Annotated in this window: 44 protein-coding genes and 2 pseudogenes (1 of these 46 cut by a window edge); 20 read left to right on the top strand and 26 right to left on the bottom strand. The window is 42.5% G+C overall.

Annotated features, from left to right (window positions below; genetic code table 11):
* A protein-coding gene (locus tag ACQY3F_RS06025) for an IS630 family transposase (RefSeq protein ID WP_428353111.1) crosses the window boundary here: on the bottom strand, positions 1-638 show its 5' portion. The gene continues 367 nt to the left of window position 1, outside the view; the window shows 638 of its 1,005 coding nt (coding positions 1-638); it begins with the start codon at positions 636-638; its stop codon lies beyond the left edge, outside the window.
* Positions 639-1,136: 498 nt separating this feature from the next.
* Here ACQY3F_RS06025 and ACQY3F_RS06020 point away from each other — a divergent pair, with 498 nt between their 5' ends.
* Both ACQY3F_RS06020 and ACQY3F_RS06015 read left to right on the top strand, forming a co-directional pair.
* A complete protein-coding gene (locus ACQY3F_RS06020) occupies positions 1,137-1,781 on the top strand; it encodes a hypothetical protein (protein WP_428354005.1) in 645 nt (214 codons plus the stop codon).
* 429 nt (positions 1,782-2,210) lie between these two features.
* Positions 2,211-2,411: pseudogene (locus tag ACQY3F_RS06015) on the top strand (PIN domain-containing protein); the annotation flags it as partial.
* A 453-nt stretch (positions 2,412-2,864) separates the two neighbouring features.
* Here the strand turns inward: ACQY3F_RS06015 and ACQY3F_RS06010 are convergent.
* Positions 2,865-3,140, bottom strand: a complete 276-nt coding sequence (locus ACQY3F_RS06010) for a hypothetical protein (RefSeq protein ID WP_428354004.1) — start codon at positions 3,138-3,140, stop codon at positions 2,865-2,867.
* An 852-nt stretch (positions 3,141-3,992) separates the two neighbouring features.
* Here ACQY3F_RS06010 and ACQY3F_RS06005 point away from each other — a divergent pair.
* Together ACQY3F_RS06005 and ACQY3F_RS06000 are read left to right on the top strand one after the other, a co-directional pair.
* Complete coding sequence (locus tag ACQY3F_RS06005) at positions 3,993-4,457, top strand: hypothetical protein (RefSeq protein WP_428353676.1); 465 nt, start codon at positions 3,993-3,995, stop codon at positions 4,455-4,457.
* 107 nt (positions 4,458-4,564) lie between these two features.
* Positions 4,565-6,249: pseudogene (locus ACQY3F_RS06000) on the top strand (putative transposase).
* A 422-nt stretch (positions 6,250-6,671) separates the two neighbouring features.
* Here ACQY3F_RS06000 and fghA read toward each other — a convergent pair.
* The 6 genes from fghA to ACQY3F_RS05970 all read right to left on the bottom strand — a co-directional run bounded on the left by fghA (position 6,672) and on the right by ACQY3F_RS05970 (position 14,584).
* Complete coding sequence (gene fghA / locus ACQY3F_RS05995; RefSeq protein ID WP_428354003.1) at positions 6,672-7,508, bottom strand: S-formylglutathione hydrolase; 837 nt, start codon at positions 7,506-7,508, stop codon at positions 6,672-6,674.
* A 9-nt stretch (positions 7,509-7,517) separates the two neighbouring features.
* Entirely contained in the window at positions 7,518-8,633 is a 1,116-nt protein-coding gene (locus ACQY3F_RS05990) for an S-(hydroxymethyl)glutathione dehydrogenase/class III alcohol dehydrogenase (RefSeq protein ID WP_428354002.1), read from the bottom strand.
* Positions 8,634-9,068: 435 nt separating this feature from the next.
* Entirely contained in the window at positions 9,069-9,614 is a 546-nt protein-coding gene (locus tag ACQY3F_RS05985) for a pyridoxamine 5'-phosphate oxidase family protein (protein ID WP_428354001.1), read from the bottom strand.
* 130 nt (positions 9,615-9,744) lie between these two features.
* Positions 9,745-10,686 carry an alpha/beta fold hydrolase gene (locus ACQY3F_RS05980; RefSeq protein ID WP_428354000.1) on the bottom strand — a complete coding sequence of 314 codons (942 nt, stop codon included), beginning with the start codon at positions 10,684-10,686 and terminating at the stop codon, positions 9,745-9,747.
* A 215-nt stretch (positions 10,687-10,901) separates the two neighbouring features.
* On the bottom strand, positions 10,902-12,263 hold the full coding sequence (locus ACQY3F_RS05975) for an IS1380 family transposase (RefSeq protein ID WP_428353999.1): 1,362 nt from the start codon (positions 12,261-12,263) through the stop codon (positions 10,902-10,904).
* 920 nt (positions 12,264-13,183) lie between these two features.
* Complete coding sequence (locus tag ACQY3F_RS05970) at positions 13,184-14,584, bottom strand: vWA domain-containing protein (RefSeq protein ID WP_428353998.1); 1,401 nt, start codon at positions 14,582-14,584, stop codon at positions 13,184-13,186.
* A gap of 193 nt (positions 14,585-14,777) precedes the next feature.
* Here ACQY3F_RS05970 and ACQY3F_RS05965 point away from each other — a divergent pair, with 193 nt between their 5' ends.
* The 6 genes from ACQY3F_RS05965 (at position 14,778) to ACQY3F_RS05940 (ending at position 23,124) form a co-directional block, all read left to right on the top strand.
* A complete protein-coding gene (locus ACQY3F_RS05965; RefSeq protein WP_428353997.1) occupies positions 14,778-15,473 on the top strand; it encodes a response regulator transcription factor in 696 nt (231 codons plus the stop codon).
* Between the two features lie 95 nt (positions 15,474-15,568).
* Positions 15,569-17,485: a sensor histidine kinase gene (locus ACQY3F_RS05960; protein ID WP_428353996.1), complete on the top strand. Its 1,917-nt coding sequence runs from the start codon at positions 15,569-15,571 to the stop codon at positions 17,483-17,485.
* A gap of 427 nt (positions 17,486-17,912) precedes the next feature.
* A protein-coding gene (locus tag ACQY3F_RS05955) for an ISAzo13 family transposase (RefSeq protein ID WP_428352995.1) occupies positions 17,913-19,108 on the top strand; the annotation gives its coding sequence in 2 pieces (ribosomal slippage) (positions 17,913-18,720 and positions 18,720-19,108; 1,197 coding nt in all).
* A gap of 106 nt (positions 19,109-19,214) precedes the next feature.
* Complete coding sequence (locus tag ACQY3F_RS05950) at positions 19,215-20,222, top strand: hypothetical protein (protein ID WP_428353995.1); 1,008 nt, start codon at positions 19,215-19,217, stop codon at positions 20,220-20,222.
* Positions 20,222-20,989 (top strand): PH domain-containing protein, encoded by a 768-nt coding sequence (locus tag ACQY3F_RS05945; protein ID WP_428353994.1) that lies wholly within the window; start codon positions 20,222-20,224, stop codon positions 20,987-20,989. The genes ACQY3F_RS05950 and ACQY3F_RS05945 overlap by 1 nt, the downstream gene beginning before the upstream one ends.
* On the top strand, positions 20,986-23,124 hold the full coding sequence (locus ACQY3F_RS05940; RefSeq protein WP_428353993.1) for a DNA topoisomerase III: 2,139 nt from the start codon (positions 20,986-20,988) through the stop codon (positions 23,122-23,124). The genes ACQY3F_RS05945 and ACQY3F_RS05940 overlap by 4 nt, the downstream gene beginning before the upstream one ends.
* Before the next feature lie 150 nt (positions 23,125-23,274).
* Here ACQY3F_RS05940 and ACQY3F_RS05935 read toward each other — a convergent pair whose 3' ends face one another.
* On the bottom strand, positions 23,275-23,781 hold the full coding sequence (locus tag ACQY3F_RS05935) for a hypothetical protein (RefSeq protein WP_428353992.1): 507 nt from the start codon (positions 23,779-23,781) through the stop codon (positions 23,275-23,277).
* A 417-nt stretch (positions 23,782-24,198) separates the two neighbouring features.
* A complete protein-coding gene (locus ACQY3F_RS05930; RefSeq protein ID WP_428353991.1) occupies positions 24,199-25,464 on the bottom strand; it encodes a cation:proton antiporter in 1,266 nt (421 codons plus the stop codon).
* Between the two features lie 252 nt (positions 25,465-25,716).
* On the opposite strand from ACQY3F_RS05930, the gene ACQY3F_RS05925 reads away from it, so the two are divergent.
* The 8 genes from ACQY3F_RS05925 (at position 25,717) to ACQY3F_RS05890 (ending at position 36,352) form a co-directional block, all read left to right on the top strand.
* On the top strand, positions 25,717-26,145 hold the full coding sequence (locus ACQY3F_RS05925) for an NAD/NADP octopine/nopaline dehydrogenase family protein (RefSeq protein ID WP_428353990.1): 429 nt from the start codon (positions 25,717-25,719) through the stop codon (positions 26,143-26,145).
* A gap of 153 nt (positions 26,146-26,298) precedes the next feature.
* Complete coding sequence (locus tag ACQY3F_RS05920) at positions 26,299-27,336, top strand: hypothetical protein (RefSeq protein WP_428353989.1); 1,038 nt, start codon at positions 26,299-26,301, stop codon at positions 27,334-27,336.
* Between the two features lie 133 nt (positions 27,337-27,469).
* Entirely contained in the window at positions 27,470-27,643 is a 174-nt protein-coding gene (locus ACQY3F_RS05915) for a hypothetical protein (protein ID WP_428353988.1), read from the top strand.
* A gap of 83 nt (positions 27,644-27,726) precedes the next feature.
* Positions 27,727-28,922, top strand: a protein-coding gene (locus ACQY3F_RS05910; protein ID WP_428352995.1) for an ISAzo13 family transposase whose coding sequence is annotated in 2 segments (ribosomal slippage) — positions 27,727-28,534 and positions 28,534-28,922 — 1,197 coding nt in all. Because the reading frame shifts where the segments join, the coding sequence is not laid out codon by codon here.
* Positions 28,919-30,151 carry an NTP/NDP exchange transporter gene (locus tag ACQY3F_RS05905; RefSeq protein ID WP_428353987.1) on the top strand — a complete coding sequence of 411 codons (1,233 nt, stop codon included), beginning with the start codon at positions 28,919-28,921 and terminating at the stop codon, positions 30,149-30,151. The genes ACQY3F_RS05910 and ACQY3F_RS05905 overlap by 4 nt, the downstream gene beginning before the upstream one ends.
* A gap of 107 nt (positions 30,152-30,258) precedes the next feature.
* Positions 30,259-31,620 carry an IS1380 family transposase gene (locus ACQY3F_RS05900; RefSeq protein WP_428352972.1) on the top strand — a complete coding sequence of 454 codons (1,362 nt, stop codon included), beginning with the start codon at positions 30,259-30,261 and terminating at the stop codon, positions 31,618-31,620.
* A 532-nt stretch (positions 31,621-32,152) separates the two neighbouring features.
* Positions 32,153-32,797 carry a hypothetical protein gene (locus ACQY3F_RS05895; RefSeq protein ID WP_428353986.1) on the top strand — a complete coding sequence of 215 codons (645 nt, stop codon included), beginning with the start codon at positions 32,153-32,155 and terminating at the stop codon, positions 32,795-32,797.
* A 216-nt stretch (positions 32,798-33,013) separates the two neighbouring features.
* Positions 33,014-36,352: a response regulator gene (locus ACQY3F_RS05890; RefSeq protein WP_428353985.1), complete on the top strand. Its 3,339-nt coding sequence runs from the start codon at positions 33,014-33,016 to the stop codon at positions 36,350-36,352.
* A 338-nt stretch (positions 36,353-36,690) separates the two neighbouring features.
* Here ACQY3F_RS05890 and ACQY3F_RS05885 read toward each other — a convergent pair whose 3' ends face one another.
* From ACQY3F_RS05885 to ACQY3F_RS05850, 8 genes are all read right to left on the bottom strand, one after another.
* A complete protein-coding gene (locus ACQY3F_RS05885) occupies positions 36,691-38,181 on the bottom strand; it encodes a DUF1254 domain-containing protein (protein WP_428353984.1) in 1,491 nt (496 codons plus the stop codon).
* Positions 38,182-38,252: 71 nt separating this feature from the next.
* Positions 38,253-39,800, bottom strand: coding sequence for a DUF1254 domain-containing protein (locus ACQY3F_RS05880; protein WP_428353983.1), 1,548 nt, complete (start codon positions 39,798-39,800; stop codon positions 38,253-38,255).
* A 424-nt stretch (positions 39,801-40,224) separates the two neighbouring features.
* Complete coding sequence (locus tag ACQY3F_RS05875; RefSeq protein ID WP_428353459.1) at positions 40,225-41,586, bottom strand: IS1380 family transposase; 1,362 nt, start codon at positions 41,584-41,586, stop codon at positions 40,225-40,227.
* 70 nt (positions 41,587-41,656) lie between these two features.
* Positions 41,657-44,167: a plasma-membrane proton-efflux P-type ATPase gene (locus tag ACQY3F_RS05870; RefSeq protein WP_428353982.1), complete on the bottom strand. Its 2,511-nt coding sequence runs from the start codon at positions 44,165-44,167 to the stop codon at positions 41,657-41,659.
* A 212-nt stretch (positions 44,168-44,379) separates the two neighbouring features.
* On the bottom strand, positions 44,380-44,568 hold the full coding sequence (locus ACQY3F_RS05865; RefSeq protein WP_428353981.1) for a hypothetical protein: 189 nt from the start codon (positions 44,566-44,568) through the stop codon (positions 44,380-44,382).
* A gap of 327 nt (positions 44,569-44,895) precedes the next feature.
* On the bottom strand, positions 44,896-45,330 hold the full coding sequence (locus ACQY3F_RS05860; protein ID WP_428353980.1) for a helix-turn-helix domain-containing protein: 435 nt from the start codon (positions 45,328-45,330) through the stop codon (positions 44,896-44,898).
* 106 nt (positions 45,331-45,436) lie between these two features.
* Complete coding sequence (locus tag ACQY3F_RS05855) at positions 45,437-45,916, bottom strand: hypothetical protein (protein ID WP_428353979.1); 480 nt, start codon at positions 45,914-45,916, stop codon at positions 45,437-45,439.
* 633 nt (positions 45,917-46,549) lie between these two features.
* Entirely contained in the window at positions 46,550-46,819 is a 270-nt protein-coding gene (locus ACQY3F_RS05850; RefSeq protein WP_428353978.1) for a tyrosine-protein phosphatase, read from the bottom strand.
* Between the two features lie 79 nt (positions 46,820-46,898).
* Here ACQY3F_RS05850 and ACQY3F_RS05845 point away from each other — a divergent pair, with 79 nt between their 5' ends.
* On the top strand, positions 46,899-48,095 hold the full coding sequence (locus ACQY3F_RS05845) for an ISAzo13 family transposase (RefSeq protein WP_428352931.1): 1,197 nt from the start codon (positions 46,899-46,901) through the stop codon (positions 48,093-48,095).
* Positions 48,096-48,113: 18 nt separating this feature from the next.
* On the opposite strand, the gene ACQY3F_RS05840 is transcribed toward ACQY3F_RS05845, so the two are convergent.
* From ACQY3F_RS05840 to ACQY3F_RS05820, 5 genes are all read right to left on the bottom strand, one after another.
* A complete protein-coding gene (locus ACQY3F_RS05840; protein ID WP_428353977.1) occupies positions 48,114-48,749 on the bottom strand; it encodes a tyrosine-protein phosphatase in 636 nt (211 codons plus the stop codon).
* A gap of 52 nt (positions 48,750-48,801) precedes the next feature.
* A complete protein-coding gene (locus ACQY3F_RS05835; protein ID WP_428353976.1) occupies positions 48,802-50,952 on the bottom strand; it encodes a cation:dicarboxylate symporter family transporter in 2,151 nt (716 codons plus the stop codon).
* A gap of 253 nt (positions 50,953-51,205) precedes the next feature.
* Entirely contained in the window at positions 51,206-52,432 is a 1,227-nt protein-coding gene (locus ACQY3F_RS05830) for an NAD-binding protein (RefSeq protein ID WP_428353975.1), read from the bottom strand.
* Between the two features lie 302 nt (positions 52,433-52,734).
* A complete protein-coding gene (locus tag ACQY3F_RS05825; protein ID WP_428353974.1) occupies positions 52,735-53,088 on the bottom strand; it encodes a glycine zipper family protein in 354 nt (117 codons plus the stop codon).
* Positions 53,089-53,114: 26 nt separating this feature from the next.
* Positions 53,115-53,525 (bottom strand): hypothetical protein, encoded by a 411-nt coding sequence (locus tag ACQY3F_RS05820; RefSeq protein WP_428353973.1) that lies wholly within the window; start codon positions 53,523-53,525, stop codon positions 53,115-53,117.
* Between the two features lie 101 nt (positions 53,526-53,626).
* Here ACQY3F_RS05820 and ACQY3F_RS05815 point away from each other — a divergent pair, with 101 nt between their 5' ends.
* On the top strand, positions 53,627-54,988 hold the full coding sequence (locus tag ACQY3F_RS05815; protein WP_428352976.1) for an IS1380 family transposase: 1,362 nt from the start codon (positions 53,627-53,629) through the stop codon (positions 54,986-54,988).
* A 526-nt stretch (positions 54,989-55,514) separates the two neighbouring features.
* Here the strand turns inward: ACQY3F_RS05815 and ACQY3F_RS05810 are convergent.
* The 3 genes from ACQY3F_RS05810 to ACQY3F_RS05800 form a co-directional block, all read right to left on the bottom strand.
* Positions 55,515-56,213, bottom strand: a complete 699-nt coding sequence (locus ACQY3F_RS05810) for a hypothetical protein (protein ID WP_428353972.1) — start codon at positions 56,211-56,213, stop codon at positions 55,515-55,517.
* Between the two features lie 172 nt (positions 56,214-56,385).
* Positions 56,386-56,901 carry a hypothetical protein gene (locus ACQY3F_RS05805; protein WP_428353971.1) on the bottom strand — a complete coding sequence of 172 codons (516 nt, stop codon included), beginning with the start codon at positions 56,899-56,901 and terminating at the stop codon, positions 56,386-56,388.
* A 279-nt stretch (positions 56,902-57,180) separates the two neighbouring features.
* A complete protein-coding gene (locus ACQY3F_RS05800) occupies positions 57,181-57,654 on the bottom strand; it encodes a PqiC family protein (protein ID WP_428353970.1) in 474 nt (157 codons plus the stop codon).
* Positions 57,655-57,671 lie beyond the last annotated feature (17 nt).

Below are 57,671 nucleotides of genomic sequence, written 5' to 3'. Positions count from 1 at the left end.
AAACCTAATACATTAAGACGCTTGCTGTTTGAGCTTGGTATTTCAATCGTCTCACCTGACTGTTGCCAAGCATAAGGAACACAGGGTTCTAGTGTAAACCCCGACTCATCAAAGTAGCACAAATCAAGTTCATTCTCTTTATGTTGTTGTATTAATTCTTTTATTTCATCGGTTGCCAAATCAAATTTATCTTGATTACGCTTTATCCTTAAGGATTTTCTAACTCGTTTCCAAACAAGATCAGCTTGTTTACAAATACGTTTTATAGTATCAATGCTAACTGAAATGCCTAGATCTTCTTCAAATTTTGCTAGTACTGATTTTAATGATCTAGGAGATTTTTCAACTCTCTGGACTAAGCTTATTTGTTGTTTTTCAGTTAAAATACCTCGCCGTCCTCTTCCCTGACAGTCAACCAATCCATCGATTCCATTCTTTTCCCAGTTAGAAAACCAAGTGGAAACAGTTTGGCGGCATACGTTATAAATAGAACAAATCATGGGAACAGAATGCTCTTTGAAACTTAATAAAATAGCATGAGCTCGACTTCTACTTAAATGAAGTGGATGGTTTTTATGCATCACATTTAAAGCAGTAATTTCTTCTGGGAGTAGGTGTTTTATATAGAGCACAAACATTTAGAGTCAGCAAAATAATTGTTTATTATGACACCTTTTTTCGTTAAATTAATTTTGCGTAAGTACTTAACCCCTGGGTTGCCATTATTGATCACTCGATTGATATAGGGACTAAAAAAGCCTTAGTTGTTCTGCGGGTTGAAGTGGATGCCTTATCAACACGGGGATCTGCCATTCGACTGGAAGACTGTGAGTGCATTGGCCTCACGGTATCCGATAAAGTTACTGGCGACACTATCTGCACCGAGTTAGAAGAGATTTTCAACCGTGCAGGTCAGCCAGTCGCCATTATAGAAAGATAGAGATGCGACACTTAATAAAGGCGTTCGGTTGTGGTCAGATCAACAAGCGCAGCCAGTGCCCTCTATTGATGATATAAGTCATACGATAGCAACCGCGCTTAAAGCCCAGTTTGAGAAACTGGATATTTATAAACGCGTCACCGCATTAGTCTGTCATGGTGCGAAATGTTTGCGTCAAACATAACTTGCCTTTCTTATGCCGCCAAAATTACGCAGCAAAGGACGCTTTCAAAGTATTGGCAAGCTGGGTAAGTGGGCTGAAAAGATGTTAAATGTCTTTGCTGTCAAAGGCCATGCTGAAGAAGGTAGCCAACTGGCAAAGCTACGCAAGGCATTCCCTCACTTCCGTCAATCAAGAGACTTTATTGTGCCGTTTGCATCCACGACAAAAGTCATTTCGCTGGTCATGGAAATCCTTAAAAATAACGGACTTGATAAAACGACTTATAGACAATGTTTTGAACTCTCGAGAAAACTACCCAGAAACTCAAAAGTAAAAAAGTGTTTACAAAGTTGGTTAAAGAAGCATTTTACACTTCAGAAGAAACTGACTTCTCTACCTTTGCTGGTCAGTAGTGATATTATCGAATCGCTTTTTGGAAACTTTAAGCATATTATTGAGCGAAGTCCACAGGCAGATATGAACCGCACAGTGCTTCTCATTCCAGCACTCTGTGGAAAGTTGACGGATACCACCGTGACACAGGCGTTGCACAAGGCATCCCAGGCTGATATAGAAGCTTGGGAAAAACAATATATTTCTTACACAGTGCGAAAAAAACGGCATGCATTTTTTAATGGCAGGGGTAGCCAAAAAGCGGGGAAGTATAAGGCAGCATAAAAGTCACTTTTCGACAGCCTAGGCTCGTTCACGGCCTAAAGTGGTTTCGGAAAAATGGTCTTGAAGCGGGAGTAAAATATCGCGTAAAATGAACATGAATGAGATCGTTTTATTTGTACAATCAATGCGTTAGAAACTTTTATTATACAGTAAAATCAGGCCTCATTCATCGTTAACCTGTTGTTTTTAAGATAAATTATTGGTTTTTTTAAATAAGATATTACTAATGTTCTTATGCGCTAAAAACTAGGAAACTTCAGTTTATTTAATAAAGCAACATCCACCAGAAGTCTTGCAACGCTTTCAACAAATCCAGATTCAGCAATTACATATTCCTACCATTAGCATTTTTGAGTTGTATTACGGCATTGCAAAAAATAATTCACAGCAACGAAATTTAAAGGCTCTAGAAAACTTTATTACACCACTACGGTGGTAGATTTTAGTATTGAGGCCGCGAAAAAAACAGCTACAATTCGCGCCACGTTAGAAAAACAAGGTAACACGATTGGTGCGTATGATATCCAGATAGCCGTTGTTGCCTTGTCTTTAAATATGACTTTACTAACTAATAATACCCGTGAATTTGAGCGTGTTGAGGGGCTAAAGTTGGATAATTGGGTTAATTAAGGCGAACACCTTGTTCTTTGACTATTACAAAGGAAAACTAGAAATCAAAACCGCGTCGCTTTGTTACTCAATTAGTAGAGACACAATAGGGGAATAAACTCTGTTTTTTTTACTCTCAAAGTTTATAAAAAGATAATAGCTTGAATAATACATGGAACACGGGATTTCCGTATTTAGCTAATGCCCCACACGAGCCATTCGGCAAATAGGTGATTCATTTTTTATTATGGTTACCTATTATTTTAGGTGAATCCATTTTATATACTATGGTATTTGAACCTATTTAAAAGGCTAAGCTTCATTAAGTGTTGGTACTATGCTAAGTTATTGTTTTAATTTAGTCATAGTAATAGATAAAGGCCAACTATCATTGGCCTTTAAGTCTTACCAACAGCTAATGCAGACATAGCCATTTAAAATACTAAATGATCTTTTGACAAATTAGAAACAGGGTTATTTTTTGTACTTGATAACTGTATACCCTTTGTTTGAATGGTTTTTTGTTTTTTTCGCTTTAGCCTGTGTAGGGTGTGAAGAATACGGGTTATCACCCATCATCATATGCTTTCCTTTCTCCATCACTGAAGTATTGGGGTTTGAATTCGTCATATGCTTTCCTTTCTTCAACACTGAAGTATTGGGGTTGTCATTATGCATTGTTTTGTCTGCAGCAACTGCAATTGCAGGTAGAAAAGAACTCAAAACAAGTGTTAATATAATTTTTTTCATTTTGTTACCTCTTAATAATTTTAGTAGAAATATTTTTTTTATCAATAACGGTTTAAAGTTCTAAAACCGCATTTTTTATATTGAAAGTCACTAATAAACATTAAGTTTATGTATAGATTGATACACTACATGAGTGTCAAACTTTTCTAGTTTGCCCTCTTTGTAGCTGCATTGATGTTAGCATTTTTCGTAAACGAACAATTTGATATAGATCAAATGTTCCTCAGATAAATTTTCATAGCTATTCAAAACTGTCAATCCGTTTAATTTCTAATAATGCGGAGGCAACTTATTGAAGTTCGGTTTGGCCGAGTGGTTCTATAAACCATTCGGCCTAACCGCGGTCATTTACTCCTCTTAGGTAACTTGGCCCAGATTTTTCTCAAATCCGATCTTAACTTTGATATGGGGTTATTCAGGAAAGTGAAATAAGGAAGAGAAGAGTATCAATTCTTTGCATGACACCAACCTGATTATACTTCGCGCGGTCACGACTGCAGATTTCTAGCGGCTGAGTTTTTTGCCGATAGTTACGTTTCTGAAAGCCTACGTAGCAAGCTATGCGCCAGTTCCAGCGCCCCCGAAACAAGTACGGGGCAGGCTTTGCTATCGACAAAAATCAGATCACGATACAACCGCATCCGTGACCCCGCGAAGTATTCCTAATTTATGCTTAAACCTCAGACATCTTGATTCGCTATCCTGAAAGAAATCCATTAAAACTTAAACTAGGCAATATAATTAAAGGGTTAGGGAATTATTGTCAAATGATTGATATTTTCAGCTAAAGAAATGAAAACGGTACTCATTTAGGTTAAACTAAGCCCTCATATCATACGAGGTATTCAATTAATGCAGCAACTCATGCTCCCAATAATTCCTCAGGGTACGACTATTATAAATGGTCAGGTCAGTGTTGATAACCGAAATGATGAGTGGTTTTATTTCCTCGGCGGTATCCCGATCTATTCTCACCAGGCTGACAATAAGAGATTATTTAGACTTCACACCTCTCAACTCATCAATACCGGTTCCTGTCGTTCAATCGATATTATTACAACCTTTGGTGTCTCTAAAAGTAGTGTTATGCGCTCATTAAGGCAACTACGAGAAAAAGGGGCTGATTCGTTTTTTGAACCTCGCCCGACTCGCAAGGGAGGACCACTCTTTACGCTTGAGGTTTTGCAGCAAGCTCAGGAATATCTGGATCAAGGTATGACGCCTAACGAAGCCGCTAAAGAATTAGGCATCCGGGCAGATACCTTTCGCAAGGCGATCAGTGATGGACGTTTAAAAAAAAGTCTGCCGTATCAATAGACCCCAATGATGGCAGTACCAAATCAGCCCGTGATATTATTGATGCCAGTGCAGCCGAGTCACTCGGTACGGCCTGCACTCGAGTAGAAGAGCGAATCCAGGCGGCTTTGGGTGAGCAGGAAAAGGGAGCCTCAATCGAATTCGAATCCTGTTTAGATGTTCCTAAAGGCGGTGTGTTATGTGCATTGCCCGCGTTACTTAGCAATGGCTTATTAAATGACATTGAGCACCACCTTGGCAAACTGACAGGTTATTATCAAACCTTTCATATCCTATTGCTACTCGCCTTTATGGGACTATGTCGCATCAAAAATGCCGAACAACTTCGCGAGCATGCACCGGGTGAATTCGGCAAACTACTTGGCCTGGATCGGGTTCCCGAAGTGCGCTGTTTAAGAACCAAAGTAAAAGGACTGTCTGATCCAGAATCAGTTGAAAGCTGGGCGGCCGACCTCAGTCGACAATGGATGGAAAATGAACCAGAGGCAGCAGGAACACTCTACATAGATGGTCATGTCCGTGTCTATCATGGACACTTGACTAAACTTCCCAAACGGCATGTTTCACGCGAAAAACTCTGCTTACGGGGTATCACCGACTACTGGGTTAATGATGGTACGGGGCGTCCCTTCTTTGTCGTTGAAAAAACGGTGGATCCGGGCTTACTAAAAACGCTGGAAGAAGATATCGTCCCCCGATTACTCAAAGACATTCCGAATCAACCGAGTGCACAAGCATTACAGCAAAACAAACAAGCCTGTCGTTTTATCCTGGTGTTTGATAGAGAAGGCTATAGCCCCGCATTCTTTAGAAAGATGTGGGACAAGCATCGTGTCGCTTGCATGACCTATCATAAATTTCCCACCGAAAATTGGCCACTGGACAATTTTTCCAGTCAGGAGATCACCCTACCGAGTGGTGAAAAAGTCATCATGAAACTCGCCGAACGAGGCAGTCTGGTTGGAACCAAAAAACAGGCGATGTGGATGAGAGAAGTGCGCAAGTTGACTGATTCTGGTCACCAAACCAGTATTATTACCACAGCCTATGAACTAGAATTGACGGCTGTTTCTGGGCGAATGTTTAGCCGGTGGTGCCAAGAGAACTTTTTTAGATATATGAAGCACCACATGGGCTAGATATGCTACAGGAGTATGGAATAGAGCCACTATCCGATACCCAAAAGGTGGTCAACCCTGATAGGCGCCAACAGGAAGGACAGCGTAATTCGATACAATCCAAACTCAATTACCGTCTATCTCGATTTGCAGCGATGGAACTTCATCCGGTGATTAAAAAAGATGAAACGGAAGATGTGAAATACAAGAAATGGGAAAGAAAACGAGCAGAATTACTCGAAGAAATAGAGCATTATGAAAATGAACTAAAAACCATCAAGGAAAAACTAAGCCAAACGCCCAAACACATTACCTGGCAAGAGTTGAGAGACGAAGATAAGTTCGAACAGCTTCTGCCAGGGAAAAAGCGGCTGATAGATACTGTCAACATGATCGCTTATCGGGCAGAAACAGCAATGGCCGCTCTGCTAACCTCACCGACAATCGACTTTCCGATGGCAAGGCAACTATTACAAACGCTGTTTGTGACAGAAGCAGATATATTACCCGATGAAGTAAAAAAACAACTTCGGATACGTGTGCATAGTACTTCCCGACCTGCAAGTAATAAAGCAATAGAAAAGTTATTTGAACAACTCAATCAAACGGAACTCAATTATCCAGGAACCGATCTGCGCTTAATTTATGAGCTGACTTCATCCGCAAAAAATTAGGAAATGGTCTCAAATTAGTTTCGTCTGAATCAAGATGTCTGAACCTAGAAAAATCAGTTGAGCGCGAATTTATAGTGCAAGATATTAAATTAATACAATACTTTAAAAAAATTTTAGCTTCACCCATAGGTTAAACGGACATTTTTTGGAAGTGCGGTGAAATCAAGAGCTTGTGCTAAAACCGTGAGCAACTGATTTTTCTAGGTTGAATAGGTTATGGAAAAACCTGACACTTGTGTGTTGTGCTTTTGGACTGCAAAGATTCGCGGAAGAAGGTGATCCCCATCCGGTGTAATACATCATTTTTTCTATCGAGGCCTTCGCCTACAAGAGACTATCAGCCCCGTACGGGGCTGATAGCAGCTTTTATTTGAAAAACCACCATGATAGTAGGTTTCTTGCTAGTGGATATGCTATATCAATTATTTAGCCCAAGCATGCTTATGAAATTCTAGGTGCGAATTAATAAAGCTAGAGATAAAATAATAGCTATGATCATAGCCTTCTCTAAAATTAACACTAAGTTCTTGGTTATGCTCAGAACAACAGTCTGAAAAATTATCAGTCAATAACTCTTTTTCTAAAAACTCATCAGCTTGGCCTTGATCAATTAAAATTGAGTGCGGGTGTTTATGTTCAGATTTTATAAGTTCGCAAGCATCATATTGCGCATATTCTGATTTATTACTTAAATACCCGGCAAATGCTTTTTGCCCCCATGGGCAATTCATTGGATTGACAATAGGCGAGAATGCAGAAATCGATGCAAATTGTGTAGGCAACGTTAAGCCGAGAATAAGTGCTCCGTGCCCACCCATAGAATGACCCGAAATAGATATTTTAGTTTTATCTATTTTAAAGTTATCTGTTAAAACTCCCGTGATTTCTTTAGATATATAATCAAACATTTTGTAATGTTGATTATAACCTTCAGTCGTTGCATTAAGATAAAACCCAGCAGCTGAACCAAAATCCCAAGACTCATGCTCTTGTGGAAGGTCTAGTCCTCTAGGTGAGGTATCTGGACAAATAACCATCATGTTATTTTCAGATAAATACTTTTGAGCACTTGCTTTAGTAATAAAATTTTCTTCATTACACGTTAAGCCTGATAACCAAATCAAACAACCTTCAGGGTTATCGCCTGGTGGCATGTAAACTGAGAAATTCATTTTAGTTTTAGTGATTTCTGAGTCGTGCTGATAAATAGCAGTTTCTCCACCAAATGACTTATTAGCTTTTAATTTTTCTATGTTCAAAATATTTCCTTATTTATCAAAAATGATGACTGAACGAATTGCTTTGCCGTCATGCATATAATCAAATGCAGTATTGATCTCTTCTAGGGGCATTGTAAATGTAACAAAATCATCAAGATTAATATCACCAGACATGTATTTATCAACGTAACCAGGTAGCTCTGTTCTACCTTTAACACCACCAAATGCAGACCCTTTCCAAACCCTACCTGTTACTAATTGAAATGGACGCGTTGAAATTTCCTTTCCTGCGCCTGCGACACCTATAATAATTGATTCGCCCCAACCTTTATGACAACACTCTAAAGCCGAACGCATTAAATCAACATTACCCACACACTCAAATGAATAATCGACACCACCATCCGTTAACTCAACGATAACTTCTTGAATTGGGCGGTCATAGTTCTTTGGATTAACACATTCTGTTGCACCAAATTTCTTAGCCATTTCAAATTTATCTTCATTGATATCAATAGCGATAATTCTTTTTGCTTTAGCCATTTTAGCGCCTTGAAGGGCTGCTAAACCAATGCCGCCAAGTCCAAAAATAGCAACGGTTGAACCTTCTTCTACTTTTGCTGTATTAAGCACTGCGCCTATACCTGTCGTTACACCACAACCTAATAAACAAACTTTATCAAGCGGTGCTTCAGGATTTACTTTAGCTAAAGAAATCTCAGCAATAACGGTATATTCAGCAAAGGTAGAGGTTCCCATATAATGAAAAATAGGTTGACCATCTTTAGAAAAACGTGAAGTTCCATCCGGCATTAATCCTTTACCTTGAGTTTCTCTTACTCTTTGGCAAAGGTTGGTTTTACCTGAAGTACAATATGAACATTCGCCACACTCAGGAATGTATAGAGGAATAACGTGGTCACCTTTTTTTAAACTGGTAACACCCTCGCCCACTTCTTCAACAATACCACCACCCTCATGACCTAAAACAACAGGAAAAATGCCTTCAGGGTCATCACCAGAAAGTGTAAATGCATCAGTATGGCAAACACCAGAAGCCATGATTTTAACTAATACTTCACCTTTTTTTGGACCTTCTAAGTCGATTTCTTCAATTTTTAAGGGTTCATTAGGGCCCCAGGCTACAGCAGCTTTAATTTTCATACTTTTCTCTTTTTTAGTTTAAATATTATGATGAATTGCGATCATTATATCAGCGTTTTTTGCCTATTTTATATATACTTCGCGCGGTCACGGATGCAAATTTCTAGCAGCTGAGTTTTTGCCGATAACTACCTTGTTGAAAGCGTTACGTAGCCAGCTATGTGTTAGTTTCAGCGCCTTGCTTTTTAATATGGTAAATAAGATCTTTATTACTCAAATATCCATCCATGTCATAGGCACTGGGAATAATCAATACATCCAGTTTTAAATCATCATATATAGTTTTATCTGCGACAATTTTAAGCCCTTCTTCTGATACTACCGTTTTATTTTCAGCCGTAGAAATAACTTAGGCAAATCGCTGTAGGTTTTATTTCATGCTCGTTGTTTAATCAGCATTCGTCTAGTAATGATAAGCAATCAGGTGTGAGTGTCTTAAAGCCCTAGCTCAACTATTTCCTCTAAGGAGTATCGTGGAATAATATGCTGTGGACAATTTTTATCCCATGTATCCACATTAATAATAAATGCACGCTCTACTCTTCCTTTGTATTCAGATACTGAAAGTTTTTCGACTAGATGAGGATCATCTTCTATGACCTGAGCGGTCCCCCAAATCTTGATTCTGGTTTTATTCGGGTAGTCCATAAGAAACAAAAAGACTTTATTATTGTCTTGCAGGTTCCCATATGAAATATATTGACGATTACCTGAAAAATCAGCAAAACCCAGCGTATGATCATCCATGACTTTTAAAAAACCCTTTGCACCACCGCGGTGTTGTATATAGGGATAGCCATTGCTATTAACCGTTGCCATATAAAATGAATCACGTTCTGCAATAAAACCGGCTAACTCCGGTGTAATATGATCAGGCCACCAGTCTTTCTCAACTCTTGCATAAGAATTTCTAGAACCATGACGGGTTTGTATCGCTTTAACATTGTCTGTAAATGCAATATCACTGGCATACTGTTTCATGATGTTCTCCAAACTATGGAACGTGCTCGAAATAAGTTGGGCAACTGTAGGGTACGCATCGCGTACCTTTAGCAATAGTATGCGGTGCATACCCTACAAGTTATATTGGTTCCGTCTTAAGTGAATCGCCTTAATTTTTGTACTTAAGAAAATAGTGGATATGTTCAGCAATTGACTGACTATCTTCTTCCAGAGCAAAATGTCCTGTATCCAATAAATGAAACTCAACATTTTTTAAATCTCGTTTGTAAGGATGAGCTCCAGCCTCAGGGAAAATTTCATCATTTTTACCCCAAACAATTAAAGTCGGTGGCTGATGTTTACGAAAGTATTCCTGCCATTGTGGATACAGTGGTGGATTTGTTCCGTAACTATAAAAAAGCTGTAGTTGGATGGCATTATTTCCTTCTCGATCCAATAAGGGTTGTACGTGATTCCAGGTATCAGGACTAATGTCTTCTACGTTGCGCACACCGTTAGTGTATTGCCATTTAGTCGCACCCAAGGTCAATAGAAATCGCAGTGCTTCATCGTTGGTCATATTGGGTTTCTTGTAAGCCGCTTTTACATTTTTCCACCAGGCGTTGTCTAGTCCTTGATTTACTGCCCCACGGTCTTTCCAATAGGCTTTAATCGGTTCCCAAAAGTTATTATCTATGCCTTCATCATAAGCATTTCCATTCTGGATAATCAGTGATTCAACACGTTCTGGATATTTTGTTGCAATACGGAACCCAATCGGTGCGCCATAATCCATTAGATATAAACTATATTTTTTTAACCCTACTGTATCAATAAACTTATCGACTACGTTGGCGAGGTTGTCAAAGCTATAGTCAAATTTATCAACGGCAGGCGCTGAACTATATCCATAACCCGGATAATCAGGCGCAATAAGATGGTATTGACCAGATAATTCAGTGATTAAATCTCTGAACATATGAGAGGAAGAGGGAAAGCCATGCAATAATAATATTGTTGGATTATTAGGGTCTCCTGCTTCTCGGTAAAAGATATCTAAACCATCAATTTTGACAGTTTTATATTTGATACCTAAATCCTGCAAGCCCATATTTTGACTCTCATTAACCTGTCTAGCTAAGTGGTTATTAGGTTTTTACTGCCGCTTTGCCAGCCCTCTTTGTCCAACCGATCAAAATATCCAGATTTAAATCATAAATAGAGGAAATTTTTTGTATCGTATGGATATCCCCCGAGCCCAAGGCAATAAACACCCTGCCAACGTGCCATGACCTTTTAATCAAAGTGACTTAACTTCGGTTAATGTTAAGCGAGTAACCCCACCTTAACCCAATCATCCCATTCCTGTGGATAGAGCGGATCTGCAGATGTTCTGACTCTCAGCTGATTATTGCCTGTGAGTAATTTTCCAGCCACCCGAATCAGATAAGTACGAAGTGTATCCGGCTCCCATTGGCACAACGTTTTGTTGCCACTCAATTGAGCCATCCAGCGCACGGTATTGTAGGCAAGAACGGCGCAATGAAATAATGCGGCATTAGCCAGAAATTGATTCGTTCTGATTTTACCTAAACCCATTTGTGATTTTGCTTCTTCAATCCATGTTTCGCACGTCGCTCGTTCACCATACTTCTTATGTGTTTGCCAAGGCGATAGAGGTTCAGTTGTTACATAACAAAAATAGTCATATTCTGCCGTATCCCAAAGCTCGGACTGAGGTCCTGTCACTTGTTTAGGTTGCTTTATCCTGACCGCGACAAACTGACGAGAGCGAGACCAGCCACCACAACGATATTGAAACTCGCTCTGCTCCCAACCGGGTCGGCCTTGTATGGCTGTCCAGGCCTGTTTGGCCAGCAATGCGTTCAAATTCTTAAGTTTAACCTTTATTAGATACCCATGCCCTCTGGTATCGAGAAATTCAAGCAAATCACCGACAAAATAACCACTGTCACCGCGAAAAATAATGCGCATCCGATTGGGCAAGTGTGCAAGTAACTGTTTGGTAAATTCTACAACACCATTGCTTGTAAAGGCATTGCCTGTCCGGAACCAGGCTTGTAAAATTTCTTTTGTTTCCGCTAGAAAAGCGAGTTGTGGATGGTATGAACGGGCACCTTTCTTTTTGGGGTTGAAGCCTTTGGCACTTCCTTCTTGTCGACCACAAACGGTGTCCACAGTTGAATCGACATCGACCCACTGGACGGATTGTATGCCAGTTTTCGATTTTCCGGAACGAAGCAATCGCCGCCAGTGTTGACCACGCAAAGTATGCGTGAGCGTTTCAAACTGGCTTATCTGCCTATCACTTACTTCTTTAAAGATCCGTAAAATTGTGGTTTCAACAGGAATCTTTATCCAGCCAGCTACTTTGCGCAGTACGCTATCTGCCCATACGGTCGTCACCTTTGCCATTGATGTTGCTCCCCCCATCATGCCAACCAACGTCAATAGAACCACATCAGATAAGTGATGGTCTGCATTTTCACCCCGCCGATGTGGAACGCTTTGTTTTACGGTTTTTTCAAAACCTATCCTGTCTAAATATTTCACGACGGGAATCAGTCCCGCCTGGCTTGTCAATCCATGTGCTGTAGATGTCATTTTTACCGTTCGGGTACGGTTTCTTACGTGAGATGAGGATTTTGATACTTTAGAGGGCTTCATTAAAACAATGAGATAGTGAAATCAGGAAAATGATATTATATCATTGTTTAATAAGGAGTTTTGTGGATTATTATGTATAATGCTTGCAGGATTTAGGTGATACTTTGAGTTGTTTCTACTGCGTAAGTTGCTTGTGATAACCCAAGGTTAATGACCACACTGATCAAAATTAACTTTAATAGGGTTGCTACTGATGTTTTCATGGTTGACTCCAAAATAGGTTAAGTAACAACCTAACTATTGCAGGAGTTGTGCCAAAAAATTAATATCAATTAAATCATTTTATAACAGCAACTTACACAATACATTACTGGAAACAAAAAGCCTTAGCTACGGTAAGACAAACGAAATATCGTAAATGAACGATATTCTGTTACTTTATATCGAACTTTAACATTCAGATCTGTATCTACCGCTAAACGCTTAACCTGAAAAATCAGTTGGGCACGGAATTAACGTGCAAGATATTCAATTAATATAACACTTTCAAAAATCTTAGATTCACCCGTAGGTTATTCGGACTTTTTTTGCAAGTACTGTGGAATCAAGAGCGTGTGCTAGAAACCGTGAGAAACTGATTTTTCTAGGATTAATGGCTGTGGTAGCAAAGTTCGCGCTGATCATTTGTTTCGCACGCTTAAAGTCGACTCGAAAAAAGTGAAGACAATTATAAGCAACTTGTAGATGGGCAAAGGTCTTTTTCGTGCCCATCTTTACATAGTGCAGACCCACACCAATTTCAATACTGTTGACTTAAGAATAACCCCCTTCTCCAGAGGGAGAAGGCTGGGATGAGGGGATTATAAATGCTTGATTTTATCCCCCTCACCCAACCCTCCGGCAAGAGAGGGCTTAAGTTATTTCATGCGCTTTCCTTATCAATATAACACCCTGATTTTGTGCAGTAGTTAATTTGTTGGCTACTTTCGCTGATTTTCAATTGCTTCATACTGAATGCTCTTCGCCGCCCGGTTTCTTTTTACCTGCTGATCCAAGTAACTACCTGTAAAAGCATCATCAAGCTGCTTTTCCATTTCTTCCAGCTTGTCTTCTACCTCTGGTGTTGCCAATATAATATGGCTAGTCGTTGCCGCAGCATCTCTTTCCTGACGATATTCATTAATTGCTTGTTTGGCTTTATCTTTTTTACCTTCTCGGATCCACACACTTAATTGTTTTTTCATTCTACCTAAATTATTCTCTAACCAGCTTTCTTGATACACCTGTTTATCAATTGATTGCTCTGCCTGTCTGCGAAATTCTGGCGCAAGTATAGCCAAAGCCAAAGCTTCTCGACTAACACTGGCTTGTCGTTGTTGACCACGAACCTGATAATTCAAGTTGATTTTAGCTAAAGACACAGTCCCTATATCTGCAGTTGGCACTTTAAATGTCATCACAAAATGCTTCTGGACATTGGCCAATATTTGTCCCGTTGTCACCTTAATTGTTGATTTACCTGTGTGCGCTATGGGATAACCACCCGCATCAATTAATGTCACTCCCTGCCCTAACTTTATTTCCATTAAACTACTATTAGCATAGATATTCCGTGTATCCTGTAAATCTCTGGCAAGAATAGCCGTCAAGCCAGATAGGTCCTCCAGATAGGAGTAATTTCCCATCCCGTAATCGGCTAACTTGGCCATCAGACTTTCATTAAATCCTAATCCCATTCCAATGGTCGATAACACCGCGCCATAATGTGAGGCTCTAGCGGCTATTTGTGCAAGCTGGTCGGGATGAATAATGCCTTGATTAGCCTGACCATCCGAGAGCAGTAAAATCTTACGTGCACGACCACTCTGATTATTTTCTAATAACCCTATTGCAGCATTTAAGCCCTCTCCCATATTAGTGCCACCCGCCGATTGAATTGAGCTAACCAGATTATTTAAATACCCTCTCGTCCCTTCTGTAATGTGAACCAACGGTGATTGCACCAATGCCTTATTGGCAAATGAAACCAGGGCAAAGCGATCATTTTCATGCAGCCTCCCTAAGATATCCCAGATAGCCGCTTTTGCATATGTCATTTTTTTAGCTTCTGACATGGAACCACTGCGATCCAGAACGATAATAATATCGCTTGCACCTTGCTGCGGATGCCTATGATTTATTTCTGGAGGAATAAGGATAACATCTACAAACACCGTATCAGCTCCATGCTGAACTAGTTTACTTTGCGATACTTTGGTATTTATCTGAATGGCATTTTTATTATAACTATCTGTCTGAGCAACACTACGCGCCCAGCTTGTTGGTGTTGCTATAATGATTAATAAGGCTAGTGTACGGGTTACTTTATATAAGGCTTTCATTTTCGCTCTCCTGTTTTGTGGCGTGTTAATAGCTTAACTAAACAGCAGGCTTTATTTTAGGCATGAAAATGTAAAATTTTGACGTAGTTTTTTACATAGGTTTTACAATTGATTCATTAAATATGGTTATTATGAACAGAGAATCTTATACGTACTTTGCTAACACCTATCAATTTCATGAATTTAATACTCTATGAATGCTAAACACAAGCTACTGATTGTTGAAGATGAACAGGCCATTTTACAAGGGCTTATTGATGTCTTTGTGTTTCACGGCTTTGAAGTAGATGCTGCTGAAAATGGCAAAATAGGGCTAGAAAAAGCATTAACAGGAAACTATGCATTAATACTCCTGGATGTCATGTTGCCGTTTATCGATGGTTTTACCATCTGTAATAAAATAAGAGATCAAGATAAACAGCAGCCCATTATTATGCTCACAGCAAAGTCATCAGAAGAGGACATTATTACTGGGCTAACATTAGGTGCTGATGATTACATCGCCAAGCCTTTTTCTGTAAGGGAGCTGGTTTTACGTGTACATTGCGTACTAAAAAGGTCACAACTACACGAGCATGAAAATAGCATACTTCAGATAGGTCCAATGCAAATTGATAGCGCTAACCTGATACAGATTAATACCAATCAACCCTGTACTTTTTCTCGGCGGGAATTAGATATATTGAATTATTTACACAGCAATTCACAGCGCCCGGTATCTAGAGAAGAACTGTTACAACATGTATGGGGCTATCAACAAGCGGATGCTATTGAAACCCGAACCGTTGATATCCATATTGCCAAATTGCGACGCAAAATAGAGATTGACTCAAAACAGCCACAATACCTGGTGACAATCCGGGGTGAAGGTTATCAATTATTAACATGAAAAGTCTTCCTTTAAACCCTCAGCAACAAAAAAAACGTTTACGCTGGATATTACTGCTTTTTTTTATACTTTTATCTCTTCCGGTTTACTATTTATTGCAGACAGTTTACGCACAGCTGGAAAATGAGGCCTACTTTACATCCCGCCAGCGAGCAGAAAACTTAGTTGACCAGATAGAACAACGCTTGCAACAAATTCTGCAAATAGAACAAAACCGCCCTATTGCAGAATACAGCTTCTTTAATGTTCTGCAGAATCCTCTGCTTTCTGAATCAACAGGCGTTAAATTCTCTCCCTTATCTGAAATTCCACCAAAATCGGATATTAAGGGGCTGATCGGTTTTTTCCAAATTAATACAGATGGCTCATTTCATCTGCCAGCGCTACCAGAATTAGAACAAAATGATATTTCAGGTTTAAGTCTTGCTGAGCTGGAAAGTCGCTTGCGCTTAAAACAAACATTACGCGACTTGTTATCACTCAAAATACCTGAGTCCATAGGGGAAATTCGTGCCCAGGCAAGCAAATCTAACGCACAATATGAACAAGCAGAGATGGATGCTGAAAGCTCGCATTATAGGGATGAGTTTATTCAGCAACCTTCTGCATCCACAATGCCAGCTTTGCAAATACAAAACAGCTTAGATGATAATTTATATGCTGAAGGTCAAGACCGGCAAAGATTGAGTAAAACGGAAAAAAAGTATAAAACCCGTAAAGAGATAGTTCAACTACCCGACCAGGCTATGGCAAGTAGCTATTTTAAACGCTCTAAGCAAGAAAATGAATTGCTAGTGGTTGAGCAGGAGAACGCAGTCATTAGTAAGCTGGATAAAGATAAAGGAACTATTCTTTCGGCTAAAACGGCAATTAATGTGCTAAGTTTTGAAAGTGAGGTTACGCCGTTGCAACTGCTATTAATAGGCCAGGACTATTTTTGTTTTTATCGCTATATCTGGGATGATCAACAGCGTTATACGCAAGGGTTTATCATTTATAGCGCTATCTTCCTGACTGCACTCACTCAATCACTGGCACAAACAGACGATTTCAGTAGCCTGGTATTTCTTCAGCAAGAAAAATTATTGCTGAAGATGAGTTTCAGTAAACAAGAACAAGAGCAAGAAACCCCCATATACCAGCGCAGGTTAACCATGCCTTTGCAAAAAATGGAAATTATTGTTAGTGCAAATAAGTTACCCAGGATACCAGGTAGCTTACTGATTGATTTATTAGCTATATCCACGCTTGTAATATTTATTCTGGGCTTTAGCGTATTTTATCGCTTAGGGAGCAAACAAATCGATTTGGCAAAACAACAGCAAAATTTTATTTCAGCGATCAGCCATGAACTTAAAACGCCTCTAACATCAATTAGAATGTATGCCGAAATGTTGCGTTCCGAATGGGTAACAGATGAACATAAAAAACGGAGTTATTACGATTTTATTTTTTTTGAAAGTGAACGACTATCGCGCCTGATCATCAACGTATTGCAACTGACAAGGCTTACTCACCAAAAACAACATTCAAAAATCATTACTCTACCTGCATTAAATTTATTCAAGCGTATACCATCCAAAGTAGAGACTCAGATTCTGGCCTCTGCATTCCAATTACGTATTTTTCCGCCGTCTAAATCACTGGGACAAATTAATATTAAAGTAGATGAGGATGCTTTTTTTCAGATCATTATAAATCTGGTGGACAATGCGCTTAAATTTGCTAAACAATCTGATAAAAAGCAGATAAACATGGGTATTGAATTAAGTAAAAACAAACAGCAGATTATTTTTTCTATACGTGATTATGGGCCAGGCATAAAAAAAGATCAGCTAAAAAAGGTTTTTCAGTTATTTTACCGAGCGGGAAACGAGCTAACCCGTACCAGCCCAGGAACAGGCATAGGCCTGGCTTTAGTCGCACAACTGGCTGATACCATGCATGCTCGTGTTGTTGTTAGAAATACTCAGCCTGGAACTGAGTTTCAAATTAAAATACCTGTGGACTAAGGTTTTTCTGTTGCTTTACTAGAAAAGAGTTGATATTTTTACTTCTGCTTATCAAAGAAATGAAGTGGCCATGTATCCCAATGCTGTTGAGTTAAGCCCTCTCTTGCTGGAGGGTTGGGTGAGGAGGACAAAATCAAGCATTTATAGTCCCCTCATCCCAACCTTCTCCCTCTGGAGAAGGAGTTTATTCTTAAGTCAACAGCATTAAGGTCACAACAGCATTAGGTTCAGACTCTAATGCTGCTTACTTAGGAACGCGCATGAAATAACTTGAGCAAGTTCATGCGTAAATTTAATTATAAAATCATTGTAACGTTGGTTAAAAAAATAAGTTTTGTTTAAAATCATCCAAACGAAGTAAGCTTGTGTCTCAATAATTTATAATAATGAATTCTGAATTTATTCTCACACTAGGCAGATAAGCTTGTTGATATTAACAGATAGCATTATAGGTTGGATTATAAATACAGCCCATCGTTTAAAAGGCTCGGTACGTCGTATATTCATGGCTGAAACGGTGGAGCTACTAGGCTCAGGTGGTGCAAGTATTGCTGAAGAAAAACTAGGATGGAATAGAGGCACTATCCGAAAAGGACAATATGAACTTGAAACTCAGCCCATAGAAGATAATTTTTCAGCGAGAGGGCGTAATAAAAGTGAAGAGCATTTTCCTCATCTACTTGATGACATAAAAAAAATTGCTGAACCGGAGTGTCAAACGGATCCCTCTTTTAATTCCTGTCGATTATATACCCGGCTAACGGCTAAAGAAGTTAGAAAACGTTTACTGGAGATTGATTATTACGATGAAAAAACATTACCTTGCTCAAAAACTATCAATACAAAATTAAATGACCTGAGTTACCATCCAAAAAAGGTACAAAAAACAAAGCCTCATAAGAAAATCAAGGAAACGGATGCAATTTTTGAACAAGTTCATTCAGTCAATGGAATGGCAGATATCAACCCAAAAGAGATTCGTATATCAATTGATGCCAAAGCAAGAATGAATATAGGAAATTTTTCACGGGGAGGACGAAATCGGGTTTTAACAAAAGCAGAGGATCATGATTTAGATGTTAAGGAAAAGTTAACTCCTTTTGGTTTTTATCTGCCTGAACATGATGATTTTTTCCTTTTCTTTACAGCAGGCTATGCCAGCAGTGATTTCATCGTTGACCGATTGGAAGAAATTTGGCCAGAAATTCAAGAAAAATATGGAGTAGATATTCTGACACACACGCTGACAATGGTATGGAGAACAGTAGCTCCAGAACTCAGTTTATAAAAAGGCTTGTGGAGTTTGCTGAAAAAAGCAACATAAAGATAAAACTGGCCTACTACCCTCCTTATCATAGTAAATATAACCCAATTGAACGAGTATGGGGAGCCTATGAAAATCATATTAGTGGCGACATAATGGATACAGTTGAAACAACTTTAAAATTTGCCAAAAGTATGACCTACAATGGCAAAGCACCTATTGTTAAATTAACAGAAAAAATATATGAAACAGGAGTAAAGGTAGGTAAAAAAGCAATGAAGACGTATTATCAGTTTGTTGACCGAATGCCATCGTTGGAGAAATGGTTTTTGACCATTTCTCCTGGTTGTTCTGGATGATTATTTCTTTCCATCTCCCTTATCCTAGGGCAGCGTTAGTGGTGCTGATACTTATACGCTTTATTGGGCACCCTGGCCGGGAGTATCCCCGATTAATTCTTATGCTATGGGATTAAGTACCAGCCTTTCAGTACAGATAGGCACTTGTGAAGCTTATTATGTTGCTGTGACCGCATCTAAAACGGTGATTGTTCCAGTAATTGACCCTGCAACGGGGGATCAACTGATAGAGGTAGACCCAGTGACAGGCGAAGAGATTCCTGTATGGGAAAAGCAAACGATTGAGAGTGCTTATTCGAACATAGGTATCGTTAAGTCGGTCAATCCATCATTTTTTCCTATACGGACTTGTGGTGGTGCTTTAGCTGGTAATTCCTGGGAGTTCTTATTGAATGAAGGACAGATTTTAATCGACTCTGCAAAAAAGTTTAGTCCTGGCGATATGAAGTTTAACTCAGGCACTATATGGATTGATACAGGCACAGTGCAATTTGTAAAAATGTCATCTGGGACTTATGTCAGAGGGGGTATTGATGTAGGTAGCCATAGTGCAGATAGTTATTATGATCTTGTTCTATCTCCTGGTAATGATGCGTTTGGTAATAAAATATCTGAGGTTTATGTTGATCAGTTCATAGAGGATATGGGGATTGGTTTATCAGGTCAGGTTGAGGTGACAGCTATTATTCAGGATAACCCGATAAACCCCATAAGTTTCCCATTAACGCGAACTGACCTTCATACCCTTTCTGCTGGAACAGTAATTGGTAGTAGTAAGCATTCTGCTACAAAAAGTTCTATCGATGTATCAATAACACAACCCATCGTTGATAACAGGTACCTGGATACAGAAATTGATTTTAATTCAACCTGGACACTAATTGGGAAAATGAATTCAATTACTGTATTGGGTATCGCTTATTACAATATTGCTGTTGTTGAGAATGTTATTAGCGGTCAATATATTGGTTTAAATGGTGAGATTGAGGAACAGAACCGGGTTATAACATACAGGCTCTCACGAGGTGTGGGAATGGTTAAGAGCACAGGAGCATTTTTAGTTGATGAGAAAACCTTATTGGTCGAACTGGAAAACTATACTGTTCAGAATTAATGATGGAACACAGTGATGTAATATTTAATCTGAACAGGATGCCCTTTCTTGATTTTGATTCAGCCGCTCGCATGAGGGATTTGTTGATTAAAGAATCTGGTAAATTTTATCGAGTTGAGCAGTATGAGCGTGAAATTGATGATATGACCGGGTTTGTTGTTATCAGGAACGATGCTCTCCCCTGTTATATATCCCAGGGTACTGACCAACCAATAGATGAGAATGCAACAAGTTCTGTTGATGACATTGAATCCAGCGTAGCAAATAGCAATGCGATTGATGTCCGTGAATATAGACCCGCGTTACGCTCATGTTTCATGTATTTTCCCTTGTTTTTTGCATGTCTTTGTCTGTTTGTATTTGCGTATGAACTCTGGTCGCTAATCTTGTCGATTATTGGGGTTGATGTGTTTTCCGATGTGGTTAACATGGGATTACTGGTGCAAGTATCTCAGGCATTGGCTGTAGCCATATTATTTTTTAATCTGCTTAGTATGCTGTATAGCTACTATTCCATCGTGTTGATTGTTGATAATGAGGGGGTGTCATTACGTAAAGGTATTGTTGCACGGGAGTTTATTAGTATACGATTTCCTGAAATCAAGACAATTGGCGTTAAGCAAGGTATTTTGGCGAGATTGTTGAATGTGGGTAATCTGGAGTTTGCATCGTCAGGCTCTGATGGTGTTGATATTATCTTTTTAAATGTCGTCAGCCCTGGTGCAACCAAGGATTTTATTAACAATCAAGTTAAAAATGCAGCATGAGTGATTTGTATTTATGCGAAAAACCGAGTCAAGCCAAAGATATAGCGAATGTATTAGGGGCTAAGCAACGGAAGTATGGCTATTTTGAAGGTGGTGGCAATCTGGTAACGTGGTGCTTTGGTCACTTGCTTGAGATGGCTAGTCCAGAGGATTATGACTCTGCATTTAAAAAGTGGCGTATTGATGACTTACCTATCATTCCTGATCAATGGGTGTGGAATGTGCGTAAGGATGCTAAAAAGCAATTTTTTATCATCAAGTCATTGTTCAGCAAGGTTAATACGGTAGTGATTGCAACCGATGCCGATAGAGAAGGCGAAGCTATTGCACGAGAGGTTATGGATAAAGGCGAGTGGCATGGCGATGTAAAACGACTCTGGTTATCTGCGCTTGATGAATCCAGTATAAAAAAAGCTCTGGATAATATGCTGCCTGGAGCACAAACATTAGCAATGTATCATGCTGCTGTAGCAAGGTCTAAGGCTGATTGGTTAGTGGGTATGAGTTATTCACGCTTGTACACCCTTTTAGCTCAATCATCCGGTGTAGCCGGGGTTATGTCTGTTGGCAGAGTGCAGACACCCACCTTAAATTTAGTATTAGAACGTGATCGGTTAATTGAGAGTTTTAAATCCCTGCCCTACTTCGATGTTTTAGCAAGTTTTACTAAGGGTAATATCAACCTGCGTGGAAAATGGAGTCCACCCGATGATATCTGTGATACGAATGGCCGCTGTATCAATGAATCTTCGGCCCAGTCTGTTGCAATAAAATGCTTAAATCAGGAAGCAGAGCTTATTTCTTATGTCACGAAAAAACATGCTGAGCTTGCGCCTTTGCCGTATAAATTATCGGCACTACAAAAACATGCATCCCGGCTTTTTAGTATGGGTGCCCAGGAAGTATTGGATATTGTTCAAGCTCTCTATGAAAAGCATAAAGCGACAAGCTACCCCAGAACAAACTGTGCTTATTTGCCGGAATCTCAGCACAGTGATGTTGCTGAGATTATCAGATCATTAGGCAAGCAAGGTCATTATGGTGAATTAGCTAAAAGTTCTGATGCAACGATTAAGTCAAAGTGCTGGAATGATAATAAGATTTCAGCTCATCATGCGATTATTCCTACTTCTGTCACAGTAGATACGGGTAAGTTTAGCAATAAGGAAGCGTTAATCTACGATTTAATATGCCGTCGTTATCTAATGCAGTTTTATCCGGCGCATGAATTTGATCAAACTCGTATTGAACTGATAGTTTGTAATTTCTTGTTTGTAACAAAAACCCAAGTCAATCGAGTAATGGGCTGGAAATCTATTGAGAAAATGGGCAACGACAACAAAGCGAGTAGTCATACTAAAGCAGTGCCGTTGTTATCAAAAGGGGATTTATTGTCAGTTTCTGATGCAAATGTTGAGCATAAAAACACAAAGCCCCCTGCTTATTTCACGGAAGGCACATTAATTGATGCAATGGAGAATATAGGTAATCAGGTAACGGATCCTGATTTTAAAAAATTGCTTAAAGAAACGTCCGGCATTGGCGAAGAAGCAACTCGTGCAGGTATTATTGTTACCTTATTAAAACGAAATTTTATTCAAAAAAAGGATAAAAAGCATCTAGTAAGTAGTGCCAATGCCAGAGCATTAATAGATGCACTTCCAGATCCCATTAAAAGCCCGTTGATGACTGCAATATGGGAGCAAGCACTGGATGAAATTGCACAAGGAAAGCGTGATGCAGGCAAGTTTGTAGATGATCAGGTGAGAACTGTTACTCTTTTAGTTGAGCATGCTAAAAGGAGCGTTCCTGAGAGTTTTGTTAAGGTATCTGAATCAACAATAAAATATGATTGTCCTGAATGTGGGCAGCCTCTTTTTAGGCGTAAATCAACTAATGGGCCAGGCTTTTTTTGGGGCTGCTCCAGTTACCCAGAATGTACAGCAACCTTACCTGACAATAAAGGGACACCGGGTAAAAGTCGAAAGGAGCAGAAAAAAACGGGAAAAGGCTGTCCAGAATGTGAGGATGGTGAGTTAATTGAGCGTGTGATTAAAAACGGTAAAAAGCAAGGTAGTAAATTTTTAGGGTGCTCAAATTTTCCTGAGTGTCAGTTTACGGAGTTTCTTCGTTAAGAGCGTATTAGTTCGCTATACCGCTACTGTTCTGTTAAGAAATAAAGAGAGAATCTACGCCTTATCTTATTGAAATAAAATGTATAAATACTTAGGTAAGCACTATTAGCCCCTGCCTCTGTTTTAATAGCCATTAAAAGCATTTGATGATTATTTTGTTGTCGAAGTAGCCCAGGTTATCTTATCCACCAACTTACCAAGACTCAGACTCGAGCCCCTGGCCGGTGGAAATTCTTTCAAGGTTGCCAATTGCTTACCAACTATCTCTTGCGCAGGCACCATCAGATACATTCGATCTGCCCACCACTTTGTATACATATCGGATTGACTATCGAAACGCTCATAGGGATCTCGACGCAGGTTAGTGATCAGTGGCCAGCTTGGGGTTTTGTGCCAGGCGGTAGGTAAGTTACCCCACATCTGGGTAAATGTGATCTTCCATTCGCCGACCCGAATAGCGTTCAAATCACCATCACCGCTGAAGTAGAAAATCTCTTTTCGCACACCAGCCCCCTTACCCGTTAGCAAATCCATCTGATTATAGCCATCAAGATGCGCTTTGAAGGTCTTGCCGTCTGCTTTAACGCCACCTTTCTTCAGCTTTGCCTGAATATCGGTATATTTACCCCCGTTGGCCGCTGCCAGCAAAGTGGGCATCCAGTCCTCGTGCGCGAACACGTCATTGATAATTGTGCCAGGTTTAATTTTTCCGGCCAGCGCACCAGCTGTGGTACGCGAAAGCCGCCTTCGCTGGTCAGGCCTTTCTCGTCTTTAAAAGGATGATTACCGCCCTGTGGCCAGGTAAATATCTCGGCACCGTTATCCGTCGACCAGATAATAGCGGCGGCAAAAATAGGGCGATTAATAAAGAAATTCATGTACGGTCGTTTCCTGACATGTGGCGTTACATCTTTAACATTAGCAACTGGACTCAATCATATCTAATTATGACGATATTCTATCTTTTATAGTGATTACTTACTATGCAGTTTTCGTAAGCGACCTGTACTGCCATCAAGTTCGGTAAGCAGTTACTGGCATTGCGTGCTGTTACCCAGGGAGGGACGCAGGTCTTTAGCCGTCATTTTCGGCTACTACTGACATTCCAGATTGCTTCAAACGAGCAATCAGCACTGCAATCGCCGGATTAGCACTGAGCCCGTGCGCAATGATGCTAAACAATATCGTGCAAACCACGGTGCTGGTGATGATATCACCACCGGGCAAGTTCTTTTCTATTACCATCACGCCAAATACAATGCTGGCCAGTCCGCGTGGGCCGAACCAGCCTATAAATAGTTTTTCATCGCTACGAATTCCGCAACCGGAAAGTACCAGAAAAACCGGTAGCATACGTACTACAGTCAGACTAAGTACCGAGTACAACACTACCTGCCAGGTAAAATCACCGATCGCCTGGCCCACTACCGCGCCACCGAACGCTACCCAGGTGATCAGTGCCAGAGTATCGCTAGTCCCTTCTGCTGCAAGCAATAGAGTATTTTTTATATGCTTATGCTCCCGAGCAATCCAGTTAAATAGCAAGCCTCCGGCAAAGCAGGCAATAAATCCGCTACCACCGAGAATCTGTGCCAACGCAAAGCAGGTCAGTGCCAGTGCGATCACCGGTAGTTGTCGCCAGCTTTGGCTAATCCAGCCATACCCGGAACATTGCCTGATCAACAAACTGCCAACAGCAGTCAGTCCAATACCCACGCCGACACCGATGCCGATCTGTTCGGTGAGTAGCTGTAGCACCAGCTTCGAAGTACTCTCTCCCTCAGCGCCCGTTCCAGTGCTTGCAGCAAGAGCCAGAAAGACCAGCAAGATCGGTACACAAATGCCATCATTCAGGCCACTTTCCACATTCAGACTCTCGCGAACCTTGGACGGTACCGATTCATTGCTTACTACCGCCTTGCCCAGAGCGGCATCGGTCGGTGCCAACATAGTTGCTAATATGGCAATCTCCAGCAGGGTCAGCCCATCGAACACGAGCATACCTACACCGAATCCTAGCAGAATAGTCAACGGTAGCCCAACTAATAGTAGACGTCTAGGTATGCGAATGCTGTTTTTAAGCACAGTAAGCCTTGCATTGGATGCATCAGTAAACAGCACTAAGCCAAGAGTCAGTTCTGCCAGTGAGCGCAGCAATTCTCTATCCACGACCATGTCCATAAAACCAAGCCCGACAGGAAGACCGAAACCAAAAGGTCCGAGAGCTATTCCGAAAGCCATAAAAACTAAGGCTCCATTAATCGGCGTACGCTCAAGTCCTCCGGCAACAATACTATAGAGGAACACGAAGGCGGCGAGAGTCGCTAAAGGTACATACATTATTTAAAAGTCCTTGATGTGATGGTACTGTTCTAGCGGGATCGGCCAGATTTTTTTTAGACAAGATTAACATGATTGTTTGGCCACAATTATTTATTTCGCCATTTATCATTTGCCAATTACTTTAGCATTCAGATTTTCTTACACTGGTGTAGAGGAAGGTATTTCTGATCAAATGAGGGAATAGATCAATTAAATTCAGCTTTCTCTATTTTTGCGAAAACTGCATAGTGATATCGATACAAACTTGTTATGATCATGCTGAACATTGCTGATGCCCTGACTGAGCAAGGTATGGCAGATATTGATATAGCGCATATATACGATTTTCTGACGCACTATGTCTACGACGATAACTCGCCCGACCTGACTGCGCTTTTGCGTACTAACGCTGCTTATCGTGGCTTTCGTTGTCCATTCAAAGAACTACCTCAGTGCCGAGGCTGGGAACCTGGCTTCAGCAACCGCTATTTCACTGAAGATATTCCCTTGGGCTTATGTATTTATAAAGTCGTTGCAGATATAGTTAATGTCGCTACACCGACTATCGACAAGGTCATTATCTGGGCACAAAGCCATATGGGCAAAGAAAATATTCTGAATGCTACACTCTCGGGCCGCGATGTTATAGAAACTAGTGCCCTTCAACGTTTTGGCATACACTGTGTTGAGCAGCTTTAAAACACACTTTTGTGTTTCCACTTACGACTTAAGCATTGTAAAATAAACTGTTTTTTACATATTTAATACGTCCCACTCATTATCCACGAAGCCCTTATTTTAGGTGATTTTATGCTCTCAAGAAATAAAAAAAGTGTTCTTTATCCGGTCATTATGATGTGTTCAGTTATACTGCTATCAGCCTGTGGAATTATTAGCGGGCCTCAGGATCATCGCCAGATTGAATTCACCGAAAAACCATCACCCCACGGTGAAAACAAATTCCCCAACTGGCCTGAGCCACCACTAGTGATAGAAAAGACTGTGAGTAAGGCTATTACTGCCGGTCAGGGATCAGGTAAAGCAATAGACCATAAAGCACATCAAACAGCGGCAGGAGTCTCCGGTGCCGACAAAGTGCTGGTAACTTTTCCCGGACTGCATAAAGAGATTAAGTTCAAATGGAAAGCTGCGCTTTCAGAAAGTGATGGGCTAGAAAATTACGATAATTCAATAGCACGAAATTTAGCCGCTTACCAGATTCAAAAGCTATTTTTAGATCCTGAAGATTACGTTATTCCCACATCGATGGCTTTTTGCATTCCTTCGCAACACTATAGCCAGTTCCTGGGGCTTAAAGCAACACCACAGTTAGCTGGAAGTGACTGCGTTTTGGGTAATGCCTCAGTATGGATGCTGGATGTTCAGCTACCTGAGGTGGTATTTGAAGAACAACACTTTCTTACAGATCCCAATTATGCTTATTTCTTATCTAATTTAAATATTGTTGCCTATCTGGTAGAGCACCGCGATGGACGTAGCGGAAATATTCTTGCTTCTAAAGACCATTCCCGACCTCAGCTATTTTTCATTGATAATGACACCACTTTTGGTACAAACCCATACAACCCCTTTGCCCGTAACTGGAATATCATTCGTGTGCCAGCACTGCGTAAAGAAACAATTGACCGCTTACGCCAAGTTAAGCGCAAAGACCTGGACTTTCTTGGTGTTGTCGCCCAACTGGACAAAGGCAGTGATAATGTATTCCGTAATGTAGTACCCGGAAAAAACAGGGGTGCAAAGAAACCTGTGCGTATCAGCAAGAATTCAGTACAGTTTGGTCTGACCAAAGAGCAGTTATCTGATGTCTGGATGCGTCTTAAGCAACTGATTAAAAAAGTAGACAGCGGTGAAATCCCGGTCTTTTAAATTCTCTTTAAATATGTAGGGCGCGGCTTTAGCCCGCCTTACCTATAACCTAAACGCGGGCTAAAGCCACGCCCTACAAGATAACAATCTTCTTAACTTAGCTTGGTAACAGTTTTTTTTACAGGACAAAACAATGAAGCGCGAAAGCCCGCTTAAAGCAATTTTCGACATCAGGAAAGCTGAACTTCCGCTAGCACTCTTAATGTTTAGCTATTTCTTTCTGGTCATTACCAGTTTCTGGATTCTTAAGCCGATCAAGAAATCACTGTTTATCGAATTTTATGATAAGGGAGATGGAAAGAAATAATCATCCAAACGAAGTAAGCTTGTGTCTCAATAATTTATAATAATGAATTCTGAATTTATTCTCACACTAGGCAGATAAGCTTGTTGATATTAACAGATAGCATTATAGGTTGGATTATAAATACAGCCCATCGTTTAAAAGGCTCGGTACGTCGTATATTCATGGCTGAAACGGTGGAGCTACTAGGCTCAGGTGGTGCAAGTATTGCTGAAGAAAAACTAGGATGGAATAGAGGCACTATCCGAAAAGGACAATATGAACTTGAAACTCAGCCCATAGAAGATAATTTTTCAGCGAGAGGGCGTAATAAAAGTGAAGAGCATTTTCCTCATCTACTTGATGACATAAAAAAAATTGCTGAACCGGAGTGTCAAACGGATCCCTCTTTTAATTCCTGTCGATTATATACCCGGCTAACGGCTAAAGAAGTTAGAAAACGTTTACTGGAGATTGATTATTACGATGAAAAAACATTACCTTGCTCAAAAACTATCAATACAAAATTAAATGACCTGAGTTACCATCCAAAAAAGGTACAAAAAACAAAGCCTCATAAGAAAATCAAGGAAACGGATGCAATTTTTGAACAAGTTCATTCAGTCAATGGAATGGCAGATATCAACCCAAAAGAGATTCGTATATCAATTGATGCCAAAGCAAGAATGAATATAGGAAATTTTTCACGGGGAGGACGAAATCGGGTTTTAACAAAAGCAGAGGATCATGATTTAGATGTTAAGGAAAAGTTAACTCCTTTTGGTTTTTATCTGCCTGAACATGATGATTTTTTCCTTTTCTTTACAGCAGGCTATGCCAGCAGTGATTTCATCGTTGACCGATTGGAAGAAATTTGGCCAGAAATTCAAGAAAAATATGGAGTAGATATTCTGACACACACGCTGACAATGGTATGGAGAACAGTAGCTCCAGAACTCAGTTTATAAAAAGGCTTGTGGAGTTTGCTGAAAAAAGCAACATAAAGATAAAACTGGCCTACTACCCTCCTTATCATAGTAAATATAACCCAATTGAACGAGTATGGGGAGCCTATGAAAATCATATTAGTGGCGACATAATGGATACAGTTGAAACAACTTTAAAATTTGCCAAAAGTATGACCTACAATGGCAAAGCACCTATTGTTAAATTAACAGAAAAAATATATGAAACAGGAGTAAAGGTAGGTAAAAAAGCAATGAAGACGTATTATCAGTTTGTTGACCGAATGCCATCGTTGGAGAAATGGTTTTTGACCATTTCTCCTGGTTGTTCTGGATGATTATTTCTTTCCATCTCCCTAAGCATGGCTTTACATTTAATCTGGATTTTCATGCTCTGAATAATCTGGGGTTTGATATTGGTACATTGCAGTGGATACTTACTGCTCCCCAGGCGGAACAAATTGCTAAAGTATTGAATATGGTGGTCGCTATTTTTGCGGTAATTGTCTTCACCTGGCTGGCCCGACGTTTTCACAGACAGCAGCTTACCATCATTTTCACTGTTTTCTTTCTGCTCTGTTACAGCGCTTACAGTTTTGTTATCGACCAACCGGGAGATGGTATAGTCTGGAGCTTCTATTTATTTGGTGACCTCTTTTCTACACTGATGGTGGCAACTTTCTTTGCTTTTTTAAATGACAGCGTAACGCCTGATGAAGCGAAGCGCATATATGGTTTAGTTGGACTGGGTGGTGTTGTAGGCGGCGCCTTTGGAACTAGTATGGTCAGTGAATTTATTTCCGAGCTATCTGACCAGAACTGGCTGTGGGTCTGCTTTGCTCTGGGAGTATTGATCATATTCGTTGCCTTTTTTGCCGGACGCATTGTTGACAGAAACCCACCTGCCCAACCTGAGCAATTAGAACAAGAGCCACCTAAAAAGGGTAATGCCGCTCTGGAAGGAGCCCGAGTTGTGTTTCGATCGCGCTACCTGCTGTCTATCGTTGCCATTGTAGGCTTATATGAAATAGCCTCCTCTATTATGAATTTCCAGTTCACCAGCACCGTTGCACACTATCTGGAAGGCGACGCTATTGGAGAGCAGTTCGCTAAAGTATTTGCCATCACCAATATTGGCGCAATGCTGGTACAACTCTTTTTGACCAGTTTTGTCATGTCCCGCCTGGGAATCGGTATAGCGCTACTGATACTCCCGGTAGCTTTATTAGGCGGCTCAGCGGCCTTTATGGTGGTACCTATCTTATGGGTGGGTAGCTCACTCAATATGGTAGACAATTTCTTTAGCTACTCGATCAATCAGTCAGCCAAAGAAAGTCTTTACGTGCCTGTCAGCAAAGAAGAAAAATATACCGCGAAGGCCTTTATTGATATGTTTGTGCAACGTTTTGCCAAAGCCCTGGCAGTTGTTATCAGCCTGGGCATCACCATGTACTTCGGTGACTATTCGAGTATACGCTGGCTTTCTCTGGTGACTATCCCCGTCGTTGCGCTGTGGATATATGCAGTCGTTTATGCAGGTCGCCGTTTTAAAGAGATGACTGAGTAAAAATGTAGCACCTAAATCCTGCAAGCATTATACATAATAATCCACAAAACTCCTTATTAAACAATGATATAATATCATTTTCCTGATTTCACTATCTCATTGTTTTAATGAAGCCCTCTAAAGTATCAAAATCCTCATCTCACGTAAGAAACCGTACCCGAACGGTAAAAATGACATCTACAGCACATGGATTGACAAGCCAGGCGGGACTGATTCCCGTCGTGAAATATTTAGACAGGATAGGTTTTGAAAAAACCGTAAAACAAAGCGTTCCACATCGGCGGGGTGAAAATGCAGACCATCACTTATCTGATGTGGTTCTATTGACGTTGGTTGGCATGATGGGGGGAGCAACATCAATGGCAAAGGTGACGACCGTATGGGCAGATAGCGTACTGCGCAAAGTAGCTGGCTGGATAAAGATTCCTGTTGAAACCACAATTTTACGGATCTTTAAAGAAGTAAGTGATAGGCAGATAAGCCAGTTTGAAACGCTCACGCATACTTTGCGTGGTCAACACTGGCGGCGATTGCTTCGTTCCGGAAAATCGAAAACTGGCATACAATCCGTCCAGTGGGTCGATGTCGATTCAACTGTGGACACCGTTTGTGGTCGACAAGAAGGAAGTGCCAAAGGCTTCAACCCCAAAAAGAAAGGTGCCCGTTCATACCATCCACAACTCGCTTTTCTAGCGGAAACAAAAGAAATTTTACAAGCCTGGTTCCGGACAGGCAATGCCTTTACAAGCAATGGTGTTGTAGAATTTACCAAACAGTTACTTGCACACTTGCCCAATCGGATGCGCATTATTTTTCGCGGTGACAGTGGTTATTTTGTCGGTGATTTGCTTGAATTTCTCGATACCAGAGGGCATGGGTATCTAATAAAGGTTAAACTTAAGAATTTGAACGCATTGCTGGCCAAACAGGCCTGGACAGCCATACAAGGCCGACCCGGTTGGGAGCAGAGCGAGTTTCAATATCGTTGTGGTGGCTGGTCTCGCTCTCGTCAGTTTGTCGCGGTCAGGATAAAGCAACCTAAACAAGTGACAGGACCTCAGTCCGAGCTTTGGGATACGGCAGAATATGACTATTTTTGTTATGTAACAACTGAACCTCTATCGCCTTGGCAAACACATAAGAAGTATGGTGAACGAGCGACGTGCGAAACATGGATTGAAGAAGCAAAATCACAAATGGGTTTAGGTAAAATCAGAACGAATCAATTTCTGGCTAATGCCGCATTATTTCATTGCGCCGTTCTTGCCTACAATACCGTGCGCTGGATGGCTCAATTGAGTGGCAACAAAACGTTGTGCCAATGGGAGCCGGATACACTTCGTACTTATCTGATTCGGGTGGCTGGAAAATTACTCACAGGCAATAATCAGCTGAGAGTCAGAACACCTGCAGATCCGCTCTATCCACAGGAATGGGATGATTGGGTTAAGGTGGGGTTACTCGCTTAACATTAACCGAAGTTAAGTCACTTTGATTAAAAGGTCATGGCACGTTGGCAGGGTGTTTATTGCCTTGGGCTCGGGGGATATCCATACGATACAAAAAATTTCCTCTATTTATGATTTAAATCTGGATATTTTGATCGGTTGGACAAAGAGGGCTGGCAAAGCGGCAGTAAAAACCTAATAACCACTTAGCTAGACAGGTTAATGAGAGTCAAAATATGGGCTTGCAGGATTTAGGTAGCACTACAAAAAACAATCACCACGAAGGTCACGAAGAAAAGAAAGGCTCTACCCTTCAAGTTCTTCGTGACCTTGTATGATTAATATCACAGCTACATGATAGATAAGAGGCTTGAATTAAGTGGCACTGAACTTACAATACCCGTCCTTCATCATAGCTAAAATGCTGGGTTACGATATTGCGCTACGCTTGATAGGCTAACCCAGCCTACAAAAACATATTTTTCATTACTTTATGCGTATTATAACTATTGGATTTCTGTCTGCACTACTGACAGGCTGCTTCAACCCTAAGATGATGGTTGATAATCGAACCTCAATGGAACAAGAACTAACACGCGGAGCCATTTTTCGAGCAATAAATCAGCTACCGATCGTTGTAGAGGCTCTTGATGGCCACTGGAAAATCGAGCTGGCATCCGCTGATAAGACCGATGATAGCTGGACTCGCACCCTACTACGCCAGCACTTCGCTAAATTAGGTGTAAACATCTCTACCAAAGCCAGTGATGACCTTCCCGTGATTGAAGCTGTCGTGCAGTTCGCGGGCGCTGATATTGATTCCTTTATTATAGGCGTTCCCATTCCAGGCACCTTGGGTCAATCCTCCATCAGCTTCTATCATGATAATGGTCAGCGTGGTCGCGCCCGAATTTACCTCAACTTCTGGACAACTGAGGGCAAACTTATCGCGACATCTCCTGCCTCCTCCGGAGAAACGCATTACGTTGATATGACCTTTCTTATTTTTTTTGGCCCGTTTAGCTTCACCGACCTTGACGATGTACACACCTACGGACGCCTGATAGAACACATCGAGGATAAGTATGATCGTAGTGTACGCGTAATGACAGAGCCCGATGCAACAACAGCAGATACCTGGGTCACGCCAAAAGATTTTAAGAAACCTCATTCATGGTCAAAATATATTAAATATTGAATTATACAATGGCTGAATATAATGACAGACTACACGAAAATTGAAAATGAAGTGAACGTCCAGGCCGACGTGTTCTGGTATATGGCGTTTGAGGTTTGCGGGTTCGCCGAACTCAGATACGTGGAAAAACAGAGTTCGGTTTATGAATAGGCAGTTCTGGAAATGAATGTATTCGAGATCAACAAGACGGCACTACAACTAGGAGCGTGGACTTAAATGACCAACAGCCTCATCCAGAAAAAGAGCGTTCAAAAACAGTCGCTCCTGTTAGTGGGTATTCCTGTTGTGGTTGTGGGAATAGGACTTGCCCTAAGCCTTTCTCTGTTCGGCATTCTGTACAGTAACTTTCAACAAACTACAAACAGTAAATTTGAGTTAGCTGTTCAAAACCAGGTAAAAACGATCGAATATGGCATTAACCAATATGTTGATGCTTTATACTCAGTGCAGTCTGCCTTTAACGCTTCAGATTTCATTGAGAGGCAGGAGTTCAAGATTCTTGTTGAACCTTTTATGAAACGGTATCCAGGAATAAAAGCTTTTGAGTGGGTACCCAAGGTAGCCAATAGTCAGCGGCAGGTATTTGAAGAGAGGGTACAACAGACTATGCGGCCTGATTTTAGGTTCTTTGAACCTGATGCGGAACGAAAAATCATCACCGCTAAAGAGCGTGAGTGGTATTACCCTGTCTATTACATAGAACCACTGGAATCTAATTTGAAATGGTTCGGGTTAGACGCAGGCTCTATTCCTCCCGCCCATATTGCAAAAATGCGGGCTACGGATATCAATGCGCCGGTGGCATCAAAGCGCATGATATTCGTGCAGAGCAGTGATAAAAACTACGGCGTGGTTATTTCATTGCCTGTCTTCAACAAGAAACAGTCCATTGAAACGAAACAGGAGCGGCATTTGGCTCTAAAAGGGTTTATTGCCATTGTCCTGAAAATCGGCCCCGTGGTGGAACAGATCCTTGGCGAACATACTTTATATTCAGGAATAAATTTCGAAATATTGGATGTTAGTGCGCCAGCGGATGAACAGTTCTTATACGATCACCAAACCGGAAATAAGCTTAGCTCTATATATCGAACAAACAATTTTCTGACATTTGCGGATAGAGAATGGGAAATTAGAAGCATATCCGCCGATCCAGTAATGTATCCACGATGGAGTCCGGACAGCCTTCTTCTTCCCATAGTGGTGTTTGTCCTCTTCTGCTTTTTAGCCTTTTATCTACGTCGCAGCGGCATTCGACAGATAGAGATGAAACAGGCTGAAATCGAACTTAAAATAGCCAAGGAGACCGCCGAAGATGCCACCCGGGCCAAGTCGGACTTTCTGGCCAATATGAGCCATGAGATTCGCACGCCAATGAATGCCATCATCGGCTTGTCTCATCTGGCCCTGAGCACCGAGTTGTCACGTAAACAACGTGACTATCTGGGCAAAATATCCGCCTCTGCCAACAACCTGTTGGGCATCATTAACGATATCCTCGACTTTTCAAAGATTGAGGCTGGTAAGCTTGACATGGAGCAGATCGACTTCGACCTGGTCGAAGTGCTCGACAATTTCTCCAATGTGGTGGCGATCAAGGCCTCGGAAAAGGGCCTGGAACTGATTGTCGACCTAGCCGACGACGTACCCATGGGCCTCAACGGCGACCCGTTGCGGCTCAACCAGATCCTTATCAACCTCGCCAACAATGCGATCAAATTCACCGAACAAGGTGAAATTGCTGTGCGTATCGAGGTACTGCAACATGATGCTGACGACGTGCATTTACGCTTCGCCGTGCGAGATACTGGCATCGGCATGACCGACGCCCAGTGTGGCAAACTCTTTCAAGCCTTCAGTCAGGCAGATACCTCCATTAGCCGACAATTTGGTGGTACCGGACTGGGCCTCACTATCTCCAAGCGTCTGGTGGAAATGATGCACGGTGAGATCGGTGTCATCTCCCAATCTGGTGTTGGCTCCGAATTCCATTTCAACGCCCATTTCGGCATCAGTATCGAGCCTCGCCAGCACCGTCCACGAGCCTTGCCGAGTGACCTGCAGGATCTGCAAGTACTGGTGGTAGATGATAACTCCACCTCACGCACCATCCTCGCCCGTTACCTGGAGTCCTTTGGTTTTCACAGCACCGAGGTAGCCAGCGGCGAACAGGCCCTAACTGAGCTGGAAGCAGCCCACCCTCCTTACGATCTAGTTCTGATGGACTGGAAAATGCCCGGTATGGATGGCATCGAAACAACCCGACGTATTCACGCCGATGAAAAGCTCGCCACCCTCCCCCGGGTGCTGATGATCTCTGCTTACGGGCGTGAGGATCTCCGTGAGACTGCCGAAGACGTTGGCATACAAGCCTATCTGGTCAAACCCGTTAACCCGTCCACTCTGCTTGATGCCACCCTCGAAGCCTTCGGTCACGAAGTCAAGCGAGGTATAAAGAAAGAACACGGCATACGGGCCGCAGACCATCTACGTGGTGCACACCTACTACTGGTGGAGGATAACGAAATCAATCAGCAAGTGGCCTCTGAACTGCTGCAACAGGCGGGCATAATGATCACTATCGCCAATCATGGCCGCGAAGCCGTAGACATACTCAGCGCACAGCAGGAAAGATTCGATGGCGTGCTGATGGATATTCAGATGCCGATCATGGATGGCTACAGCGCCACTCGCGAAATTCGCAAAGACGCTCGTTTCAAAAAAATACCGATCATTGCAATGACCGCCAATGCGATGGCTCAAGACCGCCAACAAGCACTGGAGGCCGGCATGAACGACTACATCGCCAAGCCAATCGACATCAAACAGTTGTTCGAGGTGCTGGAAAAATGGATAGAGGTACCGCAAGATCGCCGTATAGAAACAGTTGTGTCCGCGCATGAATCCGATGCCGATTCCCTCTCTGTTGAATCCACTGCGTCAGTGAAAATTCAGATACTCGAAGGTATCGACACCCTGAGCGGTCTCAAGCGCATGGGCGGCAATAACATGCTCTATCTCAAGATCCTCAGGAAATTTCGTGACAGTCAGGCCGATGCGGTAGAGCGCATTCTGGTAGCTTCCAAGACTGGAGATAAGGACACCGCACAGCGCGAAGCACATACTCTAAAGGGCTTGGCAGGGAATATCGGTGCTGAGACTTTATACCAAGTCGCGGCGCGGGTCGAACGCTTATTGCAGAATGGGGAGTCAGGTGATTCAATTGAAACCCCAGTCTCCGAACTGCAAACTCAGCTGAGTACGGTCATGCTTGCCCTGAATCAACTCGGCGACCGTAATGCGACCTCGGTTTCAAATGAATCTCAGGACATTACTCGTGTACCGGCATTGCTCACTCAGTTACGCGAACTTCTCGAAGACGACGATGCCGATGCAGACCAACTGCTGGAGTTGCTAACGCCACTGCTGGCAGGGACACCTCAAGTCAAACTGCTACACAAACTTGCTGAACAGGTAGATGCCTACGATTTCGAATCAGCGCTGGATATCATGGTGCACCTGGAATTTGAATTTTCAAAACATAATGAGAACTAAGGCGCGAGAAAAAGTAACAACATATCACTGTTGAATATACTTTACGTGCTCACGAATGTGGACAAATAGCAAGCAGATTTTTGTTGACAGTAAAACCAGCGGTGGCCGCGGTCTCTATTGTTTGCAATGCCGATGTTGTCGCAAGCACAAACAATAGAAGTGCCGCCAGTGAGAAGCGTCATAGCAGAAGCGTAATTGTAGTACATTGTTTAGTTACATTATTCCTGTTTGCATTTCACCACATCCACTTTCCATGACATGGCAATGTTTACCGATGAAAGCGCGATTACCTGTCAAAAGAGCTTATCAAATCCTCGCAATCCATCCGGAGCCGTATGCTATTTGACCTTTTCAAAATCCCCCATACTCCAGCTCTTATCGAAATAAGCCTTGGTCGGTGCGTAGAAGCGCAGGTAAACCCACCAGCCTTGACCGGGAATAGTCTGTACCCAGTTTTTCTCTTTGCCTTCCGGAGCTTTCGGTCCGTAATAAAGATCGATAGAACCATCTGCATTCACAATGAGATCCTGGCGAGACGACTGGGCGGCCCGTTTCTGATCGTTATCAATCAGTGTGCGCGAGTCCCAGCTATAAACCGCAATCGACCAGAACTGCTCCGCCGGTGCTTTTGCCGGAATATGTAGGGTGTATGATTTCGCACCATCCAGCCAATCGCCATCCTTGTCAGCGTAGGAGGCGAGATAGATTGAACCGACACCCGGCGTGGTAGTAACCATCGCATTCGAACTGGACACAGCCTCATAGAACCACTCCGCTCGTTCATCAAGTTCATCGTAGTTTGTCGCGCGCTGCGATGGATCAAGTCCGAGAGCAAGCTTCCAGTTAGCATCTGGCCAATACGGTTCTGTGTTCCGCTTCGCCAAATCGTTGGCTTTAGCCATCGCTTCACCTACGAATGCTGCCTGTTCGAGAATTTTCATTTGGCGCGGTGTTGGATTAAACGGTTTGCCCTTTTCAATCCCGACACGCTTGAGCATTGCCATGAAAAATCGATCACGTTCCGCGACGACTTCCCGGTTCAGGATCTCATGCAACCGCTCCCAGTAGGCCATACCGCGTGGTGGTCCAAAGTAGTATTTGGCGGTCGGTGACGGAAACCCGCTCTTTGGCGGATTTGCCCGATCCTTGTAGGAATATGTTTGTACTTTTGCCAGCAGTGCGCTTGCTTTTTTTGGATCCTTATCGAGCATGCGGAGGCCAACAAAAATATTGTTGGTCGGCGATTCGAAGACCAAGTAGCCTTTCGGCTTCTCACCCTTATAGCCAGGAGATGTGATCAGGTATTTGGCACCCTTGCCCTTATCAGGTCCAGCCAGACCGATATCGGTGACAGGACGCTGCCAGAAATCGTCAACCATACCACCAATTGCACCTGCGGGGAGGTCGATGACATATGGCCCCGTCTCCTGGAGGTTCACTGTCCCGAGGATATAGGGCGTGGTGGCGTTACCGGTGAGGATACCAAGCTTTTTTTTCAAACCGACATACTGAACCAGTCCTCCTTGTCGAACCTTGAAGACATCTCGATTGTAATGTTGGAAGTTCGCCATCGAAGCCATCGGGATACCCCACAAAAACGCCTGTGTAGCCCCGTGGAAATCCATGCTATCCAGAATCGTTTGCATCGAATCCTTGCTCGGATATTGGTTATTAAATTCCAGTGTGCCAATACGCGTATCGACCGTACCCTCGAAAGGCTGATTGGCCTGCGGCAAATAGAATGGGTCGAATTTCGATTCTGCGACCACAGCCCCGTTCACAGCAAGCGACAACGTCACAGCCACTCCAATTTTTCTTAGTGTATTCATCTTGTTGCTCCTATAAAATAGATTTTATTCATTCATTTCTTTGATTTTTCTTCGTAGTGAAATCCGCCGCATTATTTCACTTCTACGAAGTCGGTCAGCTTCCAACTGCCATCAAAAGTTTTTTCTGTCGGGCTATAAAACCGCATAATGGCAAAAAAACCGCGCCCCGGAACAGTGGCCATCCAATTGGCCTCTTTTCCTGCGGGTGCCTTGGCACCAAAGTAGAGATCGATGGTTCCATCGGCATTGACTTCAGGCTTGTCGCGCGAACCGAGAGATGGAAACGGCTGTCCATTATCGAGGCCTGATGAGTTCGAGGCCTCGTAGAGGGTCATCGACCAGAAATTCGCGACTGGAACTTTGGGGTCAAGCGTGATCTTGTAGTTCTTGCCACCGGAGAGCGGCCCACCCTTAGAGTCGTAGTGGGAGATCCAATAGTTGGCGCCCATTCCGGGAACCTGTGACACCATGCCCGGGCTCCATGAATAATAACTGGTGAAGAAATTGGTTCGGGAATCGAGGGCGAGAGCGCCATCGGACGGCCGATGCCAAGTTACGTTAAAGGGATTGCCAGTGGCCATGGGGTTGACCCAGTGGAGATCTGGAAAGATGCGGCCGTCAAGCCCATTGATCACCATTTTTCTGCCGAGGACGCGGCTCATCTGGTAAGCCGTTCCTGCAGCCGAATCGAGGATTTTTCGAGTTTTGACATCTGGTTTGAAGGGCTTGCCCTTAGCGATACCAATGGCCGAGAGCATTCCCCGCCAGTCGGATTCGACAAGGCTCGTAGGTTCCGAGTCAAGCAACTGTTTGAGATGGTCGAAGGCTGTCGAATCCGAAGCAGGAAGCATATTGGCGGGCACAACTGAAGCATTGGGGAAGATCATCCTCTTGGCTTTATCTTCTTTCCCTAACGGATAAATACGAGTGCTCGTCATCGTCTTGACGGCAGAGCTTAGGTCCTTCGGATCCTGATAGAAGCTGCGAAGAAAGATAAAGACGTTGTTGGTCTCTGCGCGGTAGGTAAAGTAGCCTTCCGGCACGACACCGTTGTAGTCCGGAGGTAGCAGCAGGAACTTCCCACCCTTGCCCTTGTCCGGTCCGAAGAAGCCGATATCGCCCATGTAGATGTGACCTCGGATCTCCGGACCCGGAATCGGGCGCTGCCAGAAGTCAAGGAGGATCGCTTGCAGCTTCGGCGCAGCTTCAATAACCAAGGGACCATCCTTGCCGAGATCGACGTAGCTCAGGGCGTAGAGGACGTCAGAGTTCGGGGTGAGGATCTGAGTTTTGGCATTGAGACGCTCCTTCCAGACTGGCAGAACGTTGTAGCCAGCACCAAACTTCTTCTCCGAACCAGTCTTCATGCCCATCGTGTTGATAAGCGGCATAGCCCAGAGATATATCTGTGAAGCTCGTTGGAAGAGCATTTCATCCATCAGCGCAACGGTTGATTCTTCCGTTTGCCGGCCCTCGAAGGTCTTACTGTTAGCGAGTTCTTCGAACCGCGGGTCTTGCTTGTGCGCCACCGCCGTCCCGCACAGAGATAGCGATATGATCGCACATAAAAGACTATTGCTGTCCCGTGGAATTGAAAGCTTCATCATCTTGGGCTTCATTTGACCTCCGAACGGGGCTGATCAGTGTATGTAGTAGTACGTGGATCCGATCCTATCAGATCTGATTTTTTGTCGACCATTTTAAATAGGTCGTCGTGGTTGTCTACAGCTTGATTAATAATCATTAAGTTTTTCTCCTTGTAAAAAAAAGTTACGCCAGACCAATCACCAGTTAGTTTTTTGGTACAACCTAAATCCTGCAAGCCCATATTTTGACTCTCATTAACCTGTCTAGCTAAGTGGTTATTAGGTTTTTACTGCCGCTTTGCCAGCCCTCTTTGTCCAACCGATCAAAATATCCAGATTTAAATCATAAATAGAGGAAATTTTTTGTATCGTATGGATATCCCCCGAGCCCAAGGCAATAAACACCCTGCCAACGTGCCATGACCTTTTAATCAAAGTGACTTAACTTCGGTTAATGTTAAGCGAGTAACCCCACCTTAACCCAATCATCCCATTCCTGTGGATAGAGCGGATCTGCAGGTGTTCTGACTCTCAGCTGATTATTGCCTGTGAGTAATTTTCCAGCCACCCGAATCAGATAAGTACGAAGTGTATCCGGCTCCCATTGGCACAACGTTTTGTTGCCACTCAATTGAGCCATCCAGCGCACGGTATTGTAGGCAAGAACGGCGCAATGAAATAATGCGGCATTAGCCAGAAATTGATTCGTTCTGATTTTACCTAAACCCATTTGTGATTTTGCTTCTTCAATCCATGTTTCGCACGTCGCTCGTTCACCATACTTCTTATGTGTTTGCCAAGGCGATAGAGGTTCAGTTGTTACATAACAAAAATAGTCATATTCTGCCGTATCCCAAAGCTCGGACTGAGGTCCTGTCACTTGTTTAGGTTGCTTTATCCTGACCGCGACAAACTGACGAGAGCGAGACCAGCCACCACAACGATATTGAAACTCGCTCTGCTCCCAACCGGGTCGGCCTTGTATGGCTGTCCAGGCCTGTTTGGCCAGCAATGCGTTCAAATTCTTAAGTTTAACCTTTATTAGATACCCATGCCCTCTGGTATCGAGAAATTCAAGCAAATCACCGACAAAATAACCACTGTCACCGCGAAAAATAATGCGCATCCGATTGGGCAAGTGTGCAAGTAACTGTTTGGTAAATTCTACAACACCATTGCTTGTAAAGGCATTGCCTGTCCGGAACCAGGCTTGTAAAATTTCTTTTGTTTCCGCTAGAAAAGCGAGTTGTGGATGGTATGAACGGGCACCTTTCTTTTTGGGGTTGAAGCCTTTGGCACTTCCTTCTTGTCGACCACAAACGGTGTCCACAGTTGAATCGACATCGACCCACTGGACGGATTGTATGCCAGTTTTCGATTTTCCGGAACGAAGCAATCGCCGCCAGTGTTGACCACGCAAAGTATGCGTGAGCGTTTCAAACGGGCTTATCTGCCTATCACTTACTTCTTTAAAGATCCGTAAAATTGTGGTTTCAACAGGAATCTTTATCCAGCCAGCTACTTTGCGCAGTACGCTATCTGCCCATACGGTCGTCACCTTTGCCATTGATGTTGCTCCCCCCATCATGCCAACCAACGTCAATAGAACCACATCAGATAAGTGATGGTCTGCATTTTCACCCCGCCGATGTGGAACGCTTTGTTTTACGGTTTTTTCAAAACCTATCCTGTCTAAATATTTCACGACGGGAATCAGTCCCGCCTGGCTTGTCAATCCATGTGCTGTAGATGTCATTTTTACCGTTCGGGTACGGTTTCTTACGTGAGATGAGGATTTTGATACTTTAGAGGGCTTCATTAAAACAATGAGATAGTGAAATCAGGAAAATGATATTATATCATTGTTTAATAAGGAGTTTTGTGGATTATTATGTATAATGCTTGCAGGATTTAGGTATCAATTTAACCACATTAAGAACCAGCATCCAGACCAGCAGATAGCCCCATATCATGCCAATGATAGTCCAGGGAATCGCTGTGACAAACCAGCCAAATCCGCACATCAATACGGCAAAAATCTGCGTACCTAGAATCGCCATAACTAGCGGCATGGCTGGCCAGGGTGGATTGAAGAGCGAGCCTCGGGCACGCATCACAAATAGTAGCAAATGACCACCGGCAACAATTTGCAGAAATACCCCCGTCTGTACCTGCTCCTGGGTAAGCTTGATCCAGGACTGCCATTCGGGGTTACTCAACCACTCCATGCCGATCATCAACAAACCGAAACTTTGTACCACCGCAGCCATTCCCATGATACTGGAAACAACCAGCAAACGTCGCATATGCCAGCGTACCGGCTCGTTAGGCAATTCGGTGTTGTCATAAGCGATGGTCATAATCGGGATATCGTCCAGCAAAGCAAGCATTATGATCATTACCGGGGTCAATGGAGAGAAACCAAAGAACACAGTCGCCAGCACTACCACGAACATGATATCCAGAGTCATCGCGACCCGGAAAAGAATATAGTTGATAATGCGCTCGAAAATTCGCCGTGATTCTTCAATGGCATCGATGATGGTAGACAGCCCGGGAGCCGTGAGGATCAATGCAGCCGCAGCGCGTGCAGCATCGGTAGCACCACTGACCGCGATACCACAGTCAGCCTGTTTGAGCGCCGGCGCATCATTGACGCCATCACCAGTCATGGCAACGATATGATCCCGATGCTGCAATGCTTTGACAATGCCATATTTATGCTCGGGAAACACTCGACCAAAGCCGTCAGCTTTGTCCACGCATTCCTCAATGCGGGCCGGCATATGATCCATGTCCATGTCCTTGGTAAACATGTCTGCCGCCGCAATAAGGTGGGAACCCATGCCTAATTGTCCGGAGATCTGATTGCCGATGGCGACGTCATCGCCGGTAACCATCTTGACCCGTAGCCCATGATCCTTGGCCTGCTGGATGGTCGTCCTGGAATCGTCTCTGGGTGGATCCATCATCGACAGAATACCGAGGAAGCTCCAGCTTTTACCTTCATCGCTCGATTCTGCCACCGCCAGGGCACGTACGCCCTTAGCAGCGAGATCTTCCACTGCTTTTTCAGCCTTAGTTTTGGTATCCCCATCAAGGTTACACAGATCGATGATAACCTGAGGCGCTCCTTTAGTGAAGCACAGCGCCTTGCCCTGAGCATCGGTGACATCACCTTCAGTGCGCTTGCCGACAGGATCAAAAGGCACAAATTTGGTAACCTTGTAATCATCAAGAACCTTGGGATCTTTAAGGAATTCGCTCACCGCTTTATCGATGGCATCTTCACTACCCTTTTCGGAGGCCAGCGCACCAGCCAGGACTATCTCGTCGGCAGTCTTCGCCTCAAACAGGATTGGATCGCCGAGGGTGAGGATATTTTTAGTTAGAGTGCCAGTCTTGTCCGAGCACAGGATATCAACTCCAGCCAATTCTTCAATCGCTTCAAGCCGGGAGACGATCGCTTTCTTTTTTGCCAGCGCCTGGGCCCCCATGGAGTTAGTGACCGTAATCACCGTTGGCATGGCCACCGGAATGGAGGCAATCAATAGTACCAGAACCATGCGTGCGATATCAGCCAGGTCATCCCATTGCCAGCCGTGCTTTAACACAATGTCGCTATGCAGTTCGAAACCCACCAGTATGATGCACAGCAGCACTGAGATGATGATCAGAAAGTCACCAATTTTAGTGGTTGCTTGCTGGGAGTGCGAAGCACTACCTGCACTGGCTACCAGACTGGCGGTACGGCCAAAGAAGGTGTTATTACCCGTACCGATGACCACCGCATTCATCTCACCCTTCTTGGCGATACTGCCAGAATAGCCCTCGTCGCCAATTTTTTTACTGACCGGCAGAGACTCACCGGTTAATGCAGCCTGGTCGATGCTGATATATTCGCCATCGATAAAACGGACATCAGCGGGGACTATCTCGCCTAGCTTGATGCGTAACACATCGCCGGGAACCACCTCGGCAGCATCGATACCGACGAACTCGCCATCACGCAATGCCGTGGCCTTGGGTGCCAGACCTGCCTTCAAGGCGGCCAGCGCATCGGATGCCTTGAGTTCTTGCCAGAAACCTGAGATCGCGTTGTAAAGGAGTAGCACCATGATGATGCTAAAGTCAGCCCAATGCTGCATCAGTAACGATAATAGCGCAGCAGCCTCGATCATCCAGGCAATCGGCCCCCAAAAAAAGGCCAGAAACTTCATTAAATTGCTGACTTCCTGATCAACTAATTCGTTGCGACCGTACTTATCAAGCCTTTCCTTTGCTTCGGCAGAGGTAAGCCCTTTAGCGGAGGTTGCCAGGGATTGATAGACCGTATCGAGATCGGCCTTTTCCAGGTCAGCTGCATCGCCACTGCTGGTAGATTGAGCTTCGTTATTCATAAGATTACTCCATTTCACGGTGAATGTGAGTGTTGCTTCTCTGAAATTCTAATGCTATTTTATTAGACATTGAAATGCTTTCCCTGTACAGAAAAAACGGGAGATGGATAGCCCTCTTTTCTTCTTCGGAAAATAACAACGCATACCGGTTGTGTTGAGGAATAAGGGGCATAAAAAACAGAAACCCATGTATGGGTCTCTGTGTAGTTCTTTTAAGTCGCTTTTTTGACCGCTTTTTTTGCTGCTTTTTTGCAGCTTTTTTTGCAGGAACAGCTTTTTTTCAATACAGCTTTAGTTACTTTCTTCTTAATCGATTTAGCTTTTTTCTTCGATGATACTGCTTTTTTAATTGCCTTATTGGTAATTTTCTTCACTGCTTTCTTATTTAATGCTTTAGCCATAAGATGACTCCTTGAAGTATATGAATTTAAGAACTTACTGTAATAGTAAGTATTGACGAGTATAGATGAGTGTTGCCGATATCGCTATGCAGTTTTCGAAAAAACTGACATATATAGTCCGTCCAAAACAAAGGAGCTGATCCATTCAATTATTTGATCAGAAATACTTAACCAAGCCTTCGATTATAAATCTATAACCCATTGTAATATATTATTAAATTAATATTATGGGATTACAAGTGCGCATTCTGGCATGATTATTAATTCTTACTTATCAATTAGTTGTATAAGGGGGGGATTTTTTGTCACCATTATTCGAAAGCTGGGTTAAGCTCCAGTGTAAATCTGGCACACATCATTACTGCGTGATCCTTCGAGTAGATTATCCATAAAATCACTGGATACCGGAGGTCTAGCGGCATTGAGAGTAGTCGAAGGAGATTCGCTGAACAGCCTCTTATATTCAACGGCAAAGCGACCTAGTTCACTATAGTCCCAGCTCTGTGCGATTTTCGTAACAGAAGAAGTAGATGGATCTTTATTGATTAAATCTCGACGGACAAAGCTGAGGCGCTGCCAGTGCAAATATTGCAGAGGTGTGATACCCAATATTTCCTGAAAAGCCATTTCCAGAGTGCGCTGACTCACGCCAACTACTGCTGCAAATTTTGGCACCGTTATGGGTTTCTCCAGGCTTTCAGCATATTCTATTGCTCGCGAGAAAGCCTGACGGCGTTTGGCTGGGGATTTACAATAAACCATAGTATTTTCAGGGCAGAGAAGCCGTGCGACAGCCTCTAGCAGTTGCGCCTCGATGGCTTTGCATACCCGTTCTTTATCTAGTAATGAGCAATTAGGCGGATACTTATTAATGAGGCGGCTGGATCAAACCGATAAGCATATAACCCCGGTTACCCTCTATATGGTAGCGATGTGCCAACAGGATTTCCGTTGCTGCCTCATCCAGGTGTTGAAGCAAAAGATCCCTAGGCACCAGTACAACACAATGATCACCCCCGCCAGGTATGGTGAAATCGACCTCGGTAGAACTCGGTGCGTATGCAAGGCGCTCCCTGCTAAGTTCCCCACCACACCAGTCGACCTTTCTTCCCGGCTTCGAAATGCCACCAAACATGAAGTAGCCTGCCGGTGTTGCCCCTTGCACCAGGGTTAGGTGCGACCAACGTTCCCGGTACAAAATGATGCCGTTCACCTGTATAAAGTCTGCCCTTGCATGAAATTTTCCCGGCGACATCTGACGATGGATCACATCGAATAGTGTGTTGGCCTGAATATATTCTTCAATATGATATGCTTCAACTCGATCAGCAATGCCAATTATAGACATAGTGTTAATAAGCCCTGTAAAAGAAATTAAATTTATTACACCTATTTTTAAATTCAGGTAACTTTACACCAGCCTATCAACTAATAGATACATCTGGATAGACCTTTACGTAAAGATTTTCTTGATTACCCACAACTCTCAGCTAGACTCCGTCATTCCAGCTACCATTTTAAAACGGGACAAAGCAATGTAGGCTGGGTTAGCTTATCTAGCGAAGCGCAGATAACGTAACCCAGCATTTTACGTATACGGGGCTTTGCTGGGTTACGTTTTTTTACTTCGTTAAAAAAATCTAACCCAGCCTACGGTGTCCCGTCTTAAGTGCGTAGCCGTCATTCCTGGATGCTTTTAGCAGGGATCTCGTAGGTTAAGCATAGATTCCCGATAAAAGACTTCGGGAATGACGAGTTTTTCAATATACTGTTTTTAATGTTTTATTCTCTTATGGCTGAGAGTTGTACGTAATCAGGAAGATTTTTACCCCCGCCCAGAGGGCGCGGTTATCTAAATTATAATATAAATCCAGCATAGACCGGAAGGTAAAAAGAACAATCACCTTGTCACAAAGAAAATAATTGCGTACCTACAAGTCCTTTATGCTCTTCATGGTGATATAAATGTCATCCCCCCGCCCTACTCCAGTAATGCATCTCGAAGTCTTTTAATGGTTGCATTATCCAGCCCCAGGCCCTCATGTATATAGTTATCAATACTGCCATAATGTTGTTTAACCTCTTTCCCTGCATCTTGCAGGTATTCAGGCTTTGCCACCATCAGGTTACGCACCTCACTGGCTGGCGTTCTGAATAAAGACCCGATATGCGCAAGTGTGGATAAGCGGCTAGTCTCTGAATCCCAAAACATATTGGTCAGCAGGTAAGGGAGATGGAAAGAAATAATCATCCAAACGAAGTAAGCTTGTGTCTCAATAATTTATAATAATGAATTCTGAATTTATTCTCACACTAGGCAGATAAGCTTGTTGATATTAACAGATAGCATTATAGGTTGGATTATAAATACAGCCCATCGTTTAAAAGGCTCGGTACGTCGTATATTCATGGCTGAAACGGTGGAGCTACTAGGCTCAGGTGGTGCAAGTATTGCTGAAGAAAAACTAGGATGGAATAGAGGCACTATCCGAAAAGGACAATATGAACTTGAAACTCAGCCCATAGAAGATAATTTTTCAGCGAGAGGGCGTAATAAAAGTGAAGAGCATTTTCCTCATCTACTTGATGACATAAAAAAAATTGCTGAACCGGAGTGTCAAACGGATCCCTCTTTTAATTCCTGTCGATTATATACCCGGCTAACGGCTAAAGAAGTTAGAAAACGTTTACTGGAGATTGATTATTACGATGAAAAAACATTACCTTGCTCAAAAACTATCAATACAAAATTAAATGACCTGAGTTACCATCCAAAAAAGGTACAAAAAACAAAGCCTCATAAGAAAATCAAGGAAACGGATGCAATTTTTGAACAAGTTCATTCAGTCAATGGAATGGCAGATATCAACCCAAAAGAGATTCGTATATCAATTGATGCCAAAGCAAGAATGAATATAGGAAATTTTTCACGGGGAGGACGAAATCGGGTTTTAACAAAAGCAGAGGATCATGATTTAGATGTTAAGGAAAAGTTAACTCCTTTTGGTTTTTATCTGCCTGAACATGATGATTTTTTCCTTTTCTTTACAGCAGGCTATGCCAGCAGTGATTTCATCGTTGACCGATTGGAAGAAATTTGGCCAGAAATTCAAGAAAAATATGGAGTAGATATTCTGACAATTAACGCTGACAATGGTATGGAGAACAGTAGCTCCAGAACTCAGTTTATAAAAAGGCTTGTGGAGTTTGCTGAAAAAAGCAACATAAAGATAAAACTGGCCTACTACCCTCCTTATCATAGTAAATATAACCCAATTGAACGAGTATGGGGAGCCTATGAAAATCATATTAGTGGCGACATAATGGATACAGTTGAAACAACTTTAAAATTTGCCAAAAGTATGACCTACAATGGCAAAGCACCTATTGTTAAATTAACAGAAAAAATATATGAAACAGGAGTAAAGGTAGGTAAAAAAGCAATGAAGACGTATTATCAGTTTGTTGACCGAATGCCATCGTTGGAGAAATGGTTTTTGACCATTTCTCCTGGTTGTTCTGGATGATTATTTCTTTCCATCTCCCTAATCCTGCATAATAATGTCTTTGGGTACCCCGAGCACTTCAAGTATCGTGGCGATAACCAGTCCGGTTCTATCTTTACCATGGACACAATGAATCAAAGCCGGTAATTCACCAGGTTCTGCCAGGTCACGTATAATCAGTGCTATTTGAGTGCGATAGTCTATGACATAGGTTTCATACGATTCGATCATTAATTTTTCGGTATCGCCCTTATTCAACTGGCCGCGTACTATACGTTTACGCATGACGGCTTCGTCTAGCTCTGCAAATGCAAAAGGGACGGGTACTATCTGAATATTTTGACCGGCCGGCACCTTATCCGGATCTTTCTGTTGCTCATCCTTATTGCGCAGGTCGTAAATACGCTTGAGCTTAAGTTGGGAGAGTATTTCCAGGTCGTGTTTAGTCAGTTTGGAAAGTTGATCGGAACGATACAGCAGTCCTTTTTTGATACGCCGACCATCTGTGGTCGGATAGCCACCAAGATCACGAAAATTACGCGCGCCTGATAAATCAATATGACCAGGATAGGAAGGTGGAGCAGTGGCGCAGCTAGTCAATGACATTGCCAGCATAATAAAAAATACTTTATACGCTGCCGAAAAATGGCCCAAAGTTTTTGTCGCTTTAATCATAAACAAGGTACTCCATCAATAAAAATTAAAATCTACAAACACAGGATAGTTACTAATCTACCCAATGTAATACATTCCTGATAACAGACCATCTGGGTTTTACCGGAACCGCATTTTTACCCAGAATCCAGTAATTATAGAGGCTATCAACTGTTCCATCCGTTTTCTTTAAACTGATCCATGTATTGATAAAGCGGGTAAATTCAGCATTTTGATAAGACATGGGATAGGCTAGTTGTTGCTTGACTAGATCAGGACGCGGCAGTGCGACTGCAAATTTGGGATGTAACAGGGTATAGGCTGCTCCACGCTGAGTAGTCGCCAGAATCGCATCCACACTTGGGGTTTTATCATTGAAAAAATCATCAATATTTTCAATAGGCTGTATTTCAGCCTGAGGAAAATATTGATGCACTAGGTTAGCGTATAAAGGAATATGGGAGTAATCACCAATTCTAGGGGAACCCAGCTTTGCTCTAGCTTCAGCGCTGATAAATTCCTGTCTTCTATAGTCTTTCACTATAAATGCGATAGTATCGCTTAGATACTCATTAGAAAAAGACACTTTTGTGGCTCGATCAATGGTTGTCACTATACCTGCCATCACAATGTCACAATAATTGCTCTCCAGTTGCATAGCTATATTATCATGAGTGACAGGCACAAACTCAAGACTGACTCCGAGATCCTTAGCCAATATATGCGCCATTTCTACATCAAAGCCAACCAGGTCATTATCCGCATTAAAAAAACCAAAAGGCAAATTATTCATTAGGTAGCCTACCCGCAAAAAACCGCGTTGTTTGATCGCTTGTAATTTAGCATGACCAAGGTCTGGAGTCACAGCCACCGACGGAGGTTTTTTATGCACTATGGCTGGCACCGGATCATGCAACAAATGCATTTCGGTAATGATCTGATCCATTTTGTATTCATGACTTATTCCATAGCTAAATAATAATCTGGTAGCACCTATCGTTGCTACTATTAAACAGCTTGTCACAACAGTATAGCGGAAGATTTTCTTCGGATTGAATTTCAGACCGCCTGTTACTGCGCAGGCAACCAGAACGCCCAAAACCAGTGTGTGCATTGCGGCCAGCAGTGTGCCAAAGCGTGAATTTAACACACCGGAAACGATAAATAACTGAAACATATCGCTAGGAATCTGCTGCAGATCCAGCAAAAAGGGAATAGCCACATTAAGGCTGCCGAAAAAGCTTGCCAGTCCCGAGATCATCAACATGGGATAATCTGTCAGGGCAACTGGATCGTCAGTAAACCATGCCGCAAATAAAATAAAACTCATTGCCAGTACTTTTCCGGTCTGAGGAAAATTAAACGATGCAGGGATAGCAGCATCTAAAACGGCATCAGAGCGATCTGTTTCAAGCTTGTATTTATTTAACAGTGCTCTGCTGTTTTCCACCAGCAGTGGCAATACCACTAGCAATGTCGCTGTCATAAAGGCCGTCACCATGGCATCTTTAGTCAAGCTGAGTATATCCCGATATCTAATAGGGGTTAGAGCTGCGACCAGTCCTGGTAAAATCCAGAAAGTAAATAATAAGGACACGGCAATATACAGGATCAGATAAACTTGCAAGCGATCAAATTCTTCGATGTTCATGGTTCCAGCGGCATTGGCAGCAATCGCAAAAATACCCAGTGGCATCAGACTGACCATAAAACCGGTTACTTTTGTTAAGGCCTCTTTAAATACCGAAAAAGTGAGGAGTAAAGGCTCTTTATCTTTAATCCCAATCAGCGCAACACCTAGACAAATACTGAAAACGACGACGGCCGGAACCAGATTATGGGACATGGAGTAAAAGGGATTTGCAGGGATGAAAATTTCATAATAATTAACATCCTCTTTAGCTTCGATCATTGACGCGCTAAAAAAAGAGGCGGTTTCCCATGCAGGAAAAGCCAGCGGCATTAACGCTAGAACGAAAAAAGCTAATGCCCACAAAAGGAGCATGACAGCCGTTCCCTTGATGGCTAATAGCTTTGCATCGACAAAGGTCAGGCTACCAAAGCCAACAATCAATGACAGAGTTACATAAGGGAGTACAGTCATTTGTAGCAGCAGGATAAAAATATCGGCTGGCACTTTAAAAACGGCTGTCATTTCACCAAAAAAAAGGCCGCATAAGATTCCTAGACCCATTCCCAGAAAAATTTTACTGGATAAACTCATCGTTAATTTTTCCCTGTTGAGCAGACTTTAGTCCACCATTACCGCAGCTATAAACATGGACTAATGTCGGCTACAAACATAAAACGGGGCACCTGAAAATATAGGTTCAGAAGGAGATTATTTTTTTACCATGAAGGACATGAAGAAAATGAAGGGGTTAGTTCTTTTCCTTCAATAACTTCATGCTCTTCATGGTGAGAATTTGTCCCGCGTTAAGTAAATAGCCTTAATGTCCGCTCTACCTACCCTTTGCTTATAAACTACGATTTTTTTCAGATACCTGTTGTACTTGCCCCATTAAGCGCTGCATAATCTTTGAGCTATCAACTTTTTCGCCTGTTAACGCCATGGTCAGTAGTTCGCCACCAAGTACCTGTGGTGCAATAACCAGATAAGGATGCACTCTGCGAATACGACTCATATTTTTTACATCGTTGACGGCCGCGACAGTTTTTATCCCACCTTCAAGTTCTTTTGCGGCCAGAACGACAAAAGCGTTTTCGGAATCATCATTCAATAAAGCCAAAATTGCTTTTGCCTCTTCCCCACCCGCTTTTTTAAGCGTATCCACATCACTGCCGTCTCCAATAATTATATCGGCATCTGGGTAGCGAGAATTTTCCGGAGTAGACTGCAGGATAACAGTAACTTGCTCACCACGCGAGATGAGTTCGTGATAAGTATTTGTGGCAAGTGCTGTATGACCGACGATAATATAGTGATTACTGCGTTTCATAGTTTTTTTCCTGTCAGTTATATTTGCTAAACGATTCATGAAAGCCGGAATCAAGGTAGCTCCAAGCGCGACACTAATGACTGTAATGCCCAGAATAATGACTGAAACCAAAAAAACGCGCGCTTCCATCGTGGATGGTGTTATATCACCATAGCCAACTGAGGTTATCGTTACCACCATAAAATATATGGCGTTAGTCAAGTCTGTAATAGGCGGGGAAAATTGGTCACCGAGACGATAAGTCCCTAAAACTGCATAGCCCATAAAAACTACCAGAGACGTCAACGCAAACAGCGTGCCGAATCTAATATTGTGCCTATCAAAACGATGATAATAGGGTAATAGTATCAGTAAAAAACTACTATCAATCATTATCCGCCACCAATGTAATGTTTCTGAAATAGTAGTGAACTGAATTATTAAACCAACAAAGATGACAAGGGCACATGTTGCCCAGGCAAGTCGCGAACGCCCTAATAATCCCAGCGACATAATAAGTAGCAAAGTACCAATAGCCGACTGTGAAACACCCCACATTTTCAAATCAACTAGACCCCAAAGGCTACCAGTAAACAGAATCGATACAAAACTCCAATCCAGAGCTTCTTTGATCAGTGGAGCCAGGTACATTAAGCCGATAAAAGCTGATGCGACAGCAAGTGGTATCTGGGGAAACCAGCTACTTCTGCTAAATGATTTTTTAGCGCGATGAAAAAATGACTGGAGATTACTCAGGCTATACATAGGAAGATCTCATTCATATTAGGCATCTGGAAATAAATAATTGTTCAATATTGGGCAGGACTTTTGTTTGTATTCAAAGCCTGCCGTACTTGATACTGGGGCGTAGAAGGCGGATAAAAAAGCCAGTTGCTTAAGGTGATTTCTGTCAAAGAACATACCAGCTTACTTGTCTTTTTGTCCTTCGTCGTCGTTACGGCTACAGTGACATAGCATAGCTAGCTACGTAACTGTTTGTGCAACACCGAAGACGGACAAAAAGACAAGTCAATTGCTCAAGTTATTTCATGCACGTTCCTTAGCGCTTAATACCTTCTTCTGCCGCCCAGCAAGGCACCGGAAGTTGCACCTATCGCCGCCCCTTTTCCAGCATTACCTGAAATTGCTCCAATCAATGCGCCTTTAGCGGCACCTCTTGCTGCATCGTTTACGACTGTAGGTTGTTGTGCTGCAACAACCGGAACTGGCTGCACTGGCGCTGGCCTTCTACCACCCATTAGTGCGCCTGTAGTGGCTCCTATAGCCGCACCTTTTCCGGCATTCCCTGAAATCGATCCAATCAGTGCACCTTTGGCAGCACCGCTAAGAACATCTGCATTAACAAACTGAGAAGAAAATAAAGATGTCGCTAAAGCCATTATTAGTAATATTTTTTTCATAATGATACCTGTATAAAATATATTAATTAGCTACGAGTACACACACCAAATGCAATATAACCTTCACCATCGAGCGAAGAACTGACTGACATTTGACCACTCTTTTTATCAATGGTCATACTCCAGCCAGAACCTTCCTGTACACCCTGAAGAATTAGATTATTTTTACTGGTATTAACCGCCAGAATGGTGGACGTGCGCGTTTCTCCGGAGATACGAGTCGATTTAATGGTTTTTTTTTCGAGGTTTAATCTTAACAATAGCGGTAAATTAACAAGCTCTACTGACCCTTCGGTACATCCTGCATTTTCACGGCAAAGTGCAGTCTCGGAAATAGCACATATTAATTGATCCTTTTCATTGATCTCTTTTGCAGCAATGCAAAAAGGCAAGCTCAATAATAGCGATATGGCGAATAGTTGTTTATAAATAAGCATAATACCTAAATCCTGCAAGCATTATACATAATAATCCACAAAACTCCTTATTAAACAATGATATAATATCATTTTCCTGATTTCACTATCTCATTGTTTTAATGAAGCCCTCTAAAGTATCAAAATCCTCATCTCACGTAAGAAACCGTACCCGAACGGTAAAAATGACATCTACAGCACATGGATTGACAAGCCAGGCGGGACTGATTCCCGTCGTGAAATATTTAGACAGGATAGGTTTTGAAAAAACCGTAAAACAAAGCGTTCCACATCGGCGGGGTGAAAATGCAGACCATCACTTATCTGATGTGGTTCTATTGACGTTGGTTGGCATGATGGGGGGAGCAACATCAATGGCAAAGGTGACGACCGTATGGGCAGATAGCGTACTGCGCAAAGTAGCTGGCTGGATAAAGATTCCTGTTGAAACCACAATTTTACGGATCTTTAAAGAAGTAAGTGATAGGCAGATAAGCCAGTTTGAAACGCTCACGCATACTTTGCGTGGTCAACACTGGCGGCGATTGCTTCGTTCCGGAAAATCGAAAACTGGCATACAATCCGTCCAGTGGGTCGATGTCGATTCAACTGTGGACACCGTTTGTGGTCGACAAGAAGGAAGTGCCAAAGGCTTCAACCCCAAAAAGAAAGGTGCCCGTTCATACCATCCACAACTCGCTTTTCTAGCGGAAACAAAAGAAATTTTACAAGCCTGGTTCCGGACAGGCAATGCCTTTACAAGCAATGGTGTTGTAGAATTTACCAAACAGTTACTTGCACACTTGCCCAATCGGATGCGCATTATTTTTCGCGGTGACAGTGGTTATTTTGTCGGTGATTTGCTTGAATTTCTCGATACCAGAGGGCATGGGTATCTAATAAAGGTTAAACTTAAGAATTTGAACGCATTGCTGGCCAAACAGGCCTGGACAGCCATACAAGGCCGACCCGGTTGGGAGCAGAGCGAGTTTCAATATCGTTGTGGTGGCTGGTCTCGCTCTCGTCAGTTTGTCGCGGTCAGGATAAAGCAACCTAAACAAGTGACAGGACCTCAGTCCGAGCTTTGGGATACGGCAGAATATGACTATTTTTGTTATGTAACAACTGAACCTCTATCGCCTTGGCAAACACATAAGAAGTATGGTGAACGAGCGACGTGCGAAACATGGATTGAAGAAGCAAAATCACAAATGGGTTTAGGTAAAATCAGAACGAATCAATTTCTGGCTAATGCCGCATTATTTCATTGCGCCGTTCTTGCCTACAATACCGTGCGCTGGATGGCTCAATTGAGTGGCAACAAAACGTTGTGCCAATGGGAGCCGGATACACTTCGTACTTATCTGATTCGGGTGGCTGGAAAATTACTCACAGGCAATAATCAGCTGAGAGTCAGAACACCTGCAGGTCCGCTCTATCCACAGGAATGGGATGATTGGGTTAAGGTGGGGTTACTCGCTTAACATTAACCGAAGTTAAGTCACTTTGATTAAAAGGTCATGGCACGTTGGCAGGGTGTTTATTGCCTTGGGCTCGGGGGATATCCATACGATACAAAAAATTTCCTCTATTTATGATTTAAATCTGGATATTTTGATCGGTTGGACAAAGAGGGCTGGCAAAGCGGCAGTAAAAACCTAATAACCACTTAGCTAGACAGGTTAATGAGAGTCAAAATATGGGCTTGCAGGATTTAGGTAATAATATTCCTGTTAAGTTAATAGTAGGGAAATAGAAGAAAGGTATAAAAAATTTAGCAACATCTACTTTATCAGTTGCTAAGGAGCAAGGATTTAATAATCTCCGGATCTTGACTTGTCCTTTTGCCCGTTTTCCGCGTTGTAACAATAGTTGCGTAGCTTGCTATGCGCCTATTGCTACGCCTTGAAAACGAACAAAAGTTCTGCGTCAAACTTCCGGATATTATTAAATCCTCACTCCTAAACAAAAAAACAGGCCAGAATCCACCACTCGATAAACTCACTGGCGTCAGAGTATAATGATTAAATTATTTTCATCACCTGGCCTCTCACGTATTTGCTGTAGGTGCCTGCAACCTTCTGTAAGTATTTGAACCTGTTCTTTGGTAAAAGACCAGTTGGGATGAATTGTATTGGCAAACGCACCGTTGCTGCTGACAATCTCATCTATCGTAGCTACTGGTAAAATATGTATAAAGATCGCTTTGGCCTCAGGGTTGCCATGTTCAAGGGAAAGAAAAAACTGATATTCTATTTCATCTCCCTCAGCTTCTGGTTGACTGACTGATTCTGACGCACGCCGAACCCAGGCCCCACTTTGTTGTATATTTGATTGCAAATAGATACGTACCCGTTGAAACATTTGCGCCCGGGATGGAAGTAAGATCTCTAGCAATGGAGCCAAAGGTCTAGGAGGTGCGATAATGATGCGCCCACCTTCACTGTTTTTTGCCCAGCTACGTGCCCGATACAGTACCCACACTGCAGTCATGACATCAAATACCTCCCAAACCTTTGGCTCCCTCACCGCTGGGGCGTGTAAAACTCGTTGTTCATCGTGATTAGTAAAATAGTGTAGTCGTATCTCGAACTTGGAAATTAAGCGTCCGGAAGTATATTGTTCAATGACTGCCCATATCCCAAAGATTAAGATGGTATAGGAGATAAGCTTTAAAACTAATTCTAAGAGCGAAAAATCAATATACATGGTAGTTCTTCTGTTTATTATGTTGGGATAAGGAATATTCAAGGCATTACTGCGTAACCCTTCAGATCCCCCTTTGTAAAATGCCTTTTTCTAATAGAACCTCCCCTACCCCTCTTTGATAAGGAGGGGGCTGAATGGTTACACTTTCTGTTATAGCGATATATAAATCGCTTTAATTCTTATGATGACCTATATATTTATTCCATAGAAAAGACAAACCGATAAAAACCAGGGCGATGATGGCAATGATCCAGATATATTCATCCAGATAAGTAATAACCACCGTTGAAATGGCGAGTAAAATACCGAGTAAAGAAAAGTGCCATCCAACTTGAAATCCATCCAGGAACGTTGATAAAGATAGAATCAGCAGAATCATCAGCGAAACAGTTTCGTTCTGAATTTGCCCCGAATGTAAAAAGGCATAGACTATCATCACTGCAATTAAGGTACTGCCCCAATGAAACAGTTGCGTCGTTATTAATTTGGTTTTTTCATGTTTGTCAGCCGCCTGTTGCCAGCCGGAGATAATCGCTGCAATAGCAAAAACCAGAGTCATAACTAACCAATATTTATGGGCATCAGCAGGTGAAAAATTGGTGATTGCCATGCCTAATAGAGCAAGCAGTATTAATGTCACATATATGACTTTATCCATGGTTGACATTTTACTGGATAAAACACTCATTTTTTTCTCCTGAGAAATTGGAATGGGATATTTTCAAAATAGTGCATCAGGAGTGCAATAGATGTTGCTGCCTCTAAAAAAAGCTGAAGCTTTTTTACGCCTGTTTGTTTTGGTGCTTTATTCGATACTCTAAGTTGTTAAGCTACGCACTTTGGCGGGCTAAAGCACCGCCCTACAAGTGTATTTAAGACGTAGGCTGGGATGAAGCTTACGTAATCCCAGCATTGTCATTTTCTGGGTTTCATGCTTCAACACAGCCTACATACTTTAAAAACCATATCACTTCGCCAGCTGCTTTTTAATCTCATCTGCAATTTCCTGGCTCAATTTTGCCAGCAAGCGGCTTTGGGCAGCGACATATGCCTGATAATCAGCTCCATCAGCATTTTCTCGAAGTACCGATTTTTTGGCAATCATAGATTTGTCATCACCTTTACCTGCCACTACCCAGTCTGCATTCAAGGTCACAACACCGCCTAATGACCCATCAAACTCTCGCACATTAACAATCACTTGAAAATCGACAGGTAATAGTATGATTTCCTGACTCAAAGCAACCTGATCTGTGGGTAGCAATATCGCAATATTCTCGCCAATGATCCGTTGTATATCACTTTGAAACTCACCACTCCAACGGTTATATTCATCCACATCCAGGGTATTCGCCCCGGTACGCGTAACAATCTGCGATTGATCCAGCATATCAGGAATAGAGACAGGACCCACCTTGACAACAACACTTTGACTTTTCATGGTTGCTATGGGTATCG

Source organism: Methyloprofundus sp. (assembly GCF_965251085.1).
GTDB lineage: Bacteria > Pseudomonadota > Gammaproteobacteria > Methylococcales > Methylomonadaceae > Methyloprofundus.
Note: the sequence above shows the minus strand (reverse complement) of the source record. Positions and strands in the feature narration are given on the sequence as shown.

Bases quoted from the DNA above. Each gene is read 5' to 3' on its own strand.
- ACQY3F_RS06020 (WP_428354005.1), top strand. From the start codon at position 1,137: ATGCCGCCAAAATTACGCAGCAAAGGACGCTTTCAAAGTATTGGCAAG.
- ACQY3F_RS06010 (WP_428354004.1), bottom strand. From the start codon at position 3,140: ATGAAAAAAATTATATTAACACTTGTTTTGAGTTCTTTTCTACCTGCA.
- ACQY3F_RS06005 (WP_428353676.1), top strand. From the start codon at position 3,993: ATGCAGCAACTCATGCTCCCAATAATTCCTCAGGGTACGACTATTATA.
- ACQY3F_RS05990 (WP_428354002.1), bottom strand. From the start codon at position 8,633: ATGAAAATTAAAGCTGCTGTAGCCTGGGGCCCTAATGAACCCTTAAAA.
- ACQY3F_RS05985 (WP_428354001.1), bottom strand. From the start codon at position 9,614: ATGAAACAGTATGCCAGTGATATTGCATTTACAGACAATGTTAAAGCG.
- ACQY3F_RS05980 (WP_428354000.1), bottom strand. From the start codon at position 10,686: ATGGGCTTGCAGGATTTAGGTATCAAATATAAAACTGTCAAAATTGAT.
- ACQY3F_RS05975 (WP_428353999.1), bottom strand. From the start codon at position 12,263: ATGAAGCCCTCTAAAGTATCAAAATCCTCATCTCACGTAAGAAACCGT.
- ACQY3F_RS05970 (WP_428353998.1), bottom strand. From the start codon at position 14,584: ATGAAAGCCTTATATAAAGTAACCCGTACACTAGCCTTATTAATCATT.
- ACQY3F_RS05965 (WP_428353997.1), top strand. From the start codon at position 14,778: ATGAATGCTAAACACAAGCTACTGATTGTTGAAGATGAACAGGCCATT.
- ACQY3F_RS05950 (WP_428353995.1), top strand. From the start codon at position 19,215: ATGGGATTAAGTACCAGCCTTTCAGTACAGATAGGCACTTGTGAAGCT.
- ACQY3F_RS05945 (WP_428353994.1), top strand. From the start codon at position 20,222: ATGATGGAACACAGTGATGTAATATTTAATCTGAACAGGATGCCCTTT.
- ACQY3F_RS05940 (WP_428353993.1), top strand. From the start codon at position 20,986: ATGAGTGATTTGTATTTATGCGAAAAACCGAGTCAAGCCAAAGATATA.
- ACQY3F_RS05935 (WP_428353992.1), bottom strand. From the start codon at position 23,781: ATGCCCACTTTGCTGGCAGCGGCCAACGGGGGTAAATATACCGATATT.
- ACQY3F_RS05930 (WP_428353991.1), bottom strand. From the start codon at position 25,464: ATGTATGTACCTTTAGCGACTCTCGCCGCCTTCGTGTTCCTCTATAGT.
- ACQY3F_RS05925 (WP_428353990.1), top strand. From the start codon at position 25,717: ATGATCATGCTGAACATTGCTGATGCCCTGACTGAGCAAGGTATGGCA.
- ACQY3F_RS05920 (WP_428353989.1), top strand. From the start codon at position 26,299: ATGATGTGTTCAGTTATACTGCTATCAGCCTGTGGAATTATTAGCGGG.
- ACQY3F_RS05915 (WP_428353988.1), top strand. From the start codon at position 27,470: ATGAAGCGCGAAAGCCCGCTTAAAGCAATTTTCGACATCAGGAAAGCT.
- ACQY3F_RS05905 (WP_428353987.1), top strand. From the start codon at position 28,919: ATGATTATTTCTTTCCATCTCCCTAAGCATGGCTTTACATTTAATCTG.
- ACQY3F_RS05900 (WP_428352972.1), top strand. From the start codon at position 30,259: ATGAAGCCCTCTAAAGTATCAAAATCCTCATCTCACGTAAGAAACCGT.
- ACQY3F_RS05895 (WP_428353986.1), top strand. From the start codon at position 32,153: ATGATGGTTGATAATCGAACCTCAATGGAACAAGAACTAACACGCGGA.
- ACQY3F_RS05890 (WP_428353985.1), top strand. From the start codon at position 33,014: ATGACCAACAGCCTCATCCAGAAAAAGAGCGTTCAAAAACAGTCGCTC.
- ACQY3F_RS05885 (WP_428353984.1), bottom strand. From the start codon at position 38,181: ATGAATACACTAAGAAAAATTGGAGTGGCTGTGACGTTGTCGCTTGCT.
- ACQY3F_RS05880 (WP_428353983.1), bottom strand. From the start codon at position 39,800: ATGAAGCCCAAGATGATGAAGCTTTCAATTCCACGGGACAGCAATAGT.
- ACQY3F_RS05875 (WP_428353459.1), bottom strand. From the start codon at position 41,586: ATGAAGCCCTCTAAAGTATCAAAATCCTCATCTCACGTAAGAAACCGT.
- ACQY3F_RS05870 (WP_428353982.1), bottom strand. From the start codon at position 44,167: ATGAATAACGAAGCTCAATCTACCAGCAGTGGCGATGCAGCTGACCTG.
- ACQY3F_RS05865 (WP_428353981.1), bottom strand. From the start codon at position 44,568: ATGGCTAAAGCATTAAATAAGAAAGCAGTGAAGAAAATTACCAATAAG.
- ACQY3F_RS05860 (WP_428353980.1), bottom strand. From the start codon at position 45,330: ATGGTTTATTGTAAATCCCCAGCCAAACGCCGTCAGGCTTTCTCGCGA.
- ACQY3F_RS05855 (WP_428353979.1), bottom strand. From the start codon at position 45,916: ATGTCTATAATTGGCATTGCTGATCGAGTTGAAGCATATCATATTGAA.
- ACQY3F_RS05850 (WP_428353978.1), bottom strand. From the start codon at position 46,819: ATGATTATTTCTTTCCATCTCCCTTACCTGCTGACCAATATGTTTTGG.
- ACQY3F_RS05840 (WP_428353977.1), bottom strand. From the start codon at position 48,749: ATGATTAAAGCGACAAAAACTTTGGGCCATTTTTCGGCAGCGTATAAA.
- ACQY3F_RS05835 (WP_428353976.1), bottom strand. From the start codon at position 50,952: ATGAGTTTATCCAGTAAAATTTTTCTGGGAATGGGTCTAGGAATCTTA.
- ACQY3F_RS05830 (WP_428353975.1), bottom strand. From the start codon at position 52,432: ATGTATAGCCTGAGTAATCTCCAGTCATTTTTTCATCGCGCTAAAAAA.
- ACQY3F_RS05825 (WP_428353974.1), bottom strand. From the start codon at position 53,088: ATGAAAAAAATATTACTAATAATGGCTTTAGCGACATCTTTATTTTCT.
- ACQY3F_RS05820 (WP_428353973.1), bottom strand. From the start codon at position 53,525: ATGCTTATTTATAAACAACTATTCGCCATATCGCTATTATTGAGCTTG.
- ACQY3F_RS05815 (WP_428352976.1), top strand. From the start codon at position 53,627: ATGAAGCCCTCTAAAGTATCAAAATCCTCATCTCACGTAAGAAACCGT.
- ACQY3F_RS05810 (WP_428353972.1), bottom strand. From the start codon at position 56,213: ATGTATATTGATTTTTCGCTCTTAGAATTAGTTTTAAAGCTTATCTCC.
- ACQY3F_RS05805 (WP_428353971.1), bottom strand. From the start codon at position 56,901: ATGAGTGTTTTATCCAGTAAAATGTCAACCATGGATAAAGTCATATAT.
- ACQY3F_RS05800 (WP_428353970.1), bottom strand. From the start codon at position 57,654: ATGAAAAGTCAAAGTGTTGTTGTCAAGGTGGGTCCTGTCTCTATTCCT.